Below are 57,671 nucleotides of genomic sequence, written 5' to 3'. Positions count from 1 at the left end.
GTTTTCGTAGCGGGTGCGCAACTCGTCGGCCAGAAAGCGCGCGGCAGAGGTCATGCGACCGGCGCGGGAATCGCGCAAATCGGCAATGTACAGGGCCGGACTTTCGCCATCGAGGTGGCGGATGGCCAGGGCCATGCCCCCCAGAAACTGGAACGGGTCGTCCCCGGTCAGCAGGCCGTAGGTGTTGGAGGAACGCGCCAGCACCGCCGCCTGCACCCCCTGAAGCTGTTCGGCATACAGGTTGATGCCGGGGTGTTCGTTGCCGATGGCAATCGCCCAGTCGGCATCATCGACCTGGCCCTGCTGGCGCGCCTGTGCGGTTTTGCCAGGGGCGGCATAGGCGTATTGCAGTCGGGACAGGTATTGCTGTGCCAGCGGGGCATCGTCCTCCCAGGCGGTGGAGTCAAGCGTGGCATCGGCCAGCCCCACACCATAGTCGCCCGGCTGGTTGCAGAAGATGCGTGCCCGCGACAAAGCCTGCGCCCGCTCTGCCGCCAAGCCCTGCGTCTGAAGGCTGGCGAAGGTCTTGCGGCTGTGGACAGCCACGGCATTGTCGGCTTCATCGAGCTGCGCAATGTCGTCGATGGCCTGTGCCAGCAGGCGCATGAAGCCGTCGAACTGGTCGCGGTAGGCTCCGGTGACCTGTACCACCGCATCGATGCGGGCACGCCCCAGTTGCTCGCGCGGGATGATCTCCAGTGCGCGCACGCGGCCACCGTCGTCCCATACCGGACGCAATCCCAGCGCGTGCAGAATCTGGCTCTCCACCATGCCCAGATGGCGCATGGCTTCGACCGACCACAGGCTGAAGGCCAGTTTGGTGGGGGTCTGGCCATCATGCTGGCTGCGGTAGTCGTCGATCAGGGCCTGCAACTGTTCGGCGGCGGCTTCGTAGGCGGCCCGGGTGGGCAGCTTGTCCGGCTCGAAGGCGTAGAGGTTGCGGCCACTGGGCACGCCGGGGTTACGCACCGGGTCTCCGCCGGGGCCAGGCGGCACATAGCGGCCTGACAGCCCCAGCAGCAGGCTTTCGATTTCCTGCGTGTCCTGCAAGCCCCGGTCGAGTTCGCGGGCACGCTCGATGAGGGGGTGCTTGGCGGTTTCCGAGGTTTGCCCAGGGTGTTCGCGCAGGTAGTGGTGCAGCAGGCGATAGGGCGCGCTGCGGTTCAGGTCTTCATAACTGCCAGCAAACGGCTCTGCCCCGTGGTCATGACCGGGTGTGGGATGGGTGTGCGCAGCGTGGGCATGGTGACGGTGTTCTCCCGATGGCATGGGCTGCTGCTGCTCCCACGCCTGCGCCAGCGTCTGCAATGGTTCGCCCAGTTGCTGCATGACGGTCAGCAAGCGGTGTTCGTCACTGGCAGGCTGGCCCAGGGTGTGCAGTCCCAGAGGGATGTTCTGGTTGGCCAATTGGTGCAGATGGTCGTGCAGGGCATCGAAAAAGCCCTCGAAGTCGGCATCGATGCGCTGCGCATCCCATTGCAGGTCCTTGTCCATGCGCGATGCCTGCACCGCTTCCCGGATTTGCTGGCGGGTGCGTTCGCGCACCGCGCCTTCTTCCAGTTGCTGGTATTCGTGGATCAGCGTGTGCAGGGCCACCAGTTCGTCGTACAGGGCGGAAGGGGCAAAAGGTGGGGTCTGGTGGCTGACGATGGTCGCACGCCCGCGCCGCTTGGCCTGCACCGCTTCGCCCAGGTTGTCCTGGATGTAGGGGTAGATGACGGGAATATCGCCCACGGCCAGGAACGGGTAGTCATCCGCCCCCACGCCGCGATCCTTGCCCGGCAGCCATTCCTGCGAGCCATGCGTGCCAAAGTGGATGAGCGCGTGGATTTTCTGCTTTTCGCGCAGATACAGGTAATGGGCCAGATAGTAATGGCTGGGGGGCACGGCGGCATCGTGGTAGTCCTTGCCCTGCACGTCGCTGCGCGGCATTTGCGGCAGCACGGTCAGGTTGCCCCACTGGATGCGTGGAATGATGAAGTGCGGCTGGCCGTCGATGCTGCGCACCGCCCAGTGGCTGGCCGGGTCGCCCCAGCGTTCCAGCAGGGCCTGATGGCGGCGTGGCGGCAAATCTTGCAGCCACTGCCGATACTGCGCCACGGGCAGGGTGTCGGCCAGATTCTGTTGCAGCAGGCCATCGAGTGCCTCATGCGCGTAGAGCGGGCGCATGATGGCCTGCGCCTGGCCGATGATCTCCTGCTCCTGCTGCACGCTCACCCGGTAGCCGGCCTGTGCCAGCGCAGGCAGCAGCGTTTCCAGACTGCGGGTGACGTTGAGATTGGAGGCGGAGATGTTGCGGTCGCCCTGCGGGTAGTTCCAGAACATCAGTGCCAAGCGTTTGTCCGCTGGCGGCGTGGTTTGCAGGGCGGCCAGATGCCTGGCCTTGTGCAGCAGTGCATCCAGTTGTTCGGGGATGGGGGCCGGTTCGCCACGCTCCAGCGCGCTGATGACCAGCGGATCGATCATGCCCCAGATTTCGTACACGGCCATGAAGGGGGCGACCATGCGGCTGGGAGTGCCACTTTCGGCGTCGCGCCAGCCCTGGATGCTGCTGTCGCGGTGGTTCATGGTGGTCAGCACGGGAATGCCCAACTGGGCGATTTCAGGCACGCGCTGCTCGGCATTGCCCATGTGCTGCATGTTGATGAGCACCTGAATGTCCTGCCCCGCCAGCATGCGGGTGAGTGCCTGCGGCTGCTCGGCATCGAACCAGAAGGCCACCGGCATCAGGCCCAGGGCTTCGCTGCGACGGATGGCGGCATCGATCACCGCCGTCTGCATGTTCGACAGGCTGCTGGCATGGATGGCAAAGGCCACGCGCGGGCTGTCGGGCTTCCAGCGCGGGGCATGGCCTGCGCCGCTGCTGTGCCCCCATGCCAGATAGTCGTCAAAACGCTCGAATGCGCCGGGCGCATCGGGGTGGTACCAGGCATCGGGTGGCAACCGCACGGGGGCGGGAATATCGGCCACGGACTGCCCGGCCAGCCACTGGCGCAGATACTGGAAGAAGTGGCGGTAGTTGGCCTCGCCGCCGTTCTGGTAATAGGCCAGCAGCGCATCGGCATGGGGCTGTGGCAGGCCGTGGTGAGCCGCATCGCGCACACTGGCATCCATCCAGCGCAGTGGGGGCTGCTGGAGCACAGGCCCCAGTTGCACCCGCAAACGCTGGCGCGCGGTGCGCAGACTGGCTTCGAGCACCAGCAGATCGGCATCCATCAGCCATGCCTGCCGGGCGGCTTCGGTATCACCCGGAATGCCTTGGCTGTAGGCGGTCTCCAGCCGCACACCGGCCAGCCGCGCCTGGTGGCGCAGTTTGTCGAGCTTGCCGGGCAGGATCGATTCGTCTGCCACCAGCCGCACCCGCACCGTGGGGGCAGACGCTGCATCGGCAGGTTCGGCGGCCTGCGCCGGAGCCTGCATACCGTGCAGCAAGGCCCACAGCATGAGCAGCGACACCAGCAGCCAGGCAGGGGTGCCGCGCTTGGCGAAAAAATCGGCGAAAAAGCGTGTCATGGACGACCTCCTGCCATCAGAAGCTGGCATTCAGGCCCACATACACGCTGCGCCCCGCAACCGCGTAGTTGAAGCGCGTGGTTTTGTCGGTCAGCAAGGTATCGCCCAGATTCTCGATGGATGCCTTGACCGTCCAGCGCGGCGAGATACGGTAATTCGCATTCAGCGACCAGACACTGTGGGCAGGCAAGGGGTGCTGTACGGAACTGCTGTACATCACCTGACTGCCGATGTACTGGCCGCGCAAATCCAGCGTCCAGGCGGCATCGGGTTGCCAGCCCACCCGCACGTTGGCCTGATGGCGCGGGCGCGTGGCCAGCGGCTGGCCGGTCTGGCGGTCGCGGGCCTGCAAGTGCGTGTAATTGCCGCTCACATGCCAATGCACCCCCAAGGCTACCGATGCGCCCAGCTCCAGCCCACGGATGCGCGCACGCTCCACGTTCTGGTACACCAGTTGGCGGTAGCCATCGCAGTCGCGCTCGCACCAGGTCTGGATCAGATCGCGCACCTGATTCTGGAACAGCGTGGCCTGCACACTCCAGCCTGCCGGAGCACGATACTCCATGCCCAGCTCGTAGCTGGTATTGATTTCAGGCTTCAGATCGGGGTTGCCGCGCACACTGAAGCTGGTGCTGGCCACGTAATAATCGGGCGAAAGCAGCTTCAGGTTGGGAGCCTTGAAGCCGCGCCCCATGCCGCCCTTGAGCGTCAGCACCTCCCCCACACGGTGCACCAGATACACGCGTGGGCTGTGCTGGAGACCAAACTTCTCGTGCTCATCGAGCCGGTTGCCCAGGACCATCGACCACGAAGGTGCAATCGCCCATTCATCCTGCACAAAAAGTGCCTTGTGCGTGATGTCGGCCTGGCCTGCGGCATTGATGGAACTGTCCTCCAGCTCCTCCCTGCGCAACTCACCGCCGACACTCAGCAGGTGGCTCTGCCCCAATGGCAGGGTCAGGCGGGCATCCAGGGTCTGCTCGTCCAGCGACTGCGGGCGCGTGGGCGTGCCGCTGCTGCGCGAGTTGCCCTTGTCCAGCGAAGCACCGTACACACGCACCTGACTGATGGCACGGCTCCAGTGCCCCTGATGGCTCAGCGACCACTGCCTGCGCCTGAATTCATCGTAACTGCGGTAATGGCTCTTGCCCGACAGGACATCCCGCTCGCGCTCCTCGTTCACCCGGCCCACGCTGAAATCCACGCGCTGGCTGGAGCTGGGTTTCCAGTTCAGGGCCACATTCAGGCTGCGGGCATCACGGCCTTCCAGATCGGATACCTGCGCATCACTTGCCAGCGGCGCAGATGCGCGGTAGCGGCTCTCGGCATAGACATTCAGACCCAGCACCCCCGGCAACAGGGGGCCGCCGACATAGGCTCCCAACTGCCTGCGCTCACCGCCGCGACCATCTTCGCGCCAGCCCAGGCCAGCCGAGAGACTGCCGCGCCATTCATCCGTGGCACTGCGCGTGATGACATTGACCACGCCACCGAGCGCGTCCGAACCGTACAGCGAAGACATCGGGCCACGCACCACCTCCACACGCTCGATGGCCTCGGCAGGTACCCAGCCCAGATCGCTGTCGGAGTGGCCAATCACCCCACCCGTCTGGTTGATGCGCTGGCCGTTTACGAGGGTCAGCGTGTAGTCGCTACCCATGCCACGGATGCTGATACCGCGCCGCGACAGTCCCACGCCTCCCACATGCACCCCCGGCAAGCCCTCCAGCGTGTCCGCCAGGTCCTGCACGGGCCGCCGGAGCAATTCGGCCCTGCGCACCACCGACACCGAAGCAGGCACCTCCTCCAGTGCCGTGGCATTCGAGGTGGCCGTAACCACCACCTCATCCATCGCCTGCCCCCCATCGGCCTGTGGTGCAGCCGCGCCCACCGGCTGACCCCAGATCAGAACGACCGTGGCCGCCAGGGATGCCCTGCCACACGCCTTTGGGAGGCCAGTTCGCCTTGGGAAGGTCTGCAAAACTCTTGCGGTAAGCCCGCGCCCGCCAGTGGGATGCAGCGCAAGGCGGATTTTGCGGTCAATAGCGGGGCTATTGACCGCAAAAGCCAACGCGGCGATGCGCCCAGTGGTGGGATGCGGGCGGCGCAACGGGTTTTGCAGACCTTCCCTTGGGCTATGGCCACTTCCTGTATATGCCGTGACAGACACAAAGGAACGGGCAGCTTCAGACCGTATGGCATGTCGGGACGGCCTGAATGAAGCATTGGCTTCGGTGCGCATGATGAAATCCACTCAAATTAATGATAATTTTCTATCATAATATATTTGAGTGTTGATTATCAATAAATTCGACAGAGATACCCTATCGGACTGCCCTCCTCCTACGCCCCCACAGCTCCATGCGCCAGTGCAGGGTAATCGGTGTAACCGAATTCACCTCCGCCATACAGCGTGGCCGGGTTCCATTGCGCCAGCGGCGCGCCCTGGCGCAGGCGTTCGACCAGATCGGGGTTGCTGATGAACGGACGACCAAAAGCCACCAGATCGGCACGGCCAGTCTCGATGGCCTGTTGTGCGAGTGCCAGATCGTAGCCATTGTTCAGCATCCACGCGGCCTGACCGCCCGCCTCGCGGTAAGCCTGCCGCAGTGCTTCGTAGTCGAAGGGCTGGCTGCCCTGCTGGTAATCGCGCGGGCCACCTGTTGCCCCCTCAATGATGTGGATGTAGAACAGCGCATAGCCTGCCAGACCGCGCACCACCTGCTCGAACAGTGGCTGGGGTTCGGGGTCGAACGCATCGTTGGCGGGAGTGACCGGCGAGAGACGGATGCCGGTGCGCGCCGCGCCGATTTCCGCCGTGACCGCGTGCACCACCTCGAACAGAAAGCGCGTGCGGTTCTCGATGCTGCCGCCATAGGCATCACCACGCTGGTTGGAGCCAGAGCGCAGGAACTGGTCGATCAGATAGCCGTTGGCGGCGTGAATCTCCACGCCATCGAATCCGGCCTGGATGGCCACCCGCGCAGCACGGCGGTAATCCGCCACGATGCCCGGCAGTTCGTCCGCTTCCAATGCGCGAGGCAGTGAAGTCGGCTCGAAATGCCCTGTGCCATCGGCATCGACCAGATAGGTCTTAGCCTGGGCCTGAATGGCAGACGGTGCAACGGGCGCGAGGCCATCGGGTTGCAGCGTAGTGTGCGAAATACGCCCCACATGCCAGAGCTGCACGACAATGCGGCCGCCCTGGGCATGCACGGCATCGGTGACACTGCGCCAGCCCGCCACGGCTTCATGGCTGTACAACCCCGGTACGTCGGCATAGCCCTGCCCCTGCTGCGAGATGGCCGTCGCCTCGGAAATCAGCAGGCCGGCACTGGCACGCTGGGCATAGTAGGTGGCGGTGATCGCCGGAGGCACCGCTCCCGGCGAACGGTTGCGGGTGAGCGGAGCCATCACGATACGGTTGGCCAGCGGCAGGCCGGAAAGATCGAACGCATCAAAAAGCGCAGTCATGGGAACACCTCCAAAAAAGAACGAAAAAAGAAGAGGGAGCCGGTTTCGGCCAACTCTTCAATGCTATTGTGGGCAATTCTTCCGCCTGGTGCTTGGCCCTTGAGCAAACGCCCTGCCATGCCCAGCGGTACAGATGGGCCTGTGAATGCCGTGGCTCAATCTGCCTGGCGCAGGATGTTGGTGGGCGACCACTGATCGGTCAGTGCGCGGGCATGGCTGGGCGGTACGGGCACAGGCTGGTAGTGTGGCCACGGCCCGGTGAGCGCGTCCAGCAGCGGATCGTCGGTGTTGGCATGCAGGGCGTGTGGCGCGGCGTAGAGAATGTCATTCATGCGGCGTTGGGCGCGCAACAGGTGGGGGAACACCGCCTGCCAGGTGGCCTCCTCGTGGGGTTGCAGGCGTCCGCGCGAGAAGGTGTTGGCAGCAACCACTCCGCCGGGAGCCAGCAGTTGCCGCACCTGCTGCAAGAACTCCACGGTCAGCAGGTGCTCGGGCACATAGTCGTGGTCGAAGGCATCGAGCAGAATCAGGTCGTAGTGCTGGCCCTGGCGAATCTTCTGGCGCACGAACACGCGCGCATCCATTGCATGCACGGCCACCTGCTCGTTGGGCTGAAAATCGAACCAGGTGCGGGCCACCTGCACGACCGCCGCATCCAGTTCCACCACGTCGAGTGCGGTATGCGGGAAATGCGCCATGATGACCTTGGGGATGGAGCCGCCACCCAACCCCACCAGCAGGATGCGCCGGGGTGGTTCGGGCAGAAAACGCAGGCCCGCCAGCAGCCCGCGCGTGTATTCCAGTGCCAGTTGCATGGGCTGCGCCTTGTGCATGCAGCTTTGGAACAGGTTGCGCCGGTCAAACGTCATGCAGCGGAACGTCTGCCCTTCCATCACCATAACATCGACATGCAGGCCGCGCCGGGTGGCCACATGGGTGTAGTCATCGGCCATCAACTGGTCTTCCAGACTGGGGACGGCGGTCGCGGCACCCGGCACACCATCGGCACGGGCCGTCTGGCCCAGCGCAGACAGCCCCAGCATGGCAATCGCCAGCAGCCATGTGCCGGGAGCCAGCATTCGGAGCAGGTGCCGCATCGTCATGGCTGGGTCGCAGGGGGCGGCTGCATCAGCAGGCCGATGATCGCCAGCATGGCAGTGACCGTGGCCGTGACGAGCAGGATGGTGTTGATCTCCAGCCAGAGCACCAGATAGTAGGACGGCACGATGGTGCCTGCCGCCGACCCCAGTGTGGTCACGGCACTGAGCTGCCCCACGCGCGAGCCTGCCTCCTCCACCCGCGTCACGATCAGGCGGGTGATGTACGGGGCGAGCACGCCCGCCAGCACACCGGGCGCACTCAGCAAGAGTGCGGCCCCCAGCAGGCTGCCATAGCGCGAATCGGGTAGCCAGTAGGAGATTTCCGCCAGCGCAACGGGAGCGAGCAACACCAGCGGCAACATGCTCAACGACAGGCCCAGCACCAGCCGGTACAGCACGGCACTGTGCGGGCGGGGCTTCTGGGACAGCCTGCCGCCCCACAGGCAGCCCACAGCCATCGCCAGCAGCAGCACGGTGATGATGCTGCCCCACACCGCAATGCCACTGCCGAAGTAGGAGGCCGCAATGCGTGCAAACAGCACTTCCACCGCCATCGTGGCAAACGAAGCCCAGGCCGCCACCACGAAAAGAAAGCGATGTTCAAGAGAAGACAGGGAGGTGGAAGGGACAGAGGCCATGAATGGATTATTCCGCCAAAACGATGTGTCCGCGCCAAAAGACAGGGCAGGCTGGGCCACCTCTCTCCCAATGCCCCGATTGCCAGCCAGGGTGATCGGGCGTTGTCAAAAGCATCCGATAGGTGCCTATTTTTCCACACACAAACCCCACTATCCCGTCATGCCGGGCCTGACCCGGCATCCAGAAGCATTGCAAGGCCCAATCTATCGGGGCTTTGAAGGCAGACGTTGCCACTGGATGCCGGGTCAGGCCCGGCATGACGAGGTGTGTGAGTTCGCCATCACGCAAACTGGACAGCAGAAACACTATATAAGCATAGCGCGATCATTCTGCATTGCCAGCAAACAGGCATTTGCAATCCTTGTACCGTGTGCGACAATACGCGGTTTTCTGCGTTAAGTGCTGTGGCAATGGGTGCTGCATGTGGCTGGCGCGACGACCTGCAACGAAAGACCAACGCCATGAAAGAAGGCATTCACCCCAATTACCGCGAAGTGCTCTTCGTCGATCTGTCCAACGGTTTCAAGTTCGTGACACGCTCCTGCGTGCCCACCAAGGAAACCGGCACCACCGACGATGGCCGTGAACTGCCGCTGTTCAAGCTGGATACCTCCAGCGAATCGCACCCCTTCTACACCGGCCAGCAGAAGTCGGTGGACAACATGGGCGGCCGCGTGGAGAAATTCCGCAACCGCTTCGGCAAGACAGCCCTGAGCAAATAAGCTCCCGCACGTCGCATAGGCGACCTGGCAGCATGGCATTGGCCCATGCTGCTTTTTTTTGCCCGGACACGGCGATAATCCCCGGCAAGCGTACGTTTCACGTTTCGCACTTTGCCTTTTTCCTTGAATTGTCTTCTGTGAAGCATCCTTCTCCTGCCCTGGTCTCACAGGATGCGGTACGCGCCCTGCCCCGCAGCCTGTTGCTGTTGCTGTGCGTGGTCTATGTCCTGGCCGGTTTCGTGGGGCGTTCGCCCTGGAAGAACGACGACATCGTCAGCTACGGCCACATGCAGGCACTGGCACAGGGGCAGAGCGACTGGCTGGCTCCGTCGCTGCTGTCCTGGCCCGCCGAACCGGGCAACTGGCTGGCCCTGTGGCTGGGGGCCTGGAGCATCCAGCTTGCGCCCGGCTGGCTCGCGCCCGAACTGGCCGCCCGCATTCCCTTCATGCTGCTGGTGGGCATCAGCCTGGCCTGCACCTGGTATGCCTGCTATTTTCTGGCGCGCACTGCCGATGCCCAACCCGTGCCGTTCGCCTTCGGTGGTGAGGCGGCCCCGCGCGACTACGCCCGTGCACTGGCCGATGGCGCAGTGCTGGGCATGATTGCCAGCCTGGGCTTTGCGCAGTTCTCGCACGAGACCACCCTGCAAGTGCTGCAACTGGCTGGTGGCAGTCTGGTGTTTCTGGCCTTCGCACTGGGGTTTTACCATCCGCTGCAAGCCCTGCTGTTGCTGCTGGCCGGAGCCACCGCCCTGCTGCTGGGCAGTGGTGCGCACTGGCTGCTGCTGTGGGGGCTGGGGGCACTCTGCCTGAGCTGGTGGACGGCCATCGGGCGGGTACGGCCCCGCGCCACCGATGCCTGTGCCGCGCCCTCCCTGTTCGCTAGCGACGACCCCGCTGGCCAACGCCGCTCCAGCAGTGCACCCTGGTTTGCCTGGCCGCTGCTGGCATCGCTGGTGCTGGGAGCGGTTGCCGTGGCCATTGGCCAAGGGCAATTGTGGTTCTGGCAAGCCAATGCCATCTGGCAATACGACCTGAACACCTGGCGCAGCATTGCGCGGTTGCTGATCTGGTTCAGTTGGCCGGTCTGGCCACTGTGCCTGTGGGCCTTGTGGCGGTGGCGCAGGCAGTGGCTGACGCGCAGCCCCAGCTTCCACATGGTCTTGCCGCTGTGGTTTGCCATGGTGGTGGTGGTGGTGGCCGTGTGTTCCTCGCCATCCGATCGCAGCCTGTTCCTGGGCCTGCCGGTGTTTGCGACGCTGGCGGCCTTCGCGCTGCCCACCATGCGGCGCAGTTTCGCCTCGCTGATCGACTGGTTCACGTTGCTGTTTTTCACCGCCTGCGGCATTGCCATCTGGGTGATCTGGGTGGCCACGCAGACCGGCGTACCCGCCAAGCCGGCGGCCAACGTGGCCAAACTCGCACCCGAATACCTGCCCCAGTTCGGGCCGCTGGCGTTCGTGCTGGCCTTGCTGGCTACCGTCAGCTGGCTGGCGGTAGTGTTCTGGCGCACGGGCCGCCACCAGTCGGCCCTGTGGAAAAGCCTGGTGTTGCCCGCCGGAGGAGCCACCTGGTGTCTGGTGCTGGTGACCACGCTGTGGCTGCCCATGCTCGACTACGGGCGCGGCTACCAGGCGCAAATGGAAAAACTGCGCGAACACCTGCCCGCCAGCGCGACCTGCGTCACCGCCCACGGCTTGAGCCGTGCCCAGATTGCCGCCGTGCAGACACAGGGGAGCTGGCCACTGCGCAGTCCCGAAAACGCATCCGATCGCGCATCTGCCTGCACCTGGAGCCTGGTGGGCGCAGGCACGGTGCGCGCCTTGCGCCCCGCGCTGCTGCGCCAGGGCTGGGTGGAGGTGGTCAAGGTGGAACGCCCCACCGACGACGAACCACTGTTCCTGTTCCGCCACCGCCAGCCCCGACGGCTGACGCCCTGACCCCCGCACACCGCCCCACACAGCCGCCATGTCCGAGCGCAAAACCATTGCCCGCCACTTCGTCACCGTGCTGGTGGGCCAGCTCGCCATCATGGGCTATGGGCTGACGGATACGCTGGTGGTCGGCAACTTCTCGGTAGAGGCACTGGCGGCCCTGTCGGTGGCCGGGGCGATTTTCATCAGCGTGTACATCAGCCTGCTGGCGGCCGTGCAGGGGCTGCTGCCGATCTGGGCGGAAATGCACGGGGCACAGCAGCCCCAGCGCATCGGCCCCTCGGTGCGCCAGTGCCTGTACCTGACTGCGGCCCTGACCGTGCTGGGCATGGTGCTGCTGGTGCAGTCCACCCGGCTGCTGGACGGGCTGGAAGTGCCAGCCGCCCTGCATGCGGATGTCTCGGCCTATCTGCACATTCTGGCTGCGGCCCTGCCGGCGGCCATGCTCTACCGCATGTTCACCACACTGAGCCAGTCCATCGGCATTCCGCAGATGGTGACCTGGCTGCAAATCGTCGGGCTGTTCATCAAGATACCGCTGTCCATCTGGTGGACGCACGGCGGCTGGGGCGTGGAGCCGATGGGGCTGCGCGGTTGCGCCTGGGCCACACTGACCGTTCACTACAGCCTGCTGGTGCTGGCCCTGTGGCTGCTGCACCGTCAAGAGCCGTACCGGCCGCTGCACCTGTGGCGCACCCCAGAAAAGCCGCACTGGCCGCAACTGCGTGAATTCCTGCGCCTGGGCCTGCCTGCCGGACTGACGGCGGCGGTGGAAATTTCTTCCTTCGCGCTGATGGCACTGCTGATTGCCCGGCAGGGTGCGATTGCCTCATCGGCACACCAGATCGTCAGCAACCTCACCGGCATTGCCTACATGTTCCCGCTTTCGCTGGGCATTGCATGCAGTGCCCGCGTGAGCTTCTGGCGCGGCGCAGGCGACGAAGCCCGCGCACGCCAGTTGGCCCGCACCAGCCTGCAACTGGCCCTCGGCACGGCCTTGCTGATGGCGGTGGCCCTGGTGCTGCTGCGCCAGCCACTGGCACAGGGCTACAGCCACGACCCGGCGGTGCAGCAACTCACGGCCAGCCTGTTGCTGGTGCTGGCCTGCTACCACCTGGCCGACAGCATGCAGCTCATGACCATGTTCATGCTGCGCTGCTGGCGTGTGACGATTGCCCCGCTGTTCATCTACCCGGTGCTGCTGTGGGGCTTTGGCATTGGCGGCGGCTACTGGCTGGCCTACCGGGGCCTGGCAGGCTGGCCACCCGCGCAGGCCCCCTGGCCCTTCTGGGCATCGGGCGCACTGGGCCTGGCCCTGACCGCCGGGGTGCTGGGGCTGCTGCTGCAGCGCAAGTTGCGGACAATTTAAGAACAATGCTGTTTACTTAAACCTGTTTCCCGTCATTCCGGGCTTGACCCGGAATCCAGTGACAAAGCAAGCCCAGAGAAACGAACGTGTTTTTTCTCCATGTCGTCACTGGATTCCGGCCTTCGCCGGAATGACGGCGTTAAGGAAACACTGATTCATTCCGCCCGAGTCGCCGTGCCCCCTGTCGGGATGGGCTGCAAGGCGGTTTTTGGGGTCAATAGTGGTGCTATTGACCCCAAAAGCCAACGCAGCAGACCGCCCGAGAGGGGGATGCGGCGGCCGGGAGGAATTATTCAGTGTTTCCTTAAGTAAGCAGCATTCCTTCTAAACCAGCATGCCTTCGCGTTCCCGCTTGCGTTCGGCCTCCTCGGCCAGTGCCTGGGGCGTTTGCAGGCGGGCGGCAGGCAACACCAGCGTGAAAACCGAGCCTTTGCCCAGTTCGCTTTCAACCAGCAACTGTCCTCCGTGGCGTTGGATGACGTGCTTGACGATGGCCAGCCCCAGCCCGGTGCCGCCTGTCTCGCGCGAGCGGCTGCGATCGACGCGGTAGAAGCGTTCGGTCAGGCGCGGAATGTGTTCGGGCGCAATGCCCGGCCCGGAATCGCGTACCGAGAAATGCGCGCTGCCATCGGCCTGCCAACGCCATTGCACCTGAATGCGCCCCCCCGCCGGGGTGTAGCGCACGGCGTTGGTGACGATGTTGGCCACGGCACTGTGCAGTTCCTGATCGGCGGCCAGCACACGCCCCATGCACTGGGGACGCGCCACTTCTCCATCGATCTTCTCGCACAGCGGCGCGTCGGCGGGTACGGGGATGGCGACCTGCAAGCCCTGGGCATCCACCCAGCAGACGCTGATCTGGTGGACGGCCTTGCTGGAGTCGGGGGCCAGTGCCGATGACAGCGCGTGGGCTTCGTCATGGCAGCGCACCAGCAGGGTGTGGATGTTGATGAACTCGTGCAGGCCCGGCACCGGGCTGGCTTCCAGCCGCGAGAGGGTGAGCAAGTCCTGCACCAGCAATTGCATCCGCGCAGTCTGCTGCTGCATCATGCCCAGGTAGTGCAGTTGCTCGTCGCGCCCCAGTGGCAGGTTTTGCAGGGTTTCGACAAAACCGGCAAAAATCGTCAGCGGCGTGCGGATTTCGTGCGAGACGTTGGCCACGAAGTCGCGGCGCATGGATTCGTTCTTTTGCAGGATGGTGATGTCGCGCGAGAGCAGCAGCTTCTTGCCGTCGCCGTATTCATTGACGACCACCGAGAGTTGCGGCTTGTCCACCGACATGGCGTTGCTGCCCCGCCCCTGCACTTCCAGCGGGTGGCTGAAGTCGGCCACCGTGCAGTAATTGCAGAAATCCGGCGAGCGCACCAGATTGGTGAGAATGTGACCGATGTCGCGCCGTGCATCCAGCCCGAAATGCTCCTCGGCCATCTGGTTCAGCCAGACGATGCGCCACAGTTCATCGACCAGCAGCACGCCGTTGGGCGAGGCTTGCAGCGCAGACTGCAAGTCCTGCAAGTCCTGCTCCAGCACCCGCAGGGCTTTTTGCTGCTTGCGCTGCTGCCGCCGCCAGAAGTATTCCAGGTGCGACCAGATACCCAGCAGGAACGGCGGCGGGGTGTTGGCATACTTGGCCCAGCGGAAGAAGCGCATGCCCTGCCAGGCGTAGAGCAGCCACCAGGCCCAGGCCCCTGCCAATGCCCCCAGCAGCGCGGCCGACCAGCTACCAGCCAGCCCGCCAACGACGATGGCAAAAAAGAGTTGCGAGAAGCCGAATGCCAGCCAATACATGCTCAAGGCACCGCCAGCGTACCCGCGCGGGCGAACACGATCTGCCCGCCCACCAGCGTGGTCTGCACACGGCCCGGCAACTCCAGCCCCAGGAACGGCGTATGCTGAGCCTGGCTGCACAGGGCATCGGGCTGCACCACCCAGTCGGCCTGCGGGTTGAAGACGCAGACATCGGCCACACCGCCTTCGTGCAGGCGACCGGCATCGTGCTGCAAATCGCCCAGTCCTGCCCCGATGATGCGGGCTGGCTCGTGCGTGACCACCGCCAGTGCCCGCAGCAACGGCACGTCGTGCGTGGCAGCCCAGTGCTGTGCCAGAGCCAGCAGCAGTTCCAGCCCGGTGGCTCCGGGTTCGGCCTCGGCAAACGGCACCTGCTTGGCATCGTCCTCCACCGGGGTGTGGTCGGAGACCAATGCGTCCACCGTGCCGTCGGCCAGCCCCCTGGCAAGGGCATCGCGGTCGCGCTGCTGGCGCAGCGGCGGGTTGAGGCGGGCATTGCTGTCGAAGTAGCCGATGTCCATATCGGTGAGCAGCAGGGAGTTGATGCTGATGTCGCAGGTGACAGGCAAGCCCTCCTGCTTGGCCTGGCGCACCAGCTCCAGCCCCGCCGCACTGCTGATGCGGCACAGATGCACATGGCAGGGCGAGGCACGCAGCAACTCGAAAATCGTGTGCAGCGCAATGGTTTCTGCCGCCACCGAAATGCCCGACAGACCCAACCGCTGGGCGAACGCGCCACTGGCGGCCACGCCCTGCCCCAGCGAATAATCCTGCGCACGCAACCACACCGAATAGCCAAAGGTGCTGGCATATTGCAGGGCACGTTGCAGGGACTGGTTGCTGACCAGCGGCACCTCGGCCTGACTGAAACCCACGCAACCGGCGGCGGTGAGCTTGGCCATTTCGGTCAGCACCTCACCGGCCAGCCCGCGCGTGAGCGCGCCCAGCGGATACAGGCGCGCCTTGTGCAGCCTGTCGGCGCGGTAGCGCAGCATCTCCACCAGCCCGGCCTCGTCCAGCGCAGGCTGGGTGTCGGGCGGGCAGACCAGGCTGGTCACGCCACCGGCCACAGCCGCGTGCATTTCGCTCTCCAGCATCCCGGCATGTTCATAGCCCGGTTCGCGCAGGCGCACCGCCAGATCGACCAGCCCCGGCAGCACCCATTGCTGGCGGGCATCGATGGTCTGGTCGGGAACAAAACCATCGGGAGCCGTGCCGATGCTGGCAATGGTTCCATTGGCGATGGCCAGATCGCCGACGCGATCCAATCCGCTGGCGGGGTCGAGCAGCCTGCCGCCCTGAATCAGTATTTTCATGTGCTGTCCTTGCAATCCTGTTGGATGTTTCAATGAATTCGCTGTGATGCGCTCAGAACCTACGATGTTCTCAGGCTTCATTGCCCGCCACGATGGACATCACCGCCATGCGCACGGCAATGCCGAACGTGACCTGCGGCAGGATGACGCTCTGGTCGCCATCGACCACTTCCGACGCAATCTCCACGCCCCGGTTGATGGGGCCGGGGTGCATGACGATGGCATCGGGTTTGGCCAGTCGCAGCCTCTCGGGGGTCAGGCCGAACTTCTTGAAATATTCCTGGCTGGACGGCAGCAGTGCGCCGCTCATGCGCTCGTTCTGCAAGCGCAGCATGATGATGACATCGGCATCGCGGATGCCCTCGTCCAGCGAGTGCACCACGCGCGCGCCCATCGCGGAAAAGTTTTCCGGCACCAGTGTGCTGGGGCCGACCACGCGCAGATCAGGGCAACCCAGCGTCGTCAGGGCGTGGATGTCGGAACGCGCCACGCGCGAATGCAGCACGTCGCCCACGATGGCCACGCTCAGGTTCGTGAAATCCTTCTTGTAGTGGCGAATCGTGTACATGTCCAGCAGCCCCTGGGTGGGGTGGCCGTGGCGACCATCACCGGCATTGACCACATGCACATGCGGCGCGACATGCTGGGCAATCAGGTAGGGTGCGCCCGACTGGCTGTGGCGCACCACGAACAGATCGGCCGCCATGGCCGAGAGGTTGGCAATCGTGTCCAGCAGGGTCTCGCCCTTGGCCGTGGACGAGCGCGAAATATCCAGGTTCAGCACATCGGCCGACAGGCGTTTGGCGGCAATCTCGAACGTGGTGCGGGTGCGCGTGCTGTTCTCGAAGAACAGGTTGAACACGCTCTTGCCGCGCAGCAGCGGCACCTTCTTCACCTCGCGGTCGTTGATGGAGACGAAATTGGTGGCCGTATCCAGAATGTGCGTGAGGATGTCGCGCGACAGCCCTTCGGTGGACAGCAGGTGGATCAGCTCGCCGTGGCGGTTGAGTTGCGGATTGTGTTTTGCCAGCATGGCGTTCAAGCCTCTCGAATGTCAAAGTGAAAATGCCCGTCATCACTGCGCGCCAGCGACAGCGTGCGGCTGGCTGGCAGGGCCAGCCGGGCGGAGGCGAAATCGGCCTGAATCGGCAACTGCCGCCCGCCCCGGTCCACCAGCACCGCCAGACGCACCCGCGCCGGGCGACCATAGTCGAACAGTTCGTTGATGACCGCGCGAATGGTACGTCCGGTGTAGAGCACATCGTCCAGAATCAACACATCCGCGCCATTCACATCAAAGCCCAGCGCGGTCTGCACGCTGCTGGAGAGGCCGCGCTGGGAGAAGTCGTCGCGGTGCAGGGCCGAGGACAACACATTCACCGGCTGCGCGATGCCCAGATCGCGGTGCAGCCGTTCGGCCAGCCACACGCCACCCGATGTCACGCCCGCCAGTTGCGTCTGCTCCTGGCACAGCGGGCGAATGCCCGCCAGCAGGGCCTGGTACAGGCTCTCGGCATCCAGTGCCAGCAGGCCGGAAGGGGCTTCGGAAGAAAGGGAGGGATGGCTCATGGTTCAAGGCTCCTGAAAAACTGCTCCAGAATGATGCAGGCCGAGACCGCATCGGCATTGGCTTCGGTGGCACCGGCCGCATACGCGGCAGTGGTGCTGTAGCGTTCGTCCACGGCCAGCACCGGCAGGCCGAAACGCCCACGCAACTGGCGAATGAACTTGCGCGCGCGCAGGGTGTTCTCGTGCGCCGCGCCATCGGGGTGGAATGGTACGCCCACCACCAGTGCGTCGGGCTGCCATTCGGTCAGATAGCGTTGCACCTGCGCAAACCGCGCCTTGCCTTCTGCGGCAATCGTGCCCCTGGGGCTGGCACTGCGCAGCATGCGCGTACCCACGGCCACACCGGTGCGCTTGAGGCCATAGTCCAGTGCCATGAAAGTTTGCCAGTGCGGCTGCACCGGCGGATTGCCTTGCGCAGCGTCGGCGGCATCGACCGGTTCTGCGGGGGGACAAAGAGGTTCGGGTTCGGACTCGGAGGAAGACATGGCGACAGAGGAGCGAGACGAAAACGGGTGGCGGCAGAAAACCGTTCAGGCATGGCCGATGAACGGGGCAATGCTGCGAGGCTGCACCCCCAGCAGCTCGAATGCCTTGGCGTAGCGGCGTGGCGCAGGCAGGTGAAACAGCAGCGTCGGATCGGCCTTCACGGTCAGCCAGGCATTGGCGATCAACTCGGATTCCAGCTGCCCCTCATCCCACGATGCACAGCCCAGAGCCAGCAGCGCATGGCGCGGCCCCTCACCCTGGGACAGCGCCTCCATCACATCGCGCGAGGAAGTCATCACCAAACCGCCGGAAACATGCAGGCTGGACGCATACGCCAGCAGCTCGGCCGGGTCGGTCTCGGCCTGCACCGGCTCGGTATCGTGCAGCACAAAGCCCCGGTCGTGGTGCAAAGGCCCGCCCAACAGCACCGGCAACTGCGCCAGATCGGGGCGCGGCAGCGGCAATTCCAGCCGGTCGAACAGCCCCTGCACGGTCAGATCGGTGATCTTGTTCACGATCAGCCCCAACGCGCCCTTGTCGTTGTGCTCGCACACATAGACCAGACTGCCGCCAAACAGATCATCGTCCATGCTGGGCATGGCAATGAGAAAGTGATCGGTCAGATCGGTAGGAAAGAGAGGCGAATTGGGCATGGCTTGATTTTAGGGCCTGTTGCCGGCATCCGAATCCGGCACAGCCAGACTGTGGAAGAATCGACCACAACTTTCTGTCATCCCGTTCAGGCCATTTGCGCCGACACTCCAGATCACGCCTTAGCCAGCCATGCCCACTGCCACTTCCAACCCATCTCCCTATGGCGACCTGCTGCGCCAGGCCAACACCCTGCGCCGCACCGGGGCATTCGCCGAAGCCGCCCACACCTACCTGCAAGCCGCAGAAACCACCGACAGCCCCCAGGAGGCCCTGCTGTTCCACGCCATCAGCCTCAAGGATGCCGGGCAGGAAACCCCGGCCATTCAGGCCTACCAGCAGTTGCTGGCCCGCTGCCCCGACTACGCCGTTGGCTGGAGCCTGTTCGGCACCTGGCTGCGCAAAATCAATCGCCTGCCCGAGGCCATCGACGCGCTGCGCCACTCGCTGGCCTTGCGCAACGACATCGAGACGCGCAACGTGCTGGTCATGGCACTCTACAGCCAGGGCGAACTGGAGGCAGCCCGGCTCGAAGGTCTGCGCAACCTGTACGAGAAAGACCAGGAGGCCATGCAGCACTTTTCCTGCCACAGCCCCCGGCCCAGCCTCCAGTTGCCTGCCAAGGTGCAGGCGTTCGACCCACAGGCGCGCACCCGCAACGTCATTGCCTTCTCGCTGTGGGGCGAGCAGCCCGCCTACGTCCACGGGGCCATAGAGAACGCCCGGCTGGCCACCCACCTGTACTATGGCTGGAGCACCCGCATCTACCACGACGACAGCGTGCCAGCCGATGCCATCCAGGCCCTGCAACGCGCAGGCGCGCAAACGGTTCGCATCACCGATCCGGCACTGCAAGCCATCAAGCCCATGTGGCGATTCATGGCCGCCAACGACCCCGAGGTGGACTGGTTCCTCTGCCGCGATGCCGACTCGCGCCTCAATGCCCAGGAGCTGCTGGCCGTGCAGGCCTGGCTGCACTCCGGCCAGCCCTTTCACATCATGCGCGACCACATCTACCACATGGAGCTGATTCTGGCGGGCATGTGGGGTGGCGCGGCTGGCATCCTGCCCGACATTCGCCAGCAACTGCTGCATATGCCGCACTATTTCAACAACGCCTTTGCCGATCAGGCCTACCTGAAAAACGAAATCTGGCCACTCATCCGCGACCACAGCCTCACCCACGACAGCGAATACCACTTCTACCGAGGGCGTGACTTCCCCGATGCCTACCGCCTGCCCCGCCCCATCCATGTGGGAGGCAGCATCAAACAGATGCGCCACTGGCGGGAAGACACTACCGATAGCCTGCCCAGAACCTAGGGCGTGTCATCATGTAGATTCGCCCTAGTGAACGCAAAACGCCCCCATAAACACAACACCGTCACACAGGCGGCATAGAATGCACGATTCACTTCGTGTCAGCCTGGCCTGGCGGGGGTTGTCTGCATGGGCACAACCCCTGGGGTCGGGTTTCATTTTTGTCAGGAGTTCACACCATGAGCAGCCCCACCGAGCCGACCTCTCCCCACGTCATGAACACCTATGGGCGCGTCAATATCGCGCTTTCGCACGGACAGGGCGTGCGTGTGTGGGACACCAACGGGCGAGAATACCTCGACGGACTGGGCGGCATTGCCGTGAACACCCTGGGTCACAACCACCCCCAACTGGTTCCCGCCTTGCAGGAGCAGATCAGCCAGATCATCCACAGCTCCAACTACTACCATGTGCCTGGGCAGGAAATCCTCGCCAGCAAACTGGTGGAACTCTCCGGCCTGGAAAACGCCTTCTTCTGCAACTCCGGGCTGGAGGCCAACGAAGCCTGCCTGAAACTGGCGCGCAAACTCGGCAACGACCGTGGCTACAAGAACCCCAAGGTCGTGGTGTGCGAACACGCATTCCATGGCCGGTCTCTCGCCACCCTCTCGGCCACGGCCAACCCCAAGATTCACCAAGGCTTCTACCCGCTGGTGGAAGGCTTCATCCGCGTACCCCTGAACGACATCGAGGGCCTGAAACAAGCCACCGCCAACGACCCGGAAGTCGTGGCCGTGTTCTTTGAGGTCATCCAGGGCGAAGGCGGCATCCACCCGGCACGCATCGAATACCTGCAAGCCGTGCGCCAGCTCTGCAACGAGCGCGACTGGCTGATGATGGTCGATGAAGTGCAGTGCGGCATGGGGCGCACCGGCAAATGGTTCGCCCACCAGTGGGCAGGCATCCAGCCCGATGTCATGGCACTGGCCAAGGGACTGGGTTCCGGCGTGCCCATCGGTGCCGTCGTGGCCGGCCCCAAGGCCGCCCACCTCTTCCAGCCCGGCAATCACGGAACCACCTTCGGCGGCAACCCGCTGGCCATGCGCGCAGGCATCGAAACCATCCGCATCATGGAGCAAGACCACCTGCTGGACAACGCCCAGCGCGTGGGCGAACACCTGCAACAGGCACTGCGCAACACCCTGGGACAATTGCCCGGCTTCGTCGAAGTGCGCGGCACCGGCCTGATGATTGGCGTGGAACTGGATCGCCCCTGCGGCGCACTGATCCAGCAGGCTGCCGATGCAGGCCTGCTCATCAGCGTCACTGCCGAGCGTGTCATCCGCATCATTCCTCCTCTCATCATCACCGAGGCCGAAGCCGATGAACTCGCTCAACGACTGGAACCAGTGGTGCGGCAATTCTTGACCTCCTGATATTCCCCTATGCCGGTTGGCAGGCATGAACCTTGCGACGCGGTATAACGAAAAACCTCGCAAGGGCATCCCGCAACCGGCCTTCCGGTGGGGAAAGCTCCTCCACCCCAGCCACAAGGAAATGGCATGAGCAAACCCAGACACTATCTGCAATTCAACGACTTCAGTGCGCCCGAGTACGCCTACCTGCTCCACCGTGCCGCACAACTCAAGGGCAAGTTCAAGTCCTACGAAAAGCACCAGAGCCTGACCGACCACACCCTGGCCCTGATCTTCGAGAAAGCCAGCACCCGCACCCGCGTCAGCTTTGAAGCCGGCATGTACCAACTGGGTGGCTATGTCGTCCACCTGACCACCGCCGACAGCCAGTTGGGCCGCTCGGAACCCATCGAGGACAGTGCCCGCGTCATCAGCCGCATGGTCGATATCGTGATGATCCGCACATTCGAGCAAGCCAAGATCGAGAAATTCGCCGAATACTCGCGCGTGCCCGTCATCAACGGCCTGACCAACGAATTTCACCCCTGCCAGATTCTGGCCGACATCTTCACCTTCATCGAAAACCGAGGCTCCATTCAGGGCAAGACCGTGGCCTGGGTGGGCGATGGCAACAACATGGCCAACACCTGGCTGCAAGCGGCCCAGTTGCTGGACTTCAAGCTGCACATCAGCGCACCCAGCGGCTATGAGCTGGACGAAAAACTGGCCCTGGGAGCCAAGGCCGACCCCGAACACTTCCAGACCTTCGAGAACCCGCTGGAAGCCTGTCGTGATGCCCACCTGGTCACCACCGACGTATGGACCAGCATGGGCTACGAAGAAGAAAACGCCCAGCGCAGAAAAGCCTTTGCCAACTGGAAAGTGGATGCCGCCATGATGGCCGTGGCACAGCCCGATGCCCTCTTCATGCACTGCCTGCCCGCCCACCGGGGCGAAGAAGTGGATACCGAAGTCATCGACGGGCCACAATCGGTGGTCTGGGATGAAGCCGAAAACCGGATGCACGTTCAGAAGGCCCTGCTGGAATTTCTGCTGATTGGCGAACAGACCGCTTGAAAAGCATCCCCCTTTCAAGCAGACACCACCACATCCGAAGGCCGCAACATTGCGGCCTTTTCATTGGGAACCTGCTGGCCGCGATAGCCAAAGCAGGCACAAAAAAAGCCACCCGATTCAGGTGGCTCTTAAACGATGAAACCACTGCGCCTCATACAAGGCGCAGGCAGTCATCAGAAGTTGTGGCGCAGACCGATACCGAAGTTGTTTTCGTCGGTGAAGTGTTGGCCGAACTTAGGACCGTCTTCGTCAGCACGATAGTACACGCCGTACACGAATGTGCGCTTGGACAGAGCGTACTTGGCTTCAACCACGACATCAACGCCATCTTGGTTCAGGTTGCTCCAGCCAGTGGAAGTCAGATGATCGCGGGTTTCTGCGTAAACAGCGTCCACAGCCAAGCTGAAGTTGCCCAGGGGCACGGCTACGCCAACACTGTAACCTTCCAGACGGTCGGTATCGTTGTAGTTGTAGGAAGCGGCCAGCTTGGCTACGCCGAAGTCATACGAACCACCGATAGAAGCGTTTTCGTTGCGGCCTTTTTTGCTCCAAGTAGTAGTAGTAGGACCATCAAAGAACTCGGCGTAGTTGTAGGTCACAGCAGCAGCCACGGGGCCGTTCTGATAGATCAAAGCCAGATCGTATTTACCCTTGCTGTCACGGTCTGTCTTGTACTGGTCTTCAAAGATGTAACCAGCGTGCAGCTTGAAGCCAGCAACGCTTGGGCTGATGTACTGAATCAGAGCGTTGTCACGCGAGCTGCCACCGTTGCCGTAGCCGAACACCAGACCGTTGGCCGAGTAGTTGGCAGCACCGGTCAGTTCCCAAGAAGCGATACCGAAGTAGGAAGGTGTATTTTGACGACCAGCGCGCAGAGCACCGAAACCACCAGACAGACCAACCCAGGCTTGACGTTGGAAGCCGCTGGAAGCACCGTCAGCCAGGCTGACAGCTTGTTCGAACTGGAAGGAAGCCTTCAGGCCGTTGCCCAGATCTTCCACGCCACGGAAACCAATGCGGCTGTTGCCGTTGTTCAGGTTGCTGTTGGCCAGCGCGCCTGTGGTGGTGTCATAGGGATTGGCGATAGTACCATTACCCTTGTCACCGATTTGGCCAACACCAACGTCAGCCACGCCGTACAGGGTTACAGAAGATTGAGCCATTGCTGCACCAGTAGCAGCAACAGCGGCCAATGCGATCAAGGATTTTTTCATTGCGGATACTCCAAGGTTAAACATAGGGCTCCGGTAAGGGGGGTCTTGGGTTTTTGCATCGCTTGCGATTAGTCCCGCCGGTTCCCCGAGCCAACCTCCTGATGGGGAAGTTACCCGTATTGCAACAGACGACCTGCCAGATGGCAAAGGGTATTTGCGTGTACGCACTGTTTCCGTGCCAGTCTGTTGTGATGCAGCAACAAAACATGACAAAAATCTCTGCAAGCTCCCTTTTTCCAGTCTGCGCATGGTGAACCCACCCACTGGCACTGGATCAGCGCAGTTCTGTTGATAGACCTCGCTGCTCAGGAAAACCTGAAGAACGCCACATAAACTAAATTATTTTTCTTTATTATCAGTTATTTACGAATAAATCTTTCATTTCCCACACGGATACAGCCTCCACAGACCGCATCACACCGCCACACATGGAAGACCATGTACCGGTGCGCTCCTAGCACAGCCGCATACACCAAGTATCCGTTGGCGCACGGCAATCGGTGCGTCTGCCACTTGGCTTAGGCGTGCCTGTTTTCGGTGCATTACATCGCTGTGCAATGTTCGCTGCCCCAGCAGCAGGCATACACGCAACCAGCACGGCATGACACCCCCTCCACGGGAACAACACCGGGCATCCTGCGGACGAAACCATCATTTTTTGAATACCTGCCCTTGAAATGCCATTTTTTGTCCTTAGAATTAGCACTCAGTGCAGGGGAGTGCTAACAAACCCGAATCTTTCCTGCCTCTTTCATGCACGGTGTGCAAACTGAGCCATCCAGGAATGGCAAGCGGGCATCCGTGCGGTTGTTACTTTGACTGAATCTTGAATCCATAGGAGTTGAACATGGCATTGCGTCCTTTGCATGACCGCGTAATCGTCAAGCGTCTGGAAAACGAAACCACCACGGCCTCCGGCATCGTGATTCCCGACAACGCCACAGAAAAACCCGATCAGGGCGAAATCCTGGCGGTCGGCCCCGGCAAGAAGAATGACAAGGGCGAAGTCGTGGCTCTGGGCGTACAGGTCGGCGACCGCGTTCTGTTCGGCAAGTACAGCGGCCAGGCTGTGAAGATCGACGGCCAGGAACTGCTGGTTCTGAAGGAAGACGATCTGTTCGCCGTGGTGGAAAAATAAGGAAACAAGGCATTGGCCCCGCTGGGTCATGCGTTTTTTCCGGTGCTGGTGTACTGAAACCAGTATCCCCATTTTAGGCGGCCAGTCTGTAGCCGATCCCAAAGCATGGGCAGACACCGCCGCCGATTCGTGTAATTTTTATTGGAGCTATTCAAAATGGCAGCAAAAGACGTAGTTTTTGGTACCGATGCCCGCACCCGCATCGTGGAAGGCGTGAACATTCTGGCCAACGCAGTGAAAGTGACCCTGGGCCCCAAAGGCCGCAACGTGGTGCTGGAGCGTTCCTTCGGTGCCCCTACCGTAACCAAGGACGGTGTGTCCGTGGCCAAGGAAATCGAACTCAAGGACAAGCTGCAAAACATCGGCGCACAACTGGTCAAGGAAGTCGCTTCCAAGACCAACGACATCGCCGGTGACGGCACCACCACCGCCACCGTGCTGGCACAGTCCATCGTGCGCGAAGGCCTGAAGTACGTGGCCGCTGGCCACAGCCCCATCGAAGTCAAGCGCGGCATCGACAAGGCCGTGATCGCTCTGGTGGAAGAGTTGAAGAAGCAGTCCAAGGACATCACCACCACCAAAGAAATCGCCCAGGTCGGTTCCATCTCTGCCAACAGCGACACCGATGTCGGTCAGATCATCGCCGAAGCCATGGACAAAGTGGGCAAGGAAGGCGTGATTACCGTGGAAGAAGGCAAGAGCCTGCAAAACGAACTGGACGTGGTCGAAGGCATGCAGTTCGACCGTGGCTACCTGTCGCCCTACTTCATCAACAACCCCGAGAAGCAGGTTGCCGTGCTGGACAACCCCTTCGTGCTGCTGTTCGACAAGAAGATCAGCAACATCCGCGACCTGCTGCCCACGCTGGAAGCCGTGGCCAAGGCCAGCCGTCCGCTGCTCATCATTGCCGAAGACGTGGAAGGCGAAGCCCTGGCCACTCTGGTGGTGAACACCATCCGTGGCATCCTGAAAGTGGTGGCCGTCAAGGCTCCTGGCTTCGGTGATCGCCGCAAGGCCATCCTGGAAGACATCGCCATCCTGACCGGCGGCAAGGTGATCGCCGAGGAAGTCGGCCTGTCGCTGGAAAAAGTGACCCTGGCCGATCTGGGCCAGGCCAAGCGCATCGAAGTGGGCAAGGAAAACACCACCATCATCGACGGCGAAGGCCAGGCTGCCGACATCGAAGCACGCGTCAAGCAAATCCGCATCCAGATTGAGGAAGCCACCTCTGACTACGACCGCGAGAAGCTGCAAGAGCGCGTGGCCAAGCTGGCCGGCGGCGTGGCCGTCATCAAGGTCGGTGCTGCCACCGAAGTGGAAATGAAAGAGAAGAAGGCGCGCGTGGAAGACGCACTGCACGCCACCCGCGCTGCCGTGGAAGAAGGCATCGTGGCCGGTGGTGGCGTGGCTCTGCTGCGTGCCAAGGCTGCCGTAGGCAACTCGCTCAAGGGTGACAACGCCGAACAGGACGCTGGTATCAAGCTGATCCTGAAGGCCATCGAAGCCCCACTGCGCGAAATCGTGGCCAACGCCGGTGGCGAGCCATCCGTGGTGGTGAACAAGGTGCTGGAAGGCGAAGGCAACTTCGGCTTCAACGCTGCCAACGACAGCTACGGCGACCTGATCGAGCTGGGCATTCTGGATCCCACCAAGGTGACCCGCACTGCACTGCAAAATGCCGCTTCCGTGGCATCCCTGCTGCTGACTACCGAAGCCGTGATCGCCGAAGCCCCCAAGGATGACGCAGCCGCAGCTCCCGCAGCCCCCGACATGGGTGGCATGGGCGGCATGGGCTTCTAATCCAGGCCTGCTGCATGAGCTTGACCATGCCGACACATTGTGTTGGCATGGCAGGCCCACCATTCAAAAAGCCCCTTTCGAGGGGCTTTTTTGCATTTTCTTTATGACGCAGCGTAAAAGCCCCGAATCGCCTCCCACGCCTGCTGGGGGTCATCGCAATACTGGAAGAGCTGCACATCGTCGGGGGAGATAGCCCCGATTTCCAGCAGGGCATCGACATTGAGCAGTTTCTTCCAGTAATCACTGCCGAAGAGGATGATGGGCACGCGCTGGGCCTTGCGGGTCTGCACCAGCGTGAGCACCTCGAACAGCTCATCGAGTGTCCCGAAGCCCCCCGGAAACACCACCAATGCCTTGGCGCGGATCAGGAAGTGCATCTTGCGCAAGGCAAAGTAATGAAACTTGAAGCTCAGGCCGGGCGTGATGTAACGGTTGCCACCTTGCTCGTGCGGCAGGGTGATATTCAGGCCAATGTTGAGCGCGCCCGCTTCATGCGCCCCCCGGTTGGCCGCCTCCATGATGCCCGGCCCGCCGCCGGTGCAGATGATGTAGCGTCGCTCGATCGGCTCGTGTTCGCAGGCTCTGGAAACAATGTAGCCAAAGCGGCGGGCATTTTCATAATGCACGGCATTGCGCACCGCGCGTTCGGCCAGCGCAATCGCCGTGCTGTCCTGGCTGGCCCGCGCCCGCTCCAGACGGTGCACGGCCGTGTCGGCATCCACAAAACGGGCACTGCCATAAACCACCACCGTGCTGGTGATGCCCATTTGCTTGAGTTCCAACTCTGGTTTGAGCAGTTCCAGTTGAAAGCGAATGCCCCGGGTTTCCTGCCGCAGCAGGAATTCTGGATCATCGAAGGCCAGCCGGTACGACTCGCTTTTCAGGGCTTCGGGATTGAGTTCACTGCGCGGAATCTCTTGGGCAGTGTGGGTCAGTGTCTGGGTGATTTCGGGAGGAGGAGACTTCATGAGCAAGGGCATAAACAGGGGATGGATCATCGATACAGAGTGGCTGTGCCAGCGGCATCCACTATAACGGCAGGCACAGGAGCAAGGGGCTTGCCGCAGCAGGGCGTGCAGCGGGGGCACAATAACGCCTTTGCGATCGGCGCGTGGCCGAGCGCGTTTGCATCCGGGAGATTCCATTCCATGTCCATCACCCCCCAACAGGCCCTACAGCGCACCATCGAGCACCGCGAAATCTTTCACGATGAAATGCTGCACCTGATGCGCCTCATCATGAACGGCGAAATCAGCCCACTGATGACCGCCGCCATCATCACCGGTCTGCGCGTGAAAAAAGAAAGCATCGGCGAAATCACCGCAGCGGCCACCGTCATGCGCGAACTGGCCAACAAGGTGGAAGTGGCCGATGCCACCCACATGGTCGATATCGTCGGCACGGGCGGCGACGGAGCCAACACCTTCAACATCTCCACCTGCGCCACCTTTGTGATTGCCGCCGCCGGGGCCAAGGTCAGCAAGCACGGCGGGCGCAGCGTCTCCAGCAAAAGCGGCAGTGCCGATGTCATGGAAGCCCTGGGCGTGAACATCCACCTGCAACCAGAGCAGATCGCCCGCAGCATTGCCGAGACCGGCATCGGCTTCATGTTCGCGCCCAACCACCACCCGGCCATGAAAAACGTCGCCCCCATTCGCAAGGAAATGGGCGTGCGCACACTGTTCAACATCCTGGGGCCGCTGACCAACCCGGCCAGCGCACCCCATATCCTGATGGGCGTATTCCACGAAGACCTGGTGGGCATTCAGGTGCGTGCCCTGCAACGCCTGGGGGCCGAGCACGCACTGGTGGTCTATGGCCGCGACGGCCTGGACGAAATCAGCCTGGGTGCGGCCACGCTGGTGGGCGAACTCAAGGACGGGCAGGTGCGCGAATACGAAATCCACCCCGAAGACTTTGGCCTGACCATGCACAGCACCCGCAGCCTGCGCGTGGACACCCCGGAACAATCGCGCCAGATGCTGCTGGATGTGCTGGACGGCCAACCCGGCACGGCCAGCGACATCGTGGCACTCAACGCTGGAGCCGCACTCTATGCCGCCAACGTAGTACCCAGCATCAGCGAGGGCCTGAGCCTGGCACAGCAAACCCTGGCCAGCGGCGCGGCCAAGGCCAAGCTGCACGAACTGGTGCAGTGGAGCCAATCCCAGCACTGAACCGCCCTTCCCTCCATTCAGGAACCACCATGTCTGACATCCTCAACCAAATCGTCGCCGTCAAGCACGCAGAAATCGCTGCCGCCCAGAAGAAAAAACCGCTGGAAGTGGTGCGTGCCGACGCCGAAAGCCGCATCCTCACACGCGACTTCGTCGGCGCACTGCGCCGCAAGATCGACCACGGGCAGGCTGCCGTCATTGCCGAAGTCAAGAAGGCCAGCCCCAGCAAGGGCCTGCTGCGCGAAGACTTCATTCCCGCCGACATTGCCCAGAGCTACGCCTGGGGTGACGGCAAAACCAGCGCGGCCTGCCTCTCGGTACTGACGGATGAACAGTTCTTTCAGGGCAGTGTGGATTATTTGAAGCAGGCCCGTGCCAGCGTCGATCTGCCCGTGCTGCGCAAGGACTTCATGGTCGATCCGTACCAGATTTATGAATCCCGCGCCATCGGCGCAGACTGCATCCTGCTGATTGCCGCCTGCCTGGACGATGCGCAGATGGCCGACCTGGAAGCCATCGCCCAGGGGCTGGACATGGCCGTGCTGGTGGAAGTGCACGACCGCGCCGAACTGCACCGCGCCCTGAAACTCAAGACCCCGCTGCTGGGCATCAACAACCGCAACCTGCGCACCTTTGAAGTCAGCCTGAACACCACACTGGAACTGCTGGACGAAGTACCCGCCGACCGCCTGCTGGTGACGGAATCGGGCATTGCCACCCGCGAGGATGTGCAAACCCTGCGCAATGCCCATGTCCACGCCTTCCTGGTGGGCGAGACCTTCATGCGAGCACCAGAGCCGGGCGAAGCCCTGGCGGATTTGTTTGGCTGAAAAGAGATTTAAAAGTCCTTGCGTACACCCAGCGTCAAACGATTTTTTTGATGGCTGTAGGCGTGTGGAATGCTGCTGCGATTATCTCGGTACTCGTAGCTGGCAGTCGGCGTGAATCCCTGCCACTGATAGCCGGGCAGTGCAAGATTCAAATAGATACTGCCTTCATGATCTCTCTGGCGGCGGCCGAATACGGCATTGTCCGCCTCCGCCTGCTTCTGGCGATACCCATAGGCGGCATTCACTGTCACCTGATTGCCAAAAGCCTTGTAGATGCCCAGCCGTGCCACTTTCTCGCGGTAGGCGAATATCGGCAGTCGTGCATCGCTTTCACGCCAACTCAGGCTGCCATAGGCCGCCAGATCGGGCTTGAACGCGTAGGTGCCGAACAGCGAAAAACTCTGTAAATGGCCTTGCAGGTTTTCTGAAAACTGTGGCGAAAAATGCCTTGCCTTGAATTCATAGCTCGCCTCCACCTGCGCGCGCTCATTCAATTGCCGTGTGAAACTCGCACGCACGCCAAAGGCATGGTAAATCTTGCGGCCTCCCTCACGGTCGTACTCAAACAGTGGCAGCACCTGCCACTGCTGGCGTGCCGACGCATACTGGTAACCAAGGTAATTCGTTGAAACCAGATTGTCGAAATCGCTTTCATGCCGGTAATGATTGCCGTAGTTGATACTGCGCAGCATCAGGCCATGATTGCCCGCCAGTGGCCAGAGCTTGTTGAGAGTCGCCTCGACATACACGCCGGAAGCGGCGCGTTTTTGTCCCGGCGTATTGGGCAGACAGACGCCGAGGAACACCAGGGCACATGGATCAACAACCGTCGATGCGCCATTGACATTGTCCTCGCGCACCGCAGAGACCGACAGCGAAAACCTCGGCTGCCGACGCTGTTTCAGTGCCTTGAGATACTCATCAATATGCTGGATGACGCTGGGTGGTAGCGGCTGGCTGTGCAGCCGGTCGAACACCTCCTGTGCATCACGCAAACGATGGTCGGCATACAGCACACGAGCCATATCCAGCTCTCCCCGCACGAATTGCGGATTGGCTTGCAACACAGCCTGATAACCTGCAATCGCACCCTCATAGTCGCCACCGGCTGCCATACGGCTGGACATCACGAACATTTCGAGAGATGGATCATGCTGCGGTACCTGCACATACTGGCGCAACAAACGGTCTGCACCGAACCAATCGCGCTGGTTCACGGCATTCAGAATAGCCAGCGTCAGTTGCTGGATACGCTGATGCGGTGTTTGCAACAGAGCTGCCAGTGCGGGATCGTAAAGAGAGGTTTGCGCGTCTTCTCCCAGTGGTTCAGGGGCGACCTGCTGGCGTGATCTTTGCTCGACACCCTGCCAGAGCCGGTCGGCTGTATCTTGCTGCGCCCAGACGGGCCAGCTTGCAGCCAGAAGCCATACCGCCAATTGCCAGCACTTGCCGGAATATTGAAAAACAAATTTCATGAAAAGCGTGCCAGTCCATAAAACAGAACCTGCCCGAAAGCAGGTTCTGGGAGCATCATGGGTCAATCTCTTGTTTCAGATAGCCCTGCTCTTACAGTCTTTCAGGAATGAAAGCTCAGTTCTTGCCGCCGAAGGAAGCAACGTAAGCATCGCCGGAAGTACTATTTGCGATACCGGCAATGGTGCTGTTGCCAGCACCGACACCATTACCGTAGAAATGGCCGCTGGAAACCCCGGAGCCACTAGCACCAGCACTACTGCTGTAAGTTGAAGTTCCATTGAAAGTACCTGGGCCATTGGAACTGAAGTCGGTGGCACTGATTCCCAAAGTGTGCACAGTGCTTGAACCCGTGTTCGTACCACTCAGCGTGCCAGTCACGGAAACATAACTAGCCACATACGACAACGTACCAGTCAAAATGACTGGATCGTTAGCAGCCGTTCCTGGAGTCGCCAACAAGCCACCAACCGAGTAGCTGGTATTCGACGCTGGCACAGCATAGCCGGTCCGGTCTCCGACATGGTAGGCAGCATGGTTGTGAGAGGAGCTACCAGGATTGGTTGCAAGGCCAAAGTACACATCTTCGCCAGCCGAAGGAATCCTGACCCAGTTGATATGAGTCGTGACAGTACCGCCCCCAGGAGCGGTGTGTGTGTAACCAGGGAGGTAATAGTGGTTGAAGCCAGCAACAGTATCAACAAAGCGGCTCGATGTGGAAATACCGTCCAGGTCGATGTAGTTGCTTCCATCTGGTGAGACACCGGGATAGCCTGGTTTGTGCGGACCAAAAGGTTGTGCATTCACGTTTGAAATACCCACACTGATGATGCTGGAGGCTGTTGTACCTCCGTCCACGTTGGTTGTTTGCGCCTGTGTGACGCCAAAGGTAGCGAGCATTGCTGCTGCAATCAAAGTTTTACGCATGGTAAGTGCTCCTAAAAATGTGTGCATGGCACACGAGGTTTGCTGAATATCTCCCCTTTGCCATTGCTGGCATTGGGAAGACAGATTCATCGTGGCTCGACTTGGCAGAGTCAATGCTCTGCTTCTTGATTTCAAATCACGCGTTATTGGTTGTTATCAGTCTTGAGCGAAGTGCCCTATACGGAAGGTGTAATTCTCCTTTTCCGCGATGCGGAAGGTTCCTGTGAACTGGTAGTCGCTCAGAATCTTCTGCTGACGTGTAACTTCGTTTTTGTACTCGTTGCTATGGCTACCGAACTGCGATGCTATTTCTCGCAGCTTCTGTGGCAGTTCCGCTTCGTTCGGCAACAAGGGGCGATGCCAAACGAATTCCACGGTCTGGCCTTTGCGGATAATTTGCCCGTTTTGCAGGCCACGGAAGCTTGGCAAGAGGCTGTTGTCCGTCGAAGACGTGACCAAGTCGGTGATGGTGTAGTCACGATCAAAGGCTGTCAGGCGATACCAGAAAGTAGTGAGGAGGGAGCCTTCTGGCAGGAAGCCTTGATGGACGACTAAAGGGAAGAAAAGCTGCGAATAGGAAGGCGGATTCCCACCGGGGCCTGACGCATCATGGCGCGTAGGGGTGCTGGCGCGTTCCAGTAGCAAGCTTGTAAAATCTGCTCGGTTTACAACCGAAAAACTCTGACGCAGAGGTTCGGAATTGGCCACACCATCGCTGACGAGAGCTTCGATTTCGTAGTCACCGGGTGTTTTGATGGTGCCCAGTGAAGCTTCGACAAGTGTGCCTGGTGACGTTGAATTGGAACGGGGCTGGATATCGCTGCCAGGCTGTTGGATAGGGGTGATGATGAAATACAGTGGGCTGTCCTGATCCGGGTCGAATGCCCGGAGCCAGACGGTACTGCCATAGGCGGTCGACCCGCTGTCATTCAGAATTACAGGCTGGTCTGTCGCAGGTTTGCTGTTGCCAGCCCCGAATGGTGAGAAATAGGCCACCACCGGCGGGTTGTTCTTTGCCTTGGCGAAGGCACTTACGGTGTCGTACGGGCTTGCGTAGTTGGTAGCACCACGCGAGTCAGTTACCTGAAGCCGGGCAGCATAAACGCCGGGGCGGTCGGCTACCACAGAGGCCAATGCGCTGGTTGCATTCTGCAATACGGCGTTGCTGCCATCAGGGCGATCAACCAGCGTCCATTGGTAGGCGATCTGATCGCCATTGCGGTCGGTACTGCCGCTTCCATCAAAGGTGATAGTCTCACTAACCATCACTCGGGCAATATCCACTTTGGTACTGGGGTTTGGGGGTGCCGTATTGGCACCAATCTTGATAGTGACTTTCTCGCGTACAGGAGCACTGCTTTCCTGACCATCATTGACAATCAACTCAACTTCATAAGTACCGACAGGAAGGTCTTTGCCCATATTCGCAGCCCAGAGGGTTCCGCCGGGCTGCTTGTCATTAGGTGTAGCCGTGTTCCACCAGACCCATTGATAGGTCAGCGGATCACCATCGACATCGTAGGATAGGGTGGCGGCTGGGAAAACGTAGCCCCCATATTCAAATTCGATGGGATTGCCTGAACCGATGACAGCCACCGGCGGAGTATTGGCTGCACCTTCGGGTCTGGTGACCTTGACGATCACCCGCTGGGTGGCAGCGACGCTGGCATCGTAGACGGTGAAGTCGATGTGGTAAGTGCCAGCAGCATCGGGAACAAATTCGGCCATCGCGCTGTTTGCGTTGCGCATGGAAGGGTTGGCTCCATAGGGAATGGACACACCGCCGTTAGCAAGAGCACTGGGGAAGCTCCAGCGGTAGTTGAGAGCATCGCCATCGGGGTCGCTGCTGCCACTGCCGTCCAGCACCAGGGCTTTGCCGCGCACGGCCTTGACGATGGGGCTGCCATTCAAGTCATGTTCCGTGCCTTCAGGTAGGTCGATCGAGATGACAGGGGCACTGTTTGAGGTATTGACGGTGATGGTGGCTTCGGCCTCGCTGCTGCGCTCACCGTGGCTGACCTTCAGCCTGGCTTTGTAGATACCGACTTGCGAGGCAAGGAAGCTGGCGGTAGCGGTGTCGGTGCCTTGCAGTTCTGCGCTGTCGCCATCCGGGCGTTCCGTCAGGCTCCATTGGTAGCGGAGTTCGCTCTTGTCCACACCCGTCGGCGGATTGCTGTTGCTGCCGTCCAGCGTGATGGTGGTACCCAGCAGCACGCCCTGGGTTTCAGGGCTGATGACGGCTAGCGGGTTCGGGTTGGTGGCGGTGATGGTCACGCGGGTGCTGTCGCTGCTGGCAGTTCCGTCATTCACGATCAGCGCAGCGATGTATTCGCCGGGCAGGTCGGGGGTGAAGCCGGGCTTGGCATCGGTGCTGCTGGAGAGTTCCGCTGTGCTGCCGCCGGGCTTGCCGGGCAGGCTCCATTGGTAGGTGATGGCCCCATTGTTGGGGGTGGTGCTGCCACTTCCATCCAGCGTCACCAGCGTGCCGATGGGCACGCGGCTCTGGTCGGCGTTTGCCACGGCAGTGGGTTTCTGTACGACAGGCGGGGTATTGCCGCCACCGTCGTCACTGCCTCCGCCACCGCAGGCGGCGAGGAACAGGGCGGTTCCCAGCCCTGTCAGTAGATGGCGCATTCTCAAGATAGGCATGGTTGTCAATCTCCTTGGTGTACTGGTGAAAATGGAGTGTCAGAATTGCAAGGTCACACCCAGGCGAGCGGTGCGGCCAGGAGCAGGAATCAGCCCCAGGCTGAGCGCGTCGAGGTAGTAGCGGTCGGTGAAGTTGTCGAGGTTGAAGTCGATGCTGACGCGATCACTGACCTTGTAGCTGGCAAAGAAATCGAATGTGCGGTAGGCATGCCAGGGCACTACCTTCAGGAAACCGTGGTCGGTGTCGTCGTTGTATTGCGGGGTGTTGTTGCGCTGGCCCATGAAGATGCCGCGCACGCCCAGCACCAGTTTTCGTTCCAGCAGGCGGGTTCCAAGAGTCAGGTTGCCATGCCAGTTGGGCGGCACCATGTTGTTGATGTAGCTGTTGGCAATGCCGTAGTTGTTGCACTGGTAGATGCGGTAGCTGCCGGTATGGCAGATTTCGATCCGGTTGTATTTGGTGACACCAAATTCGGTGAAGATGGCTCCCATGTCGTAGGAGCCAGAGAGTTCAATCCCACCGAATGCCGCGCTGTCGATATTGCGCATGGTGAAGCCCATGAATCTGTTTTCATCCACGCCTTCTTCCCACAGATTGGGTGAAGTGCGCGTGAGGTAGTCACTGGTGTGGTTGCGGAAGTACGCAAACTTCAGGCGTAGCTTGTCACCGCTGCGCAGAAGGCCATCCTTGAGGAAGTTGATTCCGATTTCCTTGTTCCGGGCATGCTCCGGGTTGAGGCTGATGTCAGGTCTGGCACTGAAGGTACTCTCGAATAGGCTGGGCATGCGATAGGCTTCGGCATAGCGGCCGTACAGTTGCAAACCACTGTTTCCCGGTTCCCAGGTCAGGCTGACGATCGGGGCTGTGCCGCTTCGCTTGTTGTGATGGGGCAGAGGGTCGCAGGTACCATCACCATCGGTGTCCACGCAACGTGGGCTGGTGGGATCGAAAACCGTCTGGAGGTCAAAAGACTTGAAACGCGTGTGCCGCAGGCCCGCATCGAAGGTGATTGAGGGCGTAGGCTTGTACTGCCAGGCAGCGAAAGCACTGTATTCATCGCGGTCGCCATTGTTACCTGCGGGACCTCCAGCTCGTTGTGTACCTTCAGGAAGCACGTAGCGCACATCTTCTGATTGCACGGAAAGGCCATAGCGCAACTGGCTTTCTCCCCATCTTCCGGGGTGATGCAATGTGCTGGTGTTGGTCACGTCCAGACCTGTGCGACGGTATTCCTGGCGCGTACCTTCGTCCAGGTCGTCGCTAAAAGGATTGTTGTTGCTGGCATCGGTGAAGGTGTGCCAGAGGTTGGCGCGCAAGTCGATGAGCGGGTTTTCAGATGGGTTCCAGCGGTAGCGGCTGGTATAGGTGTCCACGGTGACATCACTATCGTATGGCTGCGAAACCGGATTGAGGCCACTGAATCGCAGAATTTGTGAAGGCATAAGCTCGGCGTAGGCACTGCTGTAGCGCAGGTAGCTGAGTTCCAGTTCCTGATCGGCGGGCAAGAAGGCTTTGGCTTTGAGCATCCCGGACTTGCTTTGGAAATTGGAGCCTGGGATGCGCTCACCCCCTTCAAAAATGGTGGCCCCCTGAATGGCAGGGCGCACCTCGGTATAGAACGGGAGCTTGCGGGTGTCTGAAACATCCATCCACGCGGTAGGGCCATGCTTGCCCGCGTAGTAGTTGCCTTGGCGACGCTGTGCGTAAGCGGCAACGAGGTCAATGGTTTCCAGTCGTTTGGCTGCGGCAACACTTCCAGCCCAGTTCTTGAAGTCGAAGGTGCTGGGGCGATTGCGGCCTTCAGGATGGCCCCATTCGTTGGGCAGCGCGGGAGTACAGATACTGGGGGTGACGCAGTCGGTGCGATAGACGTGTCCAGAATCTCCGGGCCTCCCCATGAACAAGCCAGCAGATGTACCGGGTGCAACAGATGCACCGCTGTTGTTGCCAATGGCCTGACCGCGCAGACGCAAGCCGAAATCCTTGCCGGGCTGAACGATGTCATCGGCATTGATGGTGCGCATACTCACCAGGCCGCCGGTGGCACCGGTTCCTTCGGCCGACATGACTGGCCCTTTGTCGATCTGAATGCCGCCAATCAGATCGGGATCAATGTAACTGCGCGAAGCCACACCGCTGTATCCCCGGTACACGGTCGTTTCCTGCCGTGCGCCATCGACCAGGATGGGCACGCGGCCCTGCCCCTGCATGCCGCGTATGTTGATGTCCAGCCCACCACTGTTGCGGTTTTCGCCTACGAGCACGCCTGTGGCTCCCTTGAAGATGTCGCCCACCGAGGTACCCCGGGAGCGTTCGATGTCGTCGCGGGTCATGACGCTGGTGGAACGCGCCACGCGATAGGCATCGTCTTTGGCTGGACGATCCAACTCGGCCGGTGCCACTACCACCACCTCATCCAGTGCAGCAGCCAAGAGGCTCTGTGGCACTGCTTCGCTGGCTACCGCTGGCTGCTTCAGGCCTGCGGCAGGACTGGCTTCTTCCAAACGGACGCTACCTTGTTCATCCATGCGATGGCGCAAGCCGGTTCCGTGCAGTAACCGGCTCAATGCCTCGTCGAGCGTGAAGCGGCCTGCAAGCCCTGTGGTTTCGATCCCGGCCAGCCGCCGTGGATCAAAAACAATGCGTACCTCTGCAATAGCTCCTGCTCGCAACAGGGCCGTTCCCAAGTCGGAGGCGGGGATCGTGAATGGCTGGCTGGTGGAAGTCTGCTGCCGCGCTGATGGCTGCATCTCTTGCGCATGGGCCGAGTGCAGCCATACCATGCTGGTCATCAACACCGCCGCAGTCAGTACCGTACTTGGTTGGATGGTGCATGTCCCAGCAGGACTGGCACCCCCTGCTGGAACAGCACATCGATTTCCTGTCATCTCGCGTCTTTCTGTATTTCTGTGTTCTGGTTGCCGATACCAACTGGATGGGGTATCAGCAATTCCTACTCAGAAGACGTTTGACAAAAATAGAAAGAGTAATGAGAAAGAAGATTTTTTATATTTCAGATAAAAAACAGAACCTGCCACAGGGATTTCTGCCTGTCTGCCACCAATCGCGGCAGACCCGCTCAGTGCAGCAGTGTCACCATGGGAAGCTGAAGTACCTCCAATCCGAGTTCGGCGGCAATGGACTGCAAGGCCTCTTCGGTATTGTTGAGTGGCACAACTGCGCTAATGGGCCTGCCAGCCAATGCACTGCGGGCGAGTACGATACGACCACGCTGGTAGCGTTCGAGACGGGCGATCACATCTGACAGGGGTTCATTGTTGAAAACCAGCAGACCACGTTGCCATGCGAGTGCCTGAGAGGCATCCCTGGTTTGCACGGTCTCCAATCCGCGGTGGTCGTAGCGAATGCTCTCGCCAGGCGATAGCACCACGGCTTGTGCGCCAGCCAAGTCACCTGCTGCCTTCAGGCTCACTTCCACCTGGTGTTCAATGCCTGTCACCCATGTTTTTTCTGGCAGGCGTTCCACTACGAACTGCGTGCCAAGGGCGCGCGTCTGTCCTTGTCCAGCCTCGACGATGAAAGGGCGTTCTCCCGCCTGGGCAGTGCCAGTCGATGTGGCACTGAAAAATGCCTGCCCCCTGAGCAACTCGATGCGCCGTTCACTGCCGTCGTAATTCACGGCAATGGCACTGTCGGCCCCCAGTTCCACCAAAGAGCCATCATCCAGAAGAATACGGCGTGTTTCTGCCATACCTGTTCGATGATCGGCCAGCATGGCGATGGAGGGATCACCCCCAATCCAGACCGCGCCCATCACCCATACCAGGAGCATGGCACCCAGCCATGCTCCAGTACGTCCTGTGCGATTCCAGGAAAACCAATGACCTTTTGAGGCATGGTCTTTTCCTGCCGTGGATGCCATGTCTCCACCATGAACAGGCTGCACAGCAGGCAAAGGAGCAAGCAGCTGCGGCATATGCCGCAATTGTGCGGCGAGGTTCCAGCTTTGACTGGCCCGTGCGTATGCCTGCCGGTGGGCTTGCGAAACCTGCAACCATTGCTCAAACATGGCCTGCCTCTGGGGCCAGTCCTCAGCCTCCTGGGCAATCACCCATTCAACGGCCTGTGTGTCGATGGAGTCATCCAGCCCGGTGGCAGAGCCATTTTGCTGGTCACGGTTGTTGTTGCGGTTTGCCATGTTGTCAATGTGGGGGTTGTTCTTTGAAAAGGCCTGGCAATCAAACGATTTCTTCTTTTGCAACGCACTCAAGGTCTTGGTACACAAGTGCATGAAAATGCCATGCACTTCATGGTTGTGCCCAGAGCACGAACACGCTTTTATACAAAGAAGACGTTTGAAGCCATCCTTCCAAGTAACAGTCTGTGGAGAAGTGGTGTTTCAGGGACGTGACGTGCCACAGTGGATGGGGTAGTTTCATGGAATTCAGTGCGTCTTCATGTGGTCCATGACATGGCGCAACGCTTTTGCCAAATGCTTTTGTACGGAACTGACAGAAATGCCAAGCTGCTCGGCCACCTCCCTGTAGCTCATTTCATGCACACGGTTGAGTATGAAGATTTGCTGCGTCAGTTCTGGTAGTTCTGCAAGACAGGCAACCAGCAAGCGCAAGCGTTGCTTGCCTGCGGCAATCTGCTCTGGCCCTGGGTTGGGATCGACCATACCGATGGCATCCATTTCTTCGTGGGTGAACGGATCGGTCTGCCGGGACTGCTGCTGACGGGCCATGTCCACCAGGATGTTGCGCGCCATCTGGAACAGGTATGCCCTGGGATTCTCGACCGGATGCGCGGCCGCATGATCCACATACCGCAGATACAACTCCTGCACGACATCTCTGGCCTGATCCGCCTCCTGCATCTGCTGCGTCAGCCAGGCCAGCAACTCCTGCCGGTATCGAAGAAAAACGGTATGGGAAGATTCCTGGCTCATGGAAATTTCTTTGAAACGCGCTTGTGCGAGAACCCCGCTTGCCATTCTTCCAATAGAACGAGAATCTGAACGGCAAAGTCAGTACCACAGCAAATGGAAGCCACGCTTCCACATCGTGGTTGTGCAGCTATCGATCATACGGCACGATGCGAACGCACTGCTGCGTCCACTGGCGCACCGGCTCCAGCATGGCTTGTGCCAGTGCCTCGAAACGTCCGTCGGTGTTGAGGTGGGTGAAGTCGGGGTAGAAGCGTGCCAGATAGGGGTTGTCCTGCACTTCACCGCGTTGCTGATAAGTGCCTTCGTAGCGGGAGCGGGCCGTGGCCAGGCTTTGGTGTGCTTCTGCGCCGCCTTCCTCTGTGCGTTCGCGTGCGGCCAGCCAGGCGAAACCGGTCTGGGCAGCCAGCGGCAGGGGTTGTTGCAGACCCTGCGCGGCCTGTTCCAGCATCTGCGCCAGCCACAGGCGTGCCTGTTCCGCATCCAGCGGGGTGATTTCCAGTGTGGCATCCAGCCCGATCAGGCGGCTGTGCAGGGCGGTATCGGGCAGGCAGGCGGCCACGACCACGGCCTGCACCCATTCGGGAATCAACGGCTCCAGACGCAGCAAGGGCTGGGGACGGTTGCGGTTGGCAGGCTGGTCGATGCAGCGGGATGGCTTGACATGCAGGCGCATGCGTTGGCCCTGGGCGGTGGCATCGGCAGATTCATGCACGCCTTGCAGCCAGTCCTGCACCTGCCATTGCGGGTGGCGGGCATGCGTGTATTGCAGGCGTTGGCGTTCGCAGGCTTGCGGCCATTGTTGCAGGCTCTGTACCCAGCGTTGCAGCAGCGGATCGAGCAGTTCCAGCCATTGCGCCTGCAAGTCTTCGCCCATCTGGTGAAGGGGCAAGGCTCCGGCCAGTGCCTGCCGCTGCAATGCCTGCCGTGCCATGTCCTGCAATTGCGCGGGGCTGGCTCCGGCGCGGGCGTGGGGTTGCAGGGTGTGCAGCAAGGCATTCCATTGCGCCCAGCGTTCCAGCCCGGCAATGGCCAGTGGTTCCTGGTCGGGGATGGCTTCGGGCAGGGGCTGGTAGTGCAATTGCAGACGCTGCTGTGCCCAGACTTTGACCGGGTCACGCCAGAAGCTGCCCAGCCCGGCCAGCGTCCAGACAGGCACGTCCAGCGAAGCCGATGCCGTGGCCGATACCGCATCCACCACGCTGGCGGGTGAATCGCCCTCCGACTGGTGAATGGGCCGCCATTCGCTGGCCCAGGTCTGCCAGCGGCTGCCCTCCTCGAAGTAGTGGCTGCTGAAGGGCTGCAACGGAGAGGCCAGCGTGCGCTGCTGCACCACGGCTTCGCCCCAGCCTGCGGTGAGGTAATCGCGCAACTGCGCCACCAGCACCGAGGGCGGACGGGGGCTGTTGTCGCGCACATTGCGCCCCACCCAACTGATGTAGAGCCGATCGCGTGCCGACAGCAAGGCTTCCAGCATGAGCTGGCGGTCGTCCTGCGCACGGCGGCGGTCGCCGGGGCGCACCTGACCGGGCAGAGCCATCAAGTCCATGTCCTGCCGCATGCTCTTGCGCGGGTAGTCGCCATCGTTCATGCCCAGCAGGCAGACGATGCGGAAGGGAATGGCGCGCATGGGCATCAGCGTGCAGAAGGTGATGCCACCGGCATGAAAGCGTTGCGTGGGCGCGGGGTTTTTCAGGCCGTCCAGCCAGGCATGGCGTGCCACTGCCAGCGGCAGTGCTGCCTCGAAACCCGCATCGGCGGTCACATGCAGCCAGTCCTGCAAGGCCTGCTCCAGCAGGGCCACGGCTGCCAGTTCTTCTTCGGTGGTCGGCTCCAGAAAGTCCGCCAGCACGCTGCGCCAGCGTTGCGCCCACACGGCAGGGCTGGCAGGGGTCTGGAGGGTCTGGCTCCAGTGCTGCAAGCGGTGCAGCAACTGCGCCAAGGCTCCCACATGGGCAGCGGCCAGCCCGCCAATCTCTGCATACGGCTCGATGCCATCGAAGGGCTGCGCTGCACTGAGAAAGCCCAGCACCATGCGTTGCAGGCCAAACCAGGCACTGTTGTGCTCACCCACGGCAGGCAGGCCCAGGGCGCGGCGGTGTGCCGCGTCCAGCCCCCAGCGGATGCCACTGCCCTGCATCCACGCCTGCAACTGCGCCACGGCATCGGCATCCAGGCCGAAACGCCGCGCCACGGCTGGCACGGCCAGCAGGTCGCCCAGTTCGCTCAGGCCCGCGCGCTGGCAGGGCAACTCCGCCAGCCACTGCACGGCCTTGAGCAGCGGACTGGCTGCCTGCGCTCCCATGTCGGCAATGTCGAAGGGGATGTGGCGGGCATCCTCCGGCGCGTACTGCCCGAATACCGCCTGAATCAGCGCGGCATATTGGGCGATGTCGGGAACCATCACCACGATGTCGCGTGCCTGCAAGCCCTCGTCGGGGCGTGAGTGTTGCAGGCAATCGAGCAGGTGGTCGTGCAGCACTTCCACCTCGCGCATCGGGCTGTGTGCCACACGAAACAGCACGGAATGATCGTCGAGCGGCACGGCAGTGGCGTGCCCGGCATGTTCGGCCAGCGGAACCAGATCGCGGATGCGCTGCTGCACCTGCTGGAGCAGGCTGGCATCGGGGCGGTCGTCCTCGTCGAAGAAGTCGATGCGGGCCAGCCCCATGCGCTCGGCGGCCTGTGCGGCTTCGTCGAAGGCTTCCAGTTGGCGCACATGGTCGCGCACCTGCCGTCCCCAGGCCACCAGCAGCGGATGGGCATGGGCGTGCATCTGCGCCATATCGAGTGTCGCCAGCGGCTGCGCCCCGCGCTCGGCATGTCGCGGCTGCGCGGCCTTGCGGGGCATTCGCTGGAACAGCTCGCGCCCGTCCAGTGCGTCGCTCCAGTAGAAGCGGCAGGGGTTGGGCACGGCCAGCAGAATCTGGCAACGTGCGGACAACGCCCCCAGCAGCTCCAGCACCGGCGCAGGCAGGTGCGTCATGCCAAACAGCACCACCCGCCGGGGCACATGCTGGGGGGCGGCCATCTGGCCTGTCTGCAATACGTCCAGCACCCGCTGGTGCAGCCGGGGGCGAATGGCCTGCCGCTGCGCCACGGGCAACTGCGCCAGCAGATGCCGCCACAGCGCGGGCTGCCACTGCTCCTGCACCGGAACCCGCGCCACGTCCGGGGGGAGGTGCCGTGCCAGCGACCGGGGCACAGGCTGGGCAGGCATGATGTCCTCGCCATCGCGGCCCTGCTCCCAATGCACCAGCCAGTCGGGCCGATAGACCTGGTACTGATCGAGCAGATCGGCCATTTTCGATGCCAGAAAATACCGCTGGGTGAGGGCATCGTCCCCGCCCTGCCCGCCTCCATCCAGCAACTGGCCGATGCCCTCCCACACGCCGGTGGCTCCCTGCTGCACCAGCGTCGGCAAAAGCTGCATGGTGTGCCAGAGCGTGGAGGCTTTATCCAGCGGCGTATGGCGCGGCACTTCGGCGTAGCCCAGCACATGGCGGTACATCTGCCAGGCAAACCGCCCCGGCAACTCCACGCGCACGGCCGCGCTCACCCCCAGGGTCTGCGCCAGTTCCATCTTCACCCACTCGGCCATGCCGTTGCTCTGCACCAGCACCACCTCCTGCTCCAGCGGCCCCAGCGGACACCGCGCCATCCACGCTGCCAGCGTCTGCGCCAGCACCTCCAGCCGGTTGCCATGCAGGGCCACCATGCCGGGGGCAACGACCGGTCTGGTGGCAGAAAAGGATTTGGAGGACGGCGCAAACATCATGCGGATATTGTCCCCCGTCCAGGGAGAAACAGCTTCAAAGCGGGAACAGGTTCTTACTGGTAGCTGCGTGCGTCCTCGATGACCTTGCCGTCGTTGGGCAGGCTGCCCGGTGGCACGATCTGCACCTCGCCGCGCAGTTTGGTGACTTCACGAATCACATCGGCAATCTGTCCGGCCAGATTGCCTGCGGGTTCGCCGGTTTCCACATGCAGGGTCATGCGGTCATTGGCCATTTCACCGCTGACGATCAGCCTTGCCTTGACCACCTGCGCAAAGCGTTTGGCGATTTGCGCCACCTGCCCCGGATGCACGAACATGCCGCGCACCTTGGTGGTCTGGTCGGCACGCCCCATCCAGCCCCGGATGCGGGTGTTGGTGCGGCCCGTCGGGCACTGGCCCGGCAGCACGGCAGAGAGATCGCCGGTGCCGAAGCGGATAAGCGGGTAGTCCGGGTTGAGCGTGGTGACCACCAACTCGCCCACCTCGCCTTCGGGCACGGGTTCGCCGGTGCCGGGGCGCACGATCTCGACGATGACGTTTTCATCGAGCACCAGCCCTTCACGCGCCTGGGTTTCGTAGGCGATCAGCCCCAGGTCGGCGGTGGCGTAGCACTGGTAGGCATCAATGCCCCGGGCCGTGAACCAGTCGCGCAGTGAAGGCGGGAATGCTTCGCCCGACACCAGTGCCTTGGTCAGGCTGCCGATGGGAATGTTCAGCTCGGCGGCCTTTTCCACCAGCAGTTTCAGGAAGCTGGGGGTGCCAGCGTAGCCTGCGGGCCGGAGTTCGGCGATGGCCTGCACCTGCTGTTCGGTCTGGCCGGTGCCGCCGGGAAAGACCGTGCAGCCCAGTGCGTGTGCGCCGGTTTCCATCATGGAGCCAGCCGGGGTGAAGTGGTAGCTGAAGCTGTTGTGTACCAGCTCGCCCTGCCGAAAGCCTGCGGCACGCAGGGCTCGCGACAGTCGCCAGTAATCGGAGCGCGCGCCTTCGGGTTCGTAGATGGTACCGGGGCTGGCAAACACCCGTGGCATGTCGGGGCCGAAGCCCACGCTGGCAAAGCCGCCGAAGACGTTGTCGGCACGACCGGCCTTCTGCCGCTCCAGCAGTTCGTATTTGCGCGTGACGGGCAATCGGGCCAGTGCCGCGCGGTCGGTGATGGCGGCGGCATCCACTCCCTGCAACAGGGTGGCAAATGCGGTCGTCCGGCTCTGTGCATGGGCAATCTGCCGGGGCAAGGCGGCCATCAGGGTGGCTTCGCGCTCGGCACTGTCGCGGGTTTCGAGGGAATCAGTGAGGTTTTGCGTCATGTGGTCTCATCAGGTGGCTTGAATCGGGATTTGGAACGTGCGCGCCATCAAGCCAGCCAGCGTTTGCGACGCTTGTAGCTCTTGATGTCGCGGAAGCTCTTGCGGCCATCGCCGCCCACGCCCAGGTAGAACTCTTTGACATCGGAGTTGTTGGCCAGATCGTGGGCCTTGCCATCCATGACGATGCGGCCCGATTCCATGATGTAGCCATAGTCCGCGTACTTGAGGGCCATGTTGGTGTTCTGCTCGGCCAGCAGGAAAGTGACTTTTTCCTTGGCATTCAGGTCTTTGACGATGTGGAAGACCTCATCGACGATCTGCGGTGCCAGGCCCATCGACGGTTCGTCCAGCAGCACGATGGACGGATTGGTCATCAATGCGCGGCCAATCGCGCACATTTGCTGCTCGCCGCCGGAGGTGTAGGCCGCCTGCGAGGTGCGGCGCGTCTTCAGGCGCGGGAAATAGTTATAGACCTTCTCCAGATTGGCCTCGATCTCGGCCTTGCTGGTGCGCGTGTAGCTGCCGGTCATCAGGTTTTCCTCGATGGTCAGGTGGGCGAAGCAGTGCCGCCCTTCCATGACCTGCACCACGCCCCGCCTGACCAGGTCAGCGGGCGAGAGGTTCTCGATGCGCTCGCCGCGCAGTTCGATGCTGCCCTTGGTGACTTCGCCACGCTCGGCCTTGAGCAGGTTGGAGATGGCACGCAGCGTGGTGGTCTTGCCCGCGCCGTTGCCGCCCAGCAGTGCCACGATGCCGCCTTCGGGCACTTGCAGCGAAACGCCCTTGAGCACAAGGATGACGTGGTTGTAGATGACTTCGATGCCATTGACGTCGAGAACAATTGGGGGCTGGCTCATGGGGTCGTCTCCTGGTGGGTTGAATGTGTGGCTGCAAACCGCAAGCGGCCCGTCAGTTCGTGCATTCCGCGTCGGTGCGCGGTGTGATGTTCTTTTCCCTGGCGTAACGTCCAGCAGTTTCCTGCACCAGACGATCCAGCAGGTTTTTGTCGGCCTCGAACCAGTCGGTGGAATACACCCATTGGCGGCCATCCCAGGTGTGGATGCGCGCGCTGCGCGAACCGACGTGATCCTTGCAGGAGGTCTTGATGGGGCTGAGCATGCCCGAGAAGCCCAATGCGTCCAGCTTTTCGCGGCTCAGGTTCAGGTTCTCCAGCCCCCAGCGCACCTGTTCGCCGGTCATGGCCTTGCCGACCCCAAACTTTTCCTGCGCTGCCCGCACGCCCTCCACACCCAGTGCCGCACTGATGACCCCGCGCATGTAGAGCACATCGCCCACTTCCGTGCGCGGGCCGGTGCCTTGGCCCTTGCCATGCACTTTTTCCAGAATGTCCTGAATGACCGGTGCACCGCGATCGGCACTGTGGTGCAGGGTGATGGCGTTATAGCCCTTGGCATCCTCCCCCATGGCGCGCACGTCCGGCTCGGCCCCGGCCCACCAGACGCCATAAATCCTGTCGCGTGCGTAGCCCGTCGCCTGGGCCTCCCTCAGCGCAGTGGCACTCATCGCGCCCCAGCCGTAGAGCACCACATAATCGGAATGGGCATGGCGCACTTGCAGCCAGGTGGATTTCTGGTCTGCACTCGCGGCAATCACGGGCAACAGTTGCAGCTCGAAACCCAGCTCCTTGCTGCGTGCCTGCATGACCGGCAGGGCTTCCTTGCCGAAGGGGCTGTCGTGATAGACCAGCGCAATCTTCTTGCCCCTGAGTTTCTCCAGCCCGCCTTCGCGCGCGCCAATGGCCTGCACGATCACATCGGTGGCCACCCAGTAGGTTCCGGCAAGCGGAAAGTTCCAGGGAAAGACCGAACCATCGGCACTTTCGCTGCGCCCATAGCCCACGGTGACCAGTGGAATCCGGTCCACCGGTGCCTTTTCGGACAGCGCGAAGGTCGCGCCGGTGGTCAGCGTATGAAAGAGTGCCGCACCGCCGTGCCGGCCCTTCAGACGCTCATAGCATTCGACGCTGCGGGCCGTGTCGTAGGCGGTTTCGCACTCCTCATGGATGATGGGCACGCCATTGATACCGCCTCGTGCATTGACCAGTTTGTAGTAATCGGCAATGCCATTGGCAAACGGAATGCCGTTGGTGGCATACAGTCCGGTGCGGTAGGTCAGGGTCGGGAAATATTGCTCCTGCGCAACGGCAACGCCGCCGGACAGTGCACCGGCACAGGCCAGGCCCGTCAGGGCTGCGGCAGTCCATGTACGAACTTTCATGTTGGTCTCGTCTTTCAATGGCGTGGTGGAACCGTGGCCCGCGCCGGAAATGGCCATCCCCGGCGCGAAGGGTGCCGCTGCCGGGAACAGCCGTCCCGACAGCGGCTTTCATGAAGCATCAACTGCCGCAATCGGCCGGCTCACGGCGTGGCAGCTTCTTCTCGGCCAGATAGGCATCGGAGCCGGTCTTGATGAGCGAACCGAGGATGGCTTCGTCGGCCTTGTACCACTCGGTCAGGTTGCCCCACTGCTTGCCATCCCAGGTGTGCACGCGGGCATTGACCGAACCCATGTGGTCGGTGCAACTGGTCTGGAGCGGCAGGATGATGCCCTCGAAGCCCAGTTCCTTGATGCGCGCTTCGCTCAGGTTCAGGTTTTCCAGACCCCAGCGCACCTGCTCAGGGGTCATGACCTTGCCCTTGCCAAACTTCTCCTGCGCAGTGCGGATGGCCTCCACCGTCAGCATCTGGATGAGCACCCCGCGTGTGTAGATCACCGCGCCGACTTCATCCCGGCTTCCCGTGCCCTTGCCCTTGCCATGCACATGCGCGAGGATTTCCTGCATCACCTTGCTGTCCTGCCCGTAGCCATTCAGTGCCAGTGCCTGATAGCCCTTCGCGCCTGCGCCCACATCGCGCACATCGGGTTCGGTGCCGGCCCACCACACGCCGTATATCTTGTTGCGGGCATAGCCGGTGGCCTGCGCTTCCTTGAGCGCGGTGGAGTTCATCACCCCCCAGCCCCACAGCAGCACATAGTCTGGACGGCTCTGGCGCACCTGCAACCAGGTGGATTTCTGCTCCACACCGGGGGCCGTCACCGGCAGCAGTTGCAGGTCGAAGCCATGCCGTTTTGCACGCTCCTGCAACAGCGGAATGGGTTCCTTGCCGAACGGGCTGTCGTGATAGACCAGCGCGATTTTCTTGCCCTTGAGCTTGTCCAGCCCGCCCAGCTCCTTGCCAATGTGCTGGATCAGGATGTCCGCACCCGTCCAGTAGCTGCCCAGGAACGGAAAATTCCACTTGAAGGCAGAACCGTCCTGCGAAATCGACAGGCCATAGCCCACGGTGATGAGCGGAATCTTGTCGGTGGCCACCTTCTCGGTCAGCGCAAAGGTCACGCCGGTCGATTGCGGGTCGAAGATCGCCACGCCAGGGCGGCCCTTGAGACGCTCGTAACACTCCACGCCCCGGTCGGTGGCATAGCCGAATTCGCATTCCTCGTAGCTGAGCTTCACGCCATTGATCCCACCATCGCGCTCGTTGATGAGCTTGATGTAATCCTGCTTGCCATTGGCCCACGGAATGCCGTTGGGCGCATACGGGCCTGTGCGATAGGACAGCAGCGGGATGAACTGCTCGCTCTGCGCCTGTGCGGCGGGGGCAAAGCCTGCCAGCGCGGCGGTGATGGCAGCCGTGGCAATCAGGGTGGTCTTGAGTCGCTTCATGGTTTGTCTCCTTTTATGGTCTGGGGGGTTGAAGCACAGGGGAAATCAATGAGGGAACGGCCAGATGCGCAGTTTCTGCTTGGCGGTGGCCCAGAGCTTGGCCAGGCCGTGCGGCTCGACAATCAGGAACCAGACGATCAGCGCGCCGAAGATCATCAGTTCCGCATGTGACACGCCCGCCGTGGAAATACTCATGCCGAACAGGCCAAACAGCCAGGGCAGGAACTGGTTGAGGAAAATCGGCAACACCACGATGAAGGCCGCACCGAAGAAACTGCCCATGATGGAACCCAGCCCACCGATGATGACCATGAACAGCAGGCGGAACGACACTTCCACCGAGAACGCTGCCGGCTCCCACGCGCCAAGGTGAACGAACGCCCACAGTGCGCCAGCCATGCCGATGATGAAGGAGCTGACCGCAAACGCACTGAGCTTGGCGTACATCGGGCGGATGCCGATCACGGCAGCGGCCACATCCATGTCGCGGATCGCCATCCATTCGCGGCCAATCGCACTGCGCACCAGATTCTTGGCCAGCCATGCCACCACCACCAGCAGCGTCAGGCAGAACAGGTAGCGCGAGACGGCACTGTCCAGCGGCAGGCCCAGCACATTCAGGTGGCTCACCGATACCGAGCCGGAAGGGGAATCATTGGTGAACCACTTGATGCGCAGGAACATCCAGTCCGAAAAGAACTGTGCCGCCAGCGTGGCCACCGCCAGATAGAGACCGCGCACCCGCAGCGACGGCAGTCCAAACAGGATGCCGAAGAACATCGCGCACACTCCGCCCAGCACGATGGCCGGAACCAGCGGCATGTTCGGCACCCGCACAAAGAAGTTGTACGCGCCGTAGGCCCCCACGGCCATGAAAGCCCCGGAGCCAAGCGAAATCTGCCCGCAATAGCCCACCAGGATATTCACGCCCAATGCCGCCAGCGACATGATGACCAGCGGAATCAGGATGGCGCGAAACAGGTAATCGCTGGCAAAGGCCGGCACCACCAGGAAAATCACCGCCAGCAGCACGACCATCGCCACGCGATCCTGCCGGATCGGAAAAATCTGCTGATCGGCCCGATAGCTCGTCTTGAACTGGCCGTTTTCTCTATAGAACATATCGATGTCTCCTTAATCCAGCGGTCAGACGCGATCAATGATTTTTTCGCCAAACAGGCCCTGCGGCCGGAACAGCAGGAACACCAGTGCCAGCACATAGGCAAACCAGATTTCGATGCCACCGCCCACATACGGGCCGAGATACACTTCCGAGAGCTTCTCGCCCACGCCGATGATGAGGCCGCCGATGATGGCACCGGGCACCGAGGTCAGCCCCCCCAGAATCACCACCGGCAGGGCACGCAGGGCTACCGTCGTCAGCGAGAACTGCACACCCAGCTTGCTGCCCCAGATCATCCCGGCCACCAGTGCCACCACGCCCGCCACGCACCAGACGATCACCCAGATGCGGCTGAGCGGAATGCCCACCGACTGTGCAGCCTGGTGGTCATCGGCCACGGCGCGCAACGCACGGCCCGTGCCGGTCTTCTGGAAGAACAGCGTCAGCAAGGCCACCAGCGCGGCAGCGATCACCGCCGCAATCAGGTCTTCCTTGTTGATCATCACGCCGCCATCGAACACGGACTCCATCATGAACACCGGGTCCTTGGGCATGCCGATGTCGATGCTGTACACATTGCTGCCGAAGATGGTCTGGCCCAGGCCATCCAGGAAGTAGGTGATGCCCAGCGTGGCCATCAGCAGCGTGGCCGCCTCCTGATTGACCAGGTGGCGCAGCACCAGCTTCTCGATCAGCCAGGCCACCGCGAACATGCACAGCGCGGCCACTGCAAACGCCAGCACATTGGCGACGATGCGGTTGTCGAAGCCCAGCCAGCCGGGAATCCACTCGGCAAAGCGGGCCATCGCCAGCGCGGCGAACAGCACCATCGCGCCTTGCGCGAAATTGAACACGCCCGATGCCTTGAAAATCAGCACAAAGCCCAGTGCCACCAGCGAATACAGCATGCCCGTCATCAGGCCGCCGAACAGGGTTTCCAGAAAAAATGCCATGTTGCGTCTCCGTTTTCTGTCAATGCCCCGCGCCCAGATAGGCCCGGATCACTTCCTCGTTGTCGCGCACCTCGTGCGGCGGGCCATCACCGATCTTCTTGCCGTAGTCCAGCACCACCACGCGATCGGAAATATCCATCACCACGCCCATGTCGTGTTCGATCAGCACGATGGTGGTGCCGAACTCCTCGTTCACGTCGATGATGAAGCGGCTCATGTCCTGCTTTTCCTCCAGGTTCATGCCCGCCATCGGCTCGTCCAGCAGCAACACCTGCGGCTCCATGGCCAGTGCCCGCCCCAGGTCCACGCGCTTTTGCAGGCCGTAGGGCAACTGCCCCACCGGGGTCTTGCGGAATGCCTGAATCTCCAGGAAGTCGATGATCTTCTCGACGAATTCGCGGTGCCGGGTTTCCTCGCGCTCGGCCGGACCGATGCGCAAAGCCTGCAAGAGAATGTTGCTTTTGATCTTCAGGTTGCGCCCCGACATGATGTTGTCGATCACGCTCATGCCCTTGAACAGGGCCAGGTTCTGGAAGGTGCGCGCCACGCCCATTTCCGCAACCTGCCGGGAATTCATGTGCGAGAACGTCTTGCCGCGAAACGTGATGCTGCCTTCGGAAGGCGTATAAACGCCATTGATGCAGTTGAGCATGGAGCTTTTGCCCGCGCCATTGGGGCCGATGATGGAGCGGATTTCGTGCTCCTTCACATTGAAGGAAATATCCGTCAGGGCCTTGACACCACCGAATCGCAGGCTGATGTTCTGGATGTCGAGGATGACCTCGCCGGTTTTTCTTGTGCTCATCTCATGCCGCCTTTCTTGCCGCTGCGGGGAAGGTCTTGGCTTCCAGAATCTTCAACGTGGCACTGACCGATCCGGTGCGCCCGTCCTCGAACTTCACCAGCGTCTCGATGAACTGCTCGTGCTTGCCGCCATGAAGCGCGTCGATCAGCACCGCGTACTTCTCCGCCACGAAATTGCGGCGCACCTTGCGGGTGCGGGTCAGCTCGTCGTCATCCGGGTCCAGCTCCTTGTGCAGCACCAGAAACCGCCGCACCTGCATGTCCTCCATGCCTTCCTCGCCCGCCAGGTCGCGGTTGATCTGCGTCACGCACTCGGCAATCATCTCCAGCACCGGCGGCTTGCCCGCCAGATCGACATACCCGCCATACGGCAGGTTGCGCTTCTCGGCCCAGTTGCCCACCGCCTCATAGTCGATGTTGATGAAGGCCGTCACCTCGTCGCGGTTGTGGCCAAAGCACACCGCTTCCTTGATCTGCGGGAAGAACTTGAGCTTGTTCTCGATGTAGTTGGGCGCGAACATGGCCCCGTTGTTGAGCTTGCCCACATCCTTGGCGCGGTCGATGATGCGCAACTGGCCATCGTGGTCGATCACACCGGCATCACCGGTCAGGAACCACCCATCGGCATTGATGACTTCGGCGGTGGCATCGGGCCGCTTGTAGTATTCCTTGAGCACCGACACGCCCTTGACCAGCACTTCGCCGTTGTCGGCAATCTTCAGCTCAATGCCCGGTGCTGCCTCCCCTACCGTGTTGAGCTTGACGCGGCCATTCTGTTGCAGGCATACATAGGCACAGGTTTCCGTCTGCCCGTAAAGCTGCTTGAGATTGATGCCGATGGAGCGGTAGAACTTGAACAGTTCCGGCCCGATGGCAGCCCCCGCCGTGTAGGCCACGCGGATGCGCGAAAAGCCCATCACATTGCGCAATGGCCCATAGATCAGCACATTGCCCAGCGCGTACTGGATGCGGTCGAGAAAAGCCACCGACCGGCCATCCATGATGTCCGCCCCGCAACGCCGCGCCAGTTCCATCGAGCGGTTGTAGAGCCAGCGTTTGAGGCCGGAGGCATCCTCCATGCGAATCGATACCGAAGTCAGCAACCCCTCGAAGACACGCGGCGGCGCAAAATAATACGTCGGGCCGATTTCCTGCAAGTCGATCTGCACCGTCTCGCTGGACTCCGGGCAATTGATCGTGAACCCCGCCACCAGCCACTGCGCAATCGAGAACAAATGATCGCCCACCCAGGCCGGTGGCAGATAGGAAATCACATTGTCGCTGCCGCTCAGACCATCGACCTTCACGCCCCCTTCGGCGGCACTGGAGAAACTGCGGTGCGTCTGGCACACCCCCTTGGGCTTGCCGGTGGTGCCCGAGGTGTAGAGGATGACGGACACATCATCGGGCTGGCCCTCCCTGACCCACTGGTCGTACACACCCGGATGCTCCTGGTTCCAACGCTCGCCCAGTGCCATCAGCTCGCGCACACTGAGCAGGCACGGCTGGTCGTAGCCACGCATGCCGCGCGGATCGTCGTACACAATATGCTGCACATTCGGATTGGACTCCCGAATCTCCAGCAGCTTGTCCACCTGTTCCTGATCTTCGGCAAAGACGATATGCACATCGGAATCGGCCACCACATAGCCCATTTCCGAGGCCACCGCATCCTGGTACATCGGAACCGGCACGGCCCTCAGACTTTGTGCGGCCAGAAACCCCATGTACAGAAACGGCCTGTTGCCGCCCACCAGTGCGAGGTTCTGCCCCTGCTGCAAACCCAGTGCCGCCAGCCCGCAGGCCAGGTGACGGACATCGCGTGCCACCTTGCTCCAGTCCCAGGTTTGCCAGATGCCATACTCTTTCTCGCGCAAGGCAGGGGCATGCGGGCGTTGCTGCGCGTGCTGCAACAGCAGGCGCGGAAAAGTTGTCTCCATACCGTCTCCTTTTTTTGTGGGAAGGCCAAGCCGCCCCTTGGGTTCAGATGGTATGGGTTGCTTTGACGTTTTTTTGTCTTTATGGCGACAATCCGGGGTATTCCCTTTCTAGGTATTTCCCTCGAAAGACCCACAAAAAAACCAGACTCCGCCGCAAGAAACCACGAAAAAGGTATCGCACAGACAGAATCCGGGGGTGATTCGCCCCTCAGGAGAAACGTCCACATGCCCGGCCCAGCCAACCTGTTCAAGACCCGTCGCAGTCCCACGGTCGAGGAACTCGACAGCATCCCGTGGCTGCGCACGCTCAAGCCATCAGACCGGCAGGTGATACAGGAATCCCTGGAAGTCGGCGAGGCCCTGAACGGAGACTACATCTGCCGCGAAGGCCGTCGCGTACGCTACTGGCTCGGACTGGTGGACGGCCTGCTGAAAGTCAGCAACGAACACAGCGATGGCAGCACCATCACCTACATGGGCGTGCCCCCCGGAAGCTGGTTCGGCGAAGGCACGGCACTCAAGCGCGAGTGCTACCGCTACGACGTTCGCGCCCTGCGCCGCAGCATCGTGGCGGCCCTGCCACTGGAGCAGTTCCACTGGCTGGTGGACAACTCGATCGAGTTCAACCGCATCATCATGTACCAGCTCAATGAACGGGTCGGGCAGTTTTTTGCCAGCCGGGAAACCGACCGAATATCCAACCCGGAAGTGCGCGTGGCCCGCACCCTGCTGGCCCTGTTCAACCCCATACTCGCACCGGGCGTGGGAGAAAGCCTGCGCATCACACAACAGGAACTGGCAGACGTGGTCGGACTGTCCCGCCAGCGGGTGAACGAGGCATTGGTCTATCTGGTGCGACAGGGACTGGTGGAAACCCGCTACGGCAGCCTGCGGATACTGGACATGCCCGGCTTGCGGACGTTCTAAGAACGTGTTATCAGGGAATGTGGCCTGCCAGGCAGGACTCGAACCTGCTACCTACTGCTTAGAAGGCAGTTGCTCTATCCGGATGAGCTACTGGCAGAGAATGGAGAAGACGACAGCGGCAAAAACCGTGTGTTCCCTCATGGAGGCGGTGGACACATGCCACGCTGTGTCACCCACCCTTGCCTTTTTGGCAAGCCCGCATCATACCAGCCCTGTGTGCCGGGCAGTGGCACCGAACGGGGAAAGAAGCGCGCGGCAGGGCAGTCCCGGCGCGATAATGGCCTCCTGTTTTTCAGCCACTGACTACCATGACCGCCTCTACCCCACCCGCTGCGGATTTTTCTCTTTGTGTCGCCCAGCTCAATCCCATGGTGGGAGACTGGCAGGGCAATGCCGACCGGGCCATCGAAGCGGCCCACCAGGCCTGGGAGCGCGGCCACCAGTTGCTGGTGTTCCCGGAACTCTTTCTGTGTGGCTACGCCGCCGAAGACCTGTACCTGCGCCCGCATTTCTTACTGGATGGCGCGGCCGCACTGGATCGCATCGTGGCAGCCAGCCGCGACTGGCCGGGGTTGCACCTTGTCATCGGCCACCCGGAAGCGGTAGGCACATGCCCGGCTCCCAATGCCGATGCAGCCGATGCCCCCAGCCCGCCCCCCATCTGGAATGCCGCCAGCGTGATTCGCCAGGGAGAAGTGCTGGCACGCTATCGCAAACAGGCCCTGCCCAACTATGGCGTATTCGATGAAAAACGCTATTTCGCTGCCGACCACCGCGCCTGCGTCACGGAAATCGCCGGCCTTCGCATGGGACTGCTGATCTGCGAAGATGCATGGCTGCCGGATGCCGCGCAGCAGGCACGGGATGCCGGAGCCGACTGGCTGCTGGTTCTGAATGCTTCGCCCTTCGCGCTGGACAAACCCGCCCAGCGCGAACGCATCGCACAGCAGCGGGTGCAGGAAACCGGGCTGCCAGCGGTGTACGCGCACATGGTGGGCGGACAGGACGAACTGGTGTTCGACGGACACTCCTTCGCGCTGAATGCCGATGGCACGCTGGCAGGCCGCGCCGCTGGTTTTGCCGAAACGCTGTGGCCCCTGCAAATGCAACGCACCTCCACCGGCAAGCGGCAATGGCAGGGCGACATCACCCCGCTGGCCGAACCGCTGGCGCAACTGTGGCAGGCACTGGTGCTGGCCACGCGCGACTATGTGCAGAAAAACGGCTTTCGCAACGTGCTGCTGGGGCTGTCGGGCGGGCTGGATTCGGCCCTGGTGCTGGCCATTGCCGTGGATGCACTGGGAGCCGAACAGGTGCGCACCGTGATGATGCCCTCACCCTACACCGCATCCATCAGCCTGCTGGACGCGCAGGAAATGGTCGAACGCGTGCAGGTGCAGCACGACGAAATAGCCATTGCCCCCGCCTTCGAGACCCTTCAGGAAAGCCTGTGCCCCTTGTTTGGCGACCGCCCTGCCGATGCCACCGAGGAGAACATGCAGGCACGGGTGCGCGGCATTCTGCTGATGGCCCTGTCGAACAAGCTGGGCAGTCTGGTGCTGACCACCGGCAACAAGAGCGAACTGGCCATGGGCTACTGCACCCTGTATGGCGACATGTGCGGTGGCTTCGCACCTCTGAAGGATGTGTTCAAGACACGGGCGTTTGAGCTGGCGCGCTGGCGCAACGCACATGCGTTCGCCGGGGGCGTGGAAAACCCGATTCCCGAACGCATCATCACCCGCCCACCCAGTGCCGAACTGCGCCCGGATCAAACCGACCAGGACAGCCTGCCACCCTACGAAATACTGGACGAACTGCTGCGCCTGCGCATGGAACAGGAAGCCACTGCCGAGGAGCTGGTGGCGGCTGGCTTTGCGCCCGAGCAGGTACAGCAGGTACTGCGGCTGTTGCGCCTGAACGAATACAAACGCCGCCAGGGCGCACCCGGCCCCCGGCTGAGCGTGCGCAGCTTCGGCAAGGACTGGCGTTACCCGATCACCAACGGCTACCGGGGCTAGCGCGTGTCATCATGGATGATGCGCCCTGGGGCATAAAAAAATCCCGAACGGCGCAAGGCCGTGCGGGACGATGGGAAAGAGGCTGGCAGGGCAGAACGCATGGTGCGATTCTGCCCTGTCCATCCCTTTTGACTCAATACTTGTACACGCCGTGGCCGGTCTTGCGGCCCAGGCGGCCAGCGGCCACCAGTTCACGCAGCAGGTAGGCGGGGCGGTACTTGCTGTCGCCCAGCTCTTCCAGATACACCTCCATGACGGCCAGACACACGTCCAGACCAATCAGGTCGGCCAGGGCCAGCGGGCCAATCGGGTGGTTACAGCCCAGCTTCATGCCTTCGTCGATGTCTTCCGGGCTGGCAGTGCCTTCGGCCAGTACCACGAACGCTTCGTTGATCATGGGAACCAGAATGCGGTTCACCACGAAGCCAGGGGCATTCTTGACGGAAATCGGCGACTTGCCCAGCACCAGTGCGAAAGCCTTGACGGCATCGTGGGTGGCATCGCTGGTCTGCACGCCACGGATGATTTCCACCAGCTTCATCATGGGCACAGGGTTGAAGAAGTGCACGCCGACGAACTGTTCGGGCTTCTTGATGGAGGTGGCCAGCTTGGTGATGGAGATGGAAGAAGTGTTGGTGGCGATGATGGTTTCTTCGCCCACGATGGCATCGACCTGTTGCAGGATCTTGACCTTCAGGGATTCGTTCTCGGTGGCGGCTTCGATCACCAGCTGGGCGGCCTTGAGGTCAGCGTAGTCGGTGCTGCCCTTGATGCGACCCAGTGCAGCCTGCTTGTCGGCCTCGGTGATTTTTTCTTTCTTGATGAGGCGATCGAGGCTGCCGGCCACGGTGGCAATGCCCTTTTGCACGGCCGCATCAGAGATGTCCACCAAAACGACCTGCAAACCAGAAGTGGCCACCGCCTGGGCGATGCCATTGCCCATGGTGCCTGCACCGATAATTCCAACTGTTTGAATGCTCATGATGCTTTCCTTTTTGAAGTGTGAAATGGCCATAAAAAGTCCGGGGCGGCTTGGCTTCTTCAGCGTCACGCAGATGCCCGCCCAACCACAGACAGATCACGCAAGGTATTGATACGGGATACGAACCATTCGCAAACAATATCAATACAAACCCCCGAACTTTACACCATCGACAGGCCGATGTTTGCGGCACTGCAACATATTTATGCTGCGTGGAGATATCTGCCAGGCTCCATCAGGGCGATCGCCCTGCAAGCCCTGCTCCTGGAACTTACTTCAAAAATCAATAATATATAATTACAAAATGTTGGTTTTCAGAATTCTCGAATCCATACCAACAGACTGCACCGGTGCCCTGCAAGGGGCTTATAGATCCGGGCCATAAATAAAAAGAACTTATAGTCATCCACGTTGTCCTATGAGCATGGACAAAGATGACGCACGCCGACTCAGCCCGGCAGAGCAACATGAACGTCGCCGGCAGGTGATTCGTAGCTTCAAACGTGGCACCAACAAACGGCAAATTGGTCGAGATATTGGCCTGAGCTACTCGGCCGTGTGCACCACCATTGAACGCTACGAAACCGGTGGCGCAAAGTCCCTGGCCCCGCGCCAACGCGGGCGCAAGGTCGGCGAGCAGCGCAGCTTGAGTGCCCAGCAAGAGGCGCACCTCCAACGGCTGATTTGCGAGCGTCGGCCCGAGCAGTTGAAGATGGACTTTGC

Annotated in this window: 42 protein-coding genes and 1 tRNA gene (1 of these 43 running past the window's edge); 13 read left to right on the top strand and 30 right to left on the bottom strand. The window is 61.6% G+C overall.

What is annotated here, in order from left to right; genetic code table 11:
* From BUE21_RS02415 to BUE21_RS02395, 5 genes are all read right to left on the bottom strand, one after another.
* Positions 1-3,513 carry the 5' portion of a cobaltochelatase subunit CobN gene (locus BUE21_RS02415; RefSeq protein WP_073354314.1) on the bottom strand. It extends 636 nt beyond the left edge of the window, so only the first 3,513 of its 4,149 coding nucleotides appear in the window; it begins with the start codon at positions 3,511-3,513; its stop codon lies beyond the left edge, outside the window.
* A 16-nt stretch (positions 3,514-3,529) separates the two neighbouring features.
* Complete coding sequence (locus BUE21_RS02410; RefSeq protein ID WP_200796676.1) at positions 3,530-5,404, bottom strand: TonB-dependent receptor domain-containing protein; 1,875 nt, start codon at positions 5,402-5,404, stop codon at positions 3,530-3,532.
* 452 nt (positions 5,405-5,856) lie between these two features.
* Positions 5,857-6,987, bottom strand: a complete 1,131-nt coding sequence (locus BUE21_RS02405) for an alkene reductase (RefSeq protein ID WP_073354310.1) — start codon at positions 6,985-6,987, stop codon at positions 5,857-5,859.
* A 155-nt stretch (positions 6,988-7,142) separates the two neighbouring features.
* Complete coding sequence (locus tag BUE21_RS02400; RefSeq protein WP_084522720.1) at positions 7,143-8,090, bottom strand: spermidine synthase; 948 nt, start codon at positions 8,088-8,090, stop codon at positions 7,143-7,145.
* Positions 8,087-8,725: a fused MFS/spermidine synthase gene (locus BUE21_RS02395; RefSeq protein WP_073354304.1), complete on the bottom strand. Its 639-nt coding sequence runs from the start codon at positions 8,723-8,725 to the stop codon at positions 8,087-8,089. The genes BUE21_RS02400 and BUE21_RS02395 overlap by 4 nt, the downstream gene beginning before the upstream one ends.
* Before the next feature lie 462 nt (positions 8,726-9,187).
* Here BUE21_RS02395 and BUE21_RS02390 point away from each other — a divergent pair, with 462 nt between their 5' ends.
* From BUE21_RS02390 to BUE21_RS02380, 3 genes are all read left to right on the top strand, one after another.
* The gene (locus BUE21_RS02390; RefSeq protein WP_073354469.1) at positions 9,188-9,448 is read left to right on the top strand and encodes a type B 50S ribosomal protein L31; all 261 of its coding nucleotides are present in this window, start codon (positions 9,188-9,190) and stop codon (positions 9,446-9,448) included.
* 137 nt (positions 9,449-9,585) lie between these two features.
* Positions 9,586-11,388, top strand: coding sequence for a hypothetical protein (locus BUE21_RS02385; RefSeq protein WP_084522716.1), 1,803 nt, complete (start codon positions 9,586-9,588; stop codon positions 11,386-11,388).
* A gap of 28 nt (positions 11,389-11,416) precedes the next feature.
* Positions 11,417-12,751 carry an MATE family efflux transporter gene (locus BUE21_RS02380; protein WP_073354301.1) on the top strand — a complete coding sequence of 445 codons (1,335 nt, stop codon included), beginning with the start codon at positions 11,417-11,419 and terminating at the stop codon, positions 12,749-12,751.
* Positions 12,752-13,075: 324 nt separating this feature from the next.
* Here the strand turns inward: BUE21_RS02380 and BUE21_RS02375 are convergent, their stop codons facing one another.
* From BUE21_RS02375 to BUE21_RS02350, 6 genes are all read right to left on the bottom strand, one after another.
* Positions 13,076-14,539 carry an ATP-binding protein gene (locus BUE21_RS02375; RefSeq protein ID WP_073354298.1) on the bottom strand — a complete coding sequence of 488 codons (1,464 nt, stop codon included), beginning with the start codon at positions 14,537-14,539 and terminating at the stop codon, positions 13,076-13,078.
* 2 nt (positions 14,540-14,541) lie between these two features.
* A complete protein-coding gene (locus BUE21_RS02370) occupies positions 14,542-15,855 on the bottom strand; it encodes a dihydroorotase (RefSeq protein ID WP_073354295.1) in 1,314 nt (437 codons plus the stop codon).
* Between the two features lie 70 nt (positions 15,856-15,925).
* Complete coding sequence (locus BUE21_RS02365) at positions 15,926-16,888, bottom strand: aspartate carbamoyltransferase catalytic subunit (RefSeq protein WP_073354467.1); 963 nt, start codon at positions 16,886-16,888, stop codon at positions 15,926-15,928.
* A 5-nt stretch (positions 16,889-16,893) separates the two neighbouring features.
* Positions 16,894-17,424, bottom strand: a complete 531-nt coding sequence (pyrR, locus tag BUE21_RS02360; protein WP_073354293.1) for a bifunctional pyr operon transcriptional regulator/uracil phosphoribosyltransferase PyrR — start codon at positions 17,422-17,424, stop codon at positions 16,894-16,896.
* Complete coding sequence (ruvX, locus tag BUE21_RS02355; RefSeq protein WP_084522714.1) at positions 17,421-17,909, bottom strand: Holliday junction resolvase RuvX; 489 nt, start codon at positions 17,907-17,909, stop codon at positions 17,421-17,423. The genes pyrR and ruvX overlap by 4 nt, the downstream gene beginning before the upstream one ends.
* Positions 17,910-17,954: 45 nt before the next feature.
* Positions 17,955-18,563, bottom strand: coding sequence for a YqgE/AlgH family protein (locus tag BUE21_RS02350; protein ID WP_073354289.1), 609 nt, complete (start codon positions 18,561-18,563; stop codon positions 17,955-17,957).
* A 130-nt stretch (positions 18,564-18,693) separates the two neighbouring features.
* Here BUE21_RS02350 and BUE21_RS02345 point away from each other — a divergent pair, with 130 nt between their 5' ends.
* The 3 genes from BUE21_RS02345 to argF all read left to right on the top strand — a co-directional run bounded on the left by BUE21_RS02345 (position 18,694) and on the right by argF (position 22,313).
* Positions 18,694-19,884: a tetratricopeptide repeat protein gene (locus BUE21_RS02345; protein ID WP_073354286.1), complete on the top strand. Its 1,191-nt coding sequence runs from the start codon at positions 18,694-18,696 to the stop codon at positions 19,882-19,884.
* Positions 19,885-20,060: 176 nt separating this feature from the next.
* Entirely contained in the window at positions 20,061-21,257 is a 1,197-nt protein-coding gene (locus tag BUE21_RS02340) for an aspartate aminotransferase family protein (RefSeq protein ID WP_073354283.1), read from the top strand.
* 126 nt (positions 21,258-21,383) lie between these two features.
* A complete protein-coding gene (gene argF, locus BUE21_RS02335) occupies positions 21,384-22,313 on the top strand; it encodes an ornithine carbamoyltransferase (RefSeq protein ID WP_073354280.1) in 930 nt (309 codons plus the stop codon).
* Between the two features lie 173 nt (positions 22,314-22,486).
* On the opposite strand, the gene BUE21_RS02330 is transcribed toward argF, so the two are convergent.
* On the bottom strand, positions 22,487-23,527 hold the full coding sequence (locus BUE21_RS02330) for a porin (protein WP_073354277.1): 1,041 nt from the start codon (positions 23,525-23,527) through the stop codon (positions 22,487-22,489).
* A gap of 847 nt (positions 23,528-24,374) precedes the next feature.
* Between BUE21_RS02330 and BUE21_RS02325 the strand changes: the two genes are divergently transcribed.
* The gene (locus tag BUE21_RS02325) at positions 24,375-24,665 is read left to right on the top strand and encodes a co-chaperone GroES (RefSeq protein WP_073354275.1); all 291 of its coding nucleotides are present in this window, start codon (positions 24,375-24,377) and stop codon (positions 24,663-24,665) included.
* A 156-nt stretch (positions 24,666-24,821) separates the two neighbouring features.
* Entirely contained in the window at positions 24,822-26,465 is a 1,644-nt protein-coding gene (gene groL / locus BUE21_RS02320; RefSeq protein WP_073354273.1) for a chaperonin GroEL, read from the top strand.
* A 101-nt stretch (positions 26,466-26,566) separates the two neighbouring features.
* Here groL and BUE21_RS02315 read toward each other — a convergent pair whose 3' ends face one another.
* Positions 26,567-27,433, bottom strand: a complete 867-nt coding sequence (locus BUE21_RS02315) for an LOG family protein (protein ID WP_084522742.1) — start codon at positions 27,431-27,433, stop codon at positions 26,567-26,569.
* 180 nt (positions 27,434-27,613) lie between these two features.
* Between BUE21_RS02315 and trpD the strand changes: the two genes are divergently transcribed.
* Entirely contained in the window at positions 27,614-28,642 is a 1,029-nt protein-coding gene (gene trpD, locus BUE21_RS02310; RefSeq protein WP_073354266.1) for an anthranilate phosphoribosyltransferase, read from the top strand.
* A 29-nt stretch (positions 28,643-28,671) separates the two neighbouring features.
* Positions 28,672-29,472, top strand: coding sequence for an indole-3-glycerol phosphate synthase TrpC (gene trpC, locus BUE21_RS02305; protein WP_073354263.1), 801 nt, complete (start codon positions 28,672-28,674; stop codon positions 29,470-29,472).
* 8 nt (positions 29,473-29,480) lie between these two features.
* Here trpC and BUE21_RS02300 read toward each other — a convergent pair whose 3' ends face one another.
* From BUE21_RS02300 to BUE21_RS02235, 15 genes are all read right to left on the bottom strand, one after another.
* Positions 29,481-31,013 carry a porin family protein gene (locus tag BUE21_RS02300; RefSeq protein WP_143164381.1) on the bottom strand — a complete coding sequence of 511 codons (1,533 nt, stop codon included), beginning with the start codon at positions 31,011-31,013 and terminating at the stop codon, positions 29,481-29,483.
* A 49-nt stretch (positions 31,014-31,062) separates the two neighbouring features.
* Positions 31,063-31,962, bottom strand: a complete 900-nt coding sequence (locus BUE21_RS14325) for a HupA family protein (protein WP_143164380.1) — start codon at positions 31,960-31,962, stop codon at positions 31,063-31,065.
* A 66-nt stretch (positions 31,963-32,028) separates the two neighbouring features.
* Positions 32,029-34,392, bottom strand: a complete 2,364-nt coding sequence (locus tag BUE21_RS02295; protein ID WP_159435789.1) for a PKD domain-containing protein — start codon at positions 34,390-34,392, stop codon at positions 32,029-32,031.
* Between the two features lie 168 nt (positions 34,393-34,560).
* Positions 34,561-37,314: a TonB-dependent receptor gene (locus BUE21_RS02290; RefSeq protein ID WP_159435788.1), complete on the bottom strand. Its 2,754-nt coding sequence runs from the start codon at positions 37,312-37,314 to the stop codon at positions 34,561-34,563.
* A 287-nt stretch (positions 37,315-37,601) separates the two neighbouring features.
* A complete protein-coding gene (locus tag BUE21_RS14885; protein ID WP_234971023.1) occupies positions 37,602-38,753 on the bottom strand; it encodes a FecR family protein in 1,152 nt (383 codons plus the stop codon).
* A 174-nt stretch (positions 38,754-38,927) separates the two neighbouring features.
* Complete coding sequence (locus BUE21_RS02280; RefSeq protein ID WP_073354463.1) at positions 38,928-39,434, bottom strand: RNA polymerase sigma factor; 507 nt, start codon at positions 39,432-39,434, stop codon at positions 38,928-38,930.
* A gap of 127 nt (positions 39,435-39,561) precedes the next feature.
* Positions 39,562-43,209, bottom strand: a complete 3,648-nt coding sequence (gene recC, locus BUE21_RS02275) for an exodeoxyribonuclease V subunit gamma (RefSeq protein WP_234971022.1) — start codon at positions 43,207-43,209, stop codon at positions 39,562-39,564.
* Between the two features lie 53 nt (positions 43,210-43,262).
* Positions 43,263-44,513, bottom strand: a complete 1,251-nt coding sequence (locus BUE21_RS02270; RefSeq protein ID WP_073354251.1) for a phenylacetate--CoA ligase family protein — start codon at positions 44,511-44,513, stop codon at positions 43,263-43,265.
* 47 nt (positions 44,514-44,560) lie between these two features.
* A complete protein-coding gene (locus BUE21_RS02265) occupies positions 44,561-45,370 on the bottom strand; it encodes an ABC transporter ATP-binding protein (protein WP_073354248.1) in 810 nt (269 codons plus the stop codon).
* A 52-nt stretch (positions 45,371-45,422) separates the two neighbouring features.
* Complete coding sequence (locus tag BUE21_RS02260; RefSeq protein WP_073354458.1) at positions 45,423-46,751, bottom strand: ABC transporter substrate-binding protein; 1,329 nt, start codon at positions 46,749-46,751, stop codon at positions 45,423-45,425.
* 118 nt (positions 46,752-46,869) lie between these two features.
* Entirely contained in the window at positions 46,870-48,198 is a 1,329-nt protein-coding gene (locus tag BUE21_RS02255; protein ID WP_073354245.1) for an ABC transporter substrate-binding protein, read from the bottom strand.
* A gap of 45 nt (positions 48,199-48,243) precedes the next feature.
* A complete protein-coding gene (locus BUE21_RS02250) occupies positions 48,244-49,320 on the bottom strand; it encodes a branched-chain amino acid ABC transporter permease (RefSeq protein ID WP_073354242.1) in 1,077 nt (358 codons plus the stop codon).
* Positions 49,321-49,344: 24 nt separating this feature from the next.
* A complete protein-coding gene (locus tag BUE21_RS02245) occupies positions 49,345-50,274 on the bottom strand; it encodes a branched-chain amino acid ABC transporter permease (RefSeq protein WP_073354239.1) in 930 nt (309 codons plus the stop codon).
* 19 nt (positions 50,275-50,293) lie between these two features.
* Positions 50,294-51,079 (bottom strand): ABC transporter ATP-binding protein, encoded by a 786-nt coding sequence (locus tag BUE21_RS02240; RefSeq protein ID WP_073354236.1) that lies wholly within the window; start codon positions 51,077-51,079, stop codon positions 50,294-50,296.
* A 1-nt stretch (position 51,080) separates the two neighbouring features.
* Positions 51,081-53,018, bottom strand: coding sequence for an AMP-dependent synthetase/ligase (locus BUE21_RS02235; protein ID WP_073354233.1), 1,938 nt, complete (start codon positions 53,016-53,018; stop codon positions 51,081-51,083).
* 225 nt (positions 53,019-53,243) lie between these two features.
* Here BUE21_RS02235 and BUE21_RS02230 point away from each other — a divergent pair, with 225 nt between their 5' ends.
* Positions 53,244-53,945, top strand: coding sequence for a Crp/Fnr family transcriptional regulator (locus tag BUE21_RS02230; RefSeq protein WP_073354230.1), 702 nt, complete (start codon positions 53,244-53,246; stop codon positions 53,943-53,945).
* A 20-nt stretch (positions 53,946-53,965) separates the two neighbouring features.
* On the opposite strand, the gene BUE21_RS02225 is transcribed toward BUE21_RS02230, so the two are convergent.
* A tRNA-Arg gene (locus tag BUE21_RS02225) sits at positions 53,966-54,042 on the bottom strand.
* Between the two features lie 211 nt (positions 54,043-54,253).
* Here BUE21_RS02225 and BUE21_RS02220 point away from each other — a divergent pair.
* Positions 54,254-55,966 (top strand): NAD+ synthase, encoded by a 1,713-nt coding sequence (locus tag BUE21_RS02220; protein ID WP_073354227.1) that lies wholly within the window; start codon positions 54,254-54,256, stop codon positions 55,964-55,966.
* Positions 55,967-56,099: 133 nt separating this feature from the next.
* On the opposite strand, the gene BUE21_RS02215 is transcribed toward BUE21_RS02220, so the two are convergent.
* Entirely contained in the window at positions 56,100-56,948 is an 849-nt protein-coding gene (locus BUE21_RS02215) for a 3-hydroxybutyryl-CoA dehydrogenase (RefSeq protein ID WP_073354456.1), read from the bottom strand.
* A 424-nt stretch (positions 56,949-57,372) separates the two neighbouring features.
* On the opposite strand from BUE21_RS02215, the gene BUE21_RS02210 reads away from it, so the two are divergent.
* A partial coding sequence (locus BUE21_RS02210) for a helix-turn-helix domain-containing protein (protein ID WP_234971027.1) occupies positions 57,373-57,671 on the top strand: 299 nt, incomplete at its 3' end.

Origin of the sequence: Lampropedia hyalina DSM 16112, assembly GCF_900129055.1 — a bacterium.
In the GTDB taxonomy this organism is placed as follows: Bacteria; Pseudomonadota; Gammaproteobacteria; order Burkholderiales; family Burkholderiaceae_C; genus Lampropedia; species Lampropedia hyalina.
This window is presented reverse-complemented; position numbering and strand designations above follow the sequence as displayed.

Bases quoted from the DNA above. Each gene is read 5' to 3' on its own strand.
- BUE21_RS02405 (WP_073354310.1), bottom strand. From the start codon at position 6,987: ATGACTGCGCTTTTTGATGCGTTCGATCTTTCCGGCCTGCCGCTGGCC.
- BUE21_RS02400 (WP_084522720.1), bottom strand. From the start codon at position 8,090: ATGACGATGCGGCACCTGCTCCGAATGCTGGCTCCCGGCACATGGCTG.
- BUE21_RS02395 (WP_073354304.1), bottom strand. From the start codon at position 8,725: ATGGCCTCTGTCCCTTCCACCTCCCTGTCTTCTCTTGAACATCGCTTT.
- BUE21_RS02390 (WP_073354469.1), top strand. From the start codon at position 9,188: ATGAAAGAAGGCATTCACCCCAATTACCGCGAAGTGCTCTTCGTCGAT.
- BUE21_RS02380 (WP_073354301.1), top strand. From the start codon at position 11,417: ATGTCCGAGCGCAAAACCATTGCCCGCCACTTCGTCACCGTGCTGGTG.
- BUE21_RS02375 (WP_073354298.1), bottom strand. From the start codon at position 14,539: ATGTATTGGCTGGCATTCGGCTTCTCGCAACTCTTTTTTGCCATCGTC.
- BUE21_RS02370 (WP_073354295.1), bottom strand. From the start codon at position 15,855: ATGAAAATACTGATTCAGGGCGGCAGGCTGCTCGACCCCGCCAGCGGA.
- BUE21_RS02365 (WP_073354467.1), bottom strand. From the start codon at position 16,888: ATGCTGGCAAAACACAATCCGCAACTCAACCGCCACGGCGAGCTGATC.
- pyrR (WP_073354293.1), bottom strand. From the start codon at position 17,424: ATGAGCCATCCCTCCCTTTCTTCCGAAGCCCCTTCCGGCCTGCTGGCA.
- ruvX (WP_084522714.1), bottom strand. From the start codon at position 17,909: ATGTCTTCCTCCGAGTCCGAACCCGAACCTCTTTGTCCCCCCGCAGAA.
- BUE21_RS02350 (WP_073354289.1), bottom strand. From the start codon at position 18,563: ATGCCCAATTCGCCTCTCTTTCCTACCGATCTGACCGATCACTTTCTC.
- BUE21_RS02345 (WP_073354286.1), top strand. From the start codon at position 18,694: ATGCCCACTGCCACTTCCAACCCATCTCCCTATGGCGACCTGCTGCGC.
- BUE21_RS02340 (WP_073354283.1), top strand. From the start codon at position 20,061: ATGAGCAGCCCCACCGAGCCGACCTCTCCCCACGTCATGAACACCTAT.
- argF (WP_073354280.1), top strand. From the start codon at position 21,384: ATGAGCAAACCCAGACACTATCTGCAATTCAACGACTTCAGTGCGCCC.
- BUE21_RS02330 (WP_073354277.1), bottom strand. From the start codon at position 23,527: ATGAAAAAATCCTTGATCGCATTGGCCGCTGTTGCTGCTACTGGTGCA.
- BUE21_RS02325 (WP_073354275.1), top strand. From the start codon at position 24,375: ATGGCATTGCGTCCTTTGCATGACCGCGTAATCGTCAAGCGTCTGGAA.
- groL (WP_073354273.1), top strand. From the start codon at position 24,822: ATGGCAGCAAAAGACGTAGTTTTTGGTACCGATGCCCGCACCCGCATC.
- BUE21_RS02315 (WP_084522742.1), bottom strand. From the start codon at position 27,433: ATGAAGTCTCCTCCTCCCGAAATCACCCAGACACTGACCCACACTGCC.
- trpD (WP_073354266.1), top strand. From the start codon at position 27,614: ATGTCCATCACCCCCCAACAGGCCCTACAGCGCACCATCGAGCACCGC.
- trpC (WP_073354263.1), top strand. From the start codon at position 28,672: ATGTCTGACATCCTCAACCAAATCGTCGCCGTCAAGCACGCAGAAATC.
- BUE21_RS14325 (WP_143164380.1), bottom strand. From the start codon at position 31,962: ATGAATCTGTCTTCCCAATGCCAGCAATGGCAAAGGGGAGATATTCAG.
- BUE21_RS02290 (WP_159435788.1), bottom strand. From the start codon at position 37,314: ATGACCAGCATGGTATGGCTGCACTCGGCCCATGCGCAAGAGATGCAG.
- BUE21_RS02280 (WP_073354463.1), bottom strand. From the start codon at position 39,434: ATGAGCCAGGAATCTTCCCATACCGTTTTTCTTCGATACCGGCAGGAG.
- recC (WP_234971022.1), bottom strand. From the start codon at position 43,209: ATGATGTTTGCGCCGTCCTCCAAATCCTTTTCTGCCACCAGACCGGTC.
- BUE21_RS02270 (WP_073354251.1), bottom strand. From the start codon at position 44,513: ATGACGCAAAACCTCACTGATTCCCTCGAAACCCGCGACAGTGCCGAG.
- BUE21_RS02265 (WP_073354248.1), bottom strand. From the start codon at position 45,370: ATGAGCCAGCCCCCAATTGTTCTCGACGTCAATGGCATCGAAGTCATC.
- BUE21_RS02260 (WP_073354458.1), bottom strand. From the start codon at position 46,751: ATGAAAGTTCGTACATGGACTGCCGCAGCCCTGACGGGCCTGGCCTGT.
- BUE21_RS02255 (WP_073354245.1), bottom strand. From the start codon at position 48,198: ATGAAGCGACTCAAGACCACCCTGATTGCCACGGCTGCCATCACCGCC.
- BUE21_RS02250 (WP_073354242.1), bottom strand. From the start codon at position 49,320: ATGTTCTATAGAGAAAACGGCCAGTTCAAGACGAGCTATCGGGCCGAT.
- BUE21_RS02245 (WP_073354239.1), bottom strand. From the start codon at position 50,274: ATGGCATTTTTTCTGGAAACCCTGTTCGGCGGCCTGATGACGGGCATG.
- BUE21_RS02240 (WP_073354236.1), bottom strand. From the start codon at position 51,079: ATGAGCACAAGAAAAACCGGCGAGGTCATCCTCGACATCCAGAACATC.
- BUE21_RS02235 (WP_073354233.1), bottom strand. From the start codon at position 53,018: ATGGAGACAACTTTTCCGCGCCTGCTGTTGCAGCACGCGCAGCAACGC.
- BUE21_RS02230 (WP_073354230.1), top strand. From the start codon at position 53,244: ATGCCCGGCCCAGCCAACCTGTTCAAGACCCGTCGCAGTCCCACGGTC.
- BUE21_RS02220 (WP_073354227.1), top strand. From the start codon at position 54,254: ATGACCGCCTCTACCCCACCCGCTGCGGATTTTTCTCTTTGTGTCGCC.
- BUE21_RS02215 (WP_073354456.1), bottom strand. From the start codon at position 56,948: ATGAGCATTCAAACAGTTGGAATTATCGGTGCAGGCACCATGGGCAAT.